Here is a 57671-nt window from a genome sequence, read left to right as displayed (position 1 = left end):
ATACAAAAGCAGTATGGCGAGCACGACTTGAAGGAAGTATACCTGACAACGGAGATCCCTTATGGCGATCTCCTGTTTGTCATTGATGGTCGATGCGACGGGCTGCTGCTGTCCGAGGCTGCATACACGATTGATGAGATTAAATCGACTGCGATGTCCATCGCACTCATAACCGAGGACATGTTCCCGGTCCACTGGGCGCAGGCCAAATGTTATGCCTACATGTATGCTCGTGCGCAGGGGCTGGAACGGATGCGCGTTCAGCTTACCTATGTACAGGTGGATACCGAGCAGCAGAAACGGTTCGTCAAGGAGGCAGCATTTGAGGAGCTAGAGCAGCATATGCAGGAGATGATCCGGCAGTATGCCCCCTATGCGCAAATGCTGCAACGGCACGTACGGCAAAGGGATAGCAGTATTCATGAGCTGCAATTCCCCTTTAAGGCTTACCGCGAAGGGCAGCGCAAGCTGGCAGGTGCTGTGTATCAATCGATAGAAACGGGAAGCAAGCTGTTTGCCAAAGCTCCCACAGGTACAGGGAAGACGATCTCGACGATCTTTCCTGCTGTCAAGGCGATGGGCATGGGGCTATTGCAGCGTGTTTTTTATGTGACCGCGAGAACGACGACAAGAACGGCAGCGGAGGAATCCTTTACACTCATGCAGACAGCAGGGCTGCATATTCATACGGTGACACTGACTGCCAAGGATAAAATATGCTTCAAGGATGAGGTCAGGTGTACGAAGGAGCATTGCGAGTTCGCGGATGGCTACTATGATCGGATTAATGGCGCGCTGCTCGATATGTTAACCCACGAAACACTGATCAATCGGCCCATCATCGAGCAGTATGCCCGTAAGCACCGGGTGTGTCCATTTGAAATGTCACTGGATGCTGCCTATGCCGCAGATGTCATCATCTGTGATTATAATTATGTGTTTGATCCACGTGTATCCTTAAAAAGGCTGCTCGCCGAGCAGAAGAAGCAGACGGCAATCCTTGTCGACGAAGCTCACAATTTGGTTGATCGGGCGCGGGAAATGTTTTCAGGTGCGCTGCATAAATCGGACTTTTTGAACGTTCAAAGGGAATTCAAGGAACTTAGTCAGAGCGTCAGCAAAGCAGCAAAAGCCGTTAATGAGCAGTTCATTTCACTCAGAAAACAAAGCACGGAACCCATTCGAATTACTCAGGAGCCTCCGCAGGCACTGCTCGATGAGTTGGAACATTTTATTGTCCACGCGGAAAGGGAGCTCGCCTCCCACGGAGGGACGTCGGACCATTCGCTGCTGCTGGATACGTATTTTGCCGCTCAGAGCTTTGTAAGGATTTCCAAGCTATATGATGAACGCTTTGTAACCTACGCCGAATGCACAAAAAGCGAGGTAGAGATCAAGCTGTTCTGCCTTGACCCTTCCTACCTGCTGCAGCAGATGGGCAAAGGCTACCGTTCTCATATCTTTTTCTCGGCAACACTGGCCCCCTTCGCTTATTTTATGAGAATGCTGGGAGCGGGGGAGGATGATTACACGGTATCGATCCCATCTCCTTTTTCCAAAGAACAGCTTGACGTATACATTCAACCGCTCTCGACCCGATATCAGGATCGTGAACGTACGAAATCGCCGCTCACACAGCTGCTAAGCCAATTGCTGGATACAACGCCAGGCAATTATTTGTTCTTTTTCCCTTCCTATGCCTATATGAACGAGGTGTACGAGGCTTTTACAGCCTTAGTGCCCCATAGAAAAACAATTTTGCAGCAGGCGGACATGACAGAGGAAGATCGCGATAGCTTTCTGGGGGCATTTGATGCAGACAATCGGGAAGCCTTTGCTGGATTTGCCGTGCTGGGCGGAATTTTCTCGGAAGGGATCGATTTGGTCGGAGATCGTCTAACAGGTGTTGTGGTCGTAGGTGTAGGATTGCCGCAGCTGGGTCTGGAGCGTAATATCATCAAGGATTATTTCAATGCAGCGGGTCTTCATGGCTATGATTATGCTTATGTGTTTCCGGGAATGAACAAGGTACTGCAAGCCGGGGGAAGATTGATTCGCTCGGAGCAGGACCGCGGACTACTTATGCTGGTGGATGACCGCTATCTCCAGCCTCAATATCAACGCCTGCTGCCCGAGGAGTGGAGGCATTATACGGTGCTGTGATTAAATGGCGATACAGCAGGTCCGTAATAAATACCCTTACGAGAAAGAACAATTATAGTTAATATTTCCATATAAAAGGATTGACAGCACTTTACGCGCCATGTTAACTTACAATATATCCAATCGATCTTATTGACCAATCAACCCAAGTATCCCTAATCGTTCAGGAAAAGGAGGAGTCTACGATGAATAACATGAATACAAGCACAGTCCATCTACATTTTGGCGATCACAGATTTGCCCTTAATTTCATAGTTGATGACGTGGCCTTCCTGACCTTTGGACGCAAGAGATGCAGTTAACCCAACATGGGTATTGCTGGTGAATCCAAGGCTCATGTCACGTTTTTCGTGGCATGGGCCTTTATTATATAAGGCGCATCGCATACGAGCGGTGTGCTTTTTTGTATTTAGAGATAGGAGAGTGACTTATGATTGATGTGCTGCACAAGCTGGGATGGTTTTTTAAGCTGGAGCGCAAGCGGTATACCGTGGCGATTATCCTGCTCACCCTGGCAGGTATTCTGGAAATTATCCCGCCGATGCTGGTCGGGCGTACGGTGGACCTGATTCAGCTCGGACAAGTGACATGGCAAAGCATTACGATGACGCTGCTTCAGCTGGCGAGTATTCTGGTAGGTGTCTATGTGCTGGCGTATTTTTGGCATTATCAATTATTTGGGGGTTCCTTTGTAGTTGAACGCATGATGAGGTCAAGGCTGATGAGTCATTTTCTGAAAATGACACCAACGTTCTATGAACGGAACCGGACAGGGGACTTGATGGCACGCACGACCAATGACTTGAAAGCTGTCGCACAAACGGCCGGCTTCGGGATATTGACGTTTATTGATTCCACCTTGTGGATGGCTACCCTGCTTGTCACGATGACCGTGTTTGTATCATGGAAGCTGACGCTGGCCTCGATTATACCGCTGCCGATTATGGCGATTCTGGTCAGCCTATACGGGAAGTGGATTCATCAGCGCTTTATGGACGCGCAAAATGCTTTTGGACATATGAACGATGAGGTGCTGGAAACCATCTCCGGTATCCGCGTAATCCGCGCCTACACCCAGGAGCGTGAGGCAGAGCGGGATTTTGCTAATATTACACAGGATGTACTGGATAAAAATTTGGCAGTTGCCCGAATCGATGCTTTATTTGAACCGACAATCAAAATATTGGTGGGAGCCAGCTACCTCATTGGTCTGGGCTATGGCGCCTATCTGGTTTATCATAATGAGCTGACGATTGGTGGTCTGGTCTCCTTTAATGTCTATCTCGGGATGCTGATCTGGCCGATGTTTGCCATCGGTGAGCTCATTAATGTGATGCAGCGGGGCAATGCCTCCCTTGATCGTGTACACGAAACATTGGGTTATAAGCCGGATGTTCTGGAGCCTATGGCGAGTGAGACAACAGGAGTTGAGCAGCCTGGGCAAATTGAATTCAACCATGTGACCTTTCGTTATCCCTCTTCCTTAACGGACAATCTGAGTGATATCTCGTTTAAGTTGAAGCAGGGCAATACGCTTGGCATTGCGGGTCGCACGGGCAGCGGCAAAACCACGCTCATCAAGCAGCTGCTGCGGGAGTATCCAGCCGGTCAGGGGTTAATCTCCATCTCGGGTATAACCATTGAACAATTGGATATGGATCAGTTGAAATCGTGGTACGGGTATGTGCCGCAGGAGCCCTTTTTATTTTCCAGAACGATTCGAAACAATATTTGCTTTGGTAACGATATCGCAGAAGAGGAATTGGATCGTGCTCTCCATGCAGCGGCACTCAGTAAGGATTTGGCTTATTTGCCGAATGGACTGGAGACGTTGGTTGGGGAAAAGGGTGTTGCTTTGTCTGGTGGACAAAAGCAGCGTGTATCCATTGCCCGAGCGCTTATTAAAAATCCGCCTATTCTGATGCTGGATGATGCATTGTCTGCCGTAGATGCGCGGACGGAGGCGGAGATTATTTCCAACGTCCGTTCACTGCGAGCTGATCAGACGACGATTATTGCGACCCATCGTTTGTCGGTCATTCGACATGCCGAATGGATTATCGTATTGGATGCAGGACGAATTATCGAGCAAGGCACACATGAACAACTGATGCAGCTGCAGGGCTGGTATCAGGAGCAGTATGAACGGCAGCAGTTCGAAGCCGAAGGAACCGAAGGCGGGTGATCAAAATGAGCTTGGACAAGGAACGTAATGCGAAGAAAATGAACAGCACTAATGATACAGAGGGAGAGCTAGCCCAAGAAACGCAGGCTGGCAGCTCCGAGCCATATGGCACACAGCCACCTATCAAGGACAAACCGCAGCCAGATGGAACTGATCTCTTGCTGGAGCTGGATAAGGAACCGCCTAAGGGCAGTAAGACGGCAACGATCCGAAGGCTTCTCGCCTATGCCTTTCTCTATAAAAAGCAGCTGCTGGTGGCGCTGATTATGCTCTCGGTCGCCGTAGGCACGGATCTGGCAGGACCGTTCATAGCGAAACGGATTATCGATGTGCATATTTCCGGGATCAGCAAGCCTTGGTATACAACAGGAGTGGAAGGACCGTACACGGTTGCTTATGAAGGTGTCTTCTATAAAAGAGCCGATCATTTTGCAGCGAATGAAGCTTATGGCGGCGAGGTGCGTGTGCTTCAGGTAGGCAAGGATTATTACTTTATCCCAGAGCCGGTCAAGGCGGATGGTTTGCGAAGCATGACAAGTGAAGGGAGGATTTCCATTGACAGCGGCACGAATGTCAGCACCTATCCCGCAAGAAGACTGAATACCGGGGAGCTTTTCCGCTTCTTCGAGCCGGAATTCGGCGGATTGATTCGCTTGTGCGGGTTTTATCTCGGTTTGCTTGTGGTATCGGCCCTGTTCTCTTATGGACAGCGTTATTTCCTGCAAGCTTCAGCTAACCGGATTATTCGCCGCATGCGGACGGATGTGTTCGGGCAAATTAATCGGCTGCCGATTCGTTATTTCGATAACCTGCCTGCGGGAAAGGTCGTATCGCGCGTCACGAATGATACCGAAGCGATCCGCGAGCTGTATGTGACAGTGCTGGCGAACTTTTTTACAGGAACGATTTATATGGCTGGAATTTTTCTGGCATTGTTCCTGCTGGATGTACGGCTGGCGGCGATTTGTCTGTTTATCCTTCCACTGCTCGTGCTGTGGATTTACGTGTACGGCAAATTTGCCAAGCGCTACAACCGGATTATCCGTGCGGCGGTCAGCGAGATTAACGGGATCGTGAATGAATCGATTCAGGGGATGCCGATTATTAAAGCTTTTCGCAAGGAAAAAAAGATGAGCAATGAGTTTGAAGCGTTCAACACCGAGCTGTATAAGTATCAAAACAAGCTGCTGAGCCTAAACTCATTAACCGGACATAATCTGGTCGGGGTACTCCGTAATTTGGCGTTCCTCTCACTCATTTGGTATTTTGGCGGGATGTCTTTAAGTGGACCGGAGCATGTGATCACACTTGGGGTGATGTATGCCTTCGTTGATTATTTGAATCGATTGTTCAACCCGATCGTCAATATCGTGAATCAGCTTCCTAATCTGGAGACAGCCCTCGTATCCGCTGAGCGGGTGTTCGAGCTGCTGGATGTAGAAGGAACCGACGTAGCAGACGGCAAGATGGACCGCTATCAAGGTCATGTGCGATTTGACGATGTATGGTTCGCCTACAAGGAGGGTGAATACGTACTGAAGGGCATATCCTTCGAGGCGATGAAGGGGCAGACGGTGGCGTTCGTCGGGCATACCGGCTCCGGGAAAAGCTCGATCATGAACCTGCTGTTCAGGTTCTATAACGCGGAGAAGGGCGCCATCACGATAGATGGGATGGACGTAAACCGCCTGCCGCAGCAGACGCTGCGTGAGCATATGGGAATTGTGCTACAGGATCCGTATTTGTTTACCGGTACGATAGCCTCCAATGTGTCCTTGGATGATCCTGCCATATCGAGGCAGCAGGTGGAAGCAGCCCTGGAAGCTGTTGGCGCCAATCGTCTGCTTGAGCATTTGCCTCAAGGCATTGACGAGCCTGTTATTGAAAAGGGCAGCACGCTTTCTTCAGGACAGCGGCAGTTAATCTCGTTTGCACGCGCACTTGCCTTCAATCCGGCGATTCTGATTCTGGATGAAGCGACCTCGAACATTGATACGGAGACGGAGACCGTCATTCAAGAAGCATTGGAAGTTGTGAAAAAAGGGCGCACGACCTTCGTGATTGCCCATCGATTGTCAACGATCAAAAGCGCCGATTTGATTCTGGTGCTGGACCGTGGACAAATCGTCGAGCGTGGGTCTCATGATAGCCTGATGAGTGAGCGCGGCAAATATTATCAAATGTACCGCATTCAGCAGGGCGAGCTGCTGCCCTCAATTTGATTTTAGGATGAATCCATCCGGGAATTGTTAATTTCGAAGTAGAGCAAGGGGCAGATTGCTGCCCCTTTGCCTATTGATTTGGACGTATTTGACAAGAACACTTCGCCAGAAATGCTAACTGAAGTACGACTGGAAGAGATGGAAATAATTTATATTTGTTAAATCGCCAACCACAACTTGCTATCCTTAATTATGTGTGGTAAGATGAACTTAATAAAGAATCCGTAACCAATATTCACATATTGCAAAGGGTTATCATGCAAGATGGAACCTTTCGCAATGTGTGAATTTTTTATTTGTGGTAAACAATAAAAACAGCATGTTAATAAAATTTTGGAGGTCATTACACATGGCACAAACAGGTACAGTTAAATGGTTTAACGCAGAAAAAGGATTTGGTTTTATCGAAGTTGAAGGTGGAAACGATGTATTCGTACATTTCTCCGCAATCACTGGCGAAGGCTTCAAGTCTTTGGACGAAGGTCAACAAGTAGAATTCAACGTTGTTCAAGGCAACCGTGGACCACAAGCTGAGAACGTTGTAAAATTGTAATTTAAAAAGCTTTACAAGCTGCCCTTAACCTACGTTGGGGGCAGATTTTTTTTGAGATCATCGAGGAGGCTCATCATGTATTTTCGAAAAAAATCGACTGAGGATATCCCTTTGGAAAATATCGCGATTTGGTCATGCGAGAATGAATCCTGCATGGGATGGATGCGAGATAATTTTGCGTTCGAATCGGCGCCTGTCTGCAGCTCGTGTCAAGCCCCTATGGTCAGTGGTATGAGAATGCTGCCTATGCTGTCCAATACGAACAGTAATTTCAAATCGCTCAAAAAAGGTGTTCAGATTTCGTAGTCTTCGATCAGATGGTGTCATTCTTGACGCTTGCTCATAATAAAGAAGGATCGCTCCAATAGGGCGATCCTTCTTTGCATTGCAAAAGCAAAAGTAAACAGGTATCGAAAATCGTGTTTTACACGGTAGTTTTGGAATCATAGCTGGAGGACCACTCATGGTATTCCTTCTCAGCTCGGGCTTTTTCATAGCCATAGCGCTCCTGAATTTTACCGATCAGCTTTTCGCGCTCACCGTCAATAACATCCATATCATCATTCGTCAGCTTCCCCCATTGCTTCTGGGTTTCGCCTTTGATTTGCTTCCATTTGCCTTTAAATACGTTGCTGTCCATCGTAATCACTCCTTTTATAGTTTGAATGGATCATCGTTCTGCTCAAGATACTATTACCCGAAAGCAGCTTTTATTAATCATGATGGGGTAGCTGGGCCAGATGTGGAATTGTCGTTTACATTGTGTTTATATAAATAGGGTATGTTCTTCTTAACGAATCCAGATGGATAGGGAAAGGTTGATATATGATGAAGCAAGCAAACGGGACCAGTGGCTGGAGAGAGTTCATCCAGCTGATCTGGCAGACGAAGCCGCCGCTCCTGCTCATGGGTATTGCGCTCGCAATGAGCATGGGCTCTACATTGGTTGGATTAAGTATTCCGCTATTTACCAAAAATTTGGTCGATAGCTTTTCACTGGCCTCACTAGATCGAATTCATATCATTGGTTTGGCTGCGGCTTTTATTATGCAGGCGGTTGCTGCGGGTATCTCGATCTATTTGTTGAACCGTGCGGGTCAGACGGTGGTTGCATCACTGCGGGATCGGCTGTGGAAAAAACATTTGCATTTGCCGATCGCCTACTATGATAAGAATCAAACCGGGGAGATGATCAGCCGGATCATTAATGATACTGGTATCGTCAAAGGGTTGATCACAGAGAATTTGACCAATCTCATAACAGGCTCGATCTCGATCATTGGCGCAATAGGGGTGCTGCTGTATCTCGATTGGAAAATGACGCTGCTAATTATAATGGTCATTCCGCTCTCCATGCTGTTCCTGATGCCTTTGGGACGCCGTATGTACAAGATATCCAAAGGCTTGCAGGAGGAAACGGGCAAGTTCAATGCCGTGCTGGGGCGGGTATTGACCGAGATCCGATTGGTGAAGGTATCGAACGCAGAACGGGTTGAATACGACAACGGCAAGCAGGGGATCGATCATTTATTCCGATATGGCTTGCGTGAGGGCAGGATTCAAGCGTTCATTGCACCGCTGATGTATTTTGTGCTGATGTTGTTGTTCGTGACCATCGTTGGCTATGGGGGGCTGCGGGTATCCTCAGGCGAGCTGACGTCTGGAGATTTGGTAGCCTTTCTGTTGTATTTGTTTCAGATCGTCATGCCGATTACGCAGGTATCGAACTTCTTTACGCAGTTTCAGAAAGCGATGGGTGCTACTGAACGGATTATTGCGACCTTAAAGGTAAATGAAGAAGTGCTGGACAGTGGCGTTACCTTGCAGGACAGTCAGCGGGCGATTCGGCTGGAGAAGGTATCGTATGCCTACGAGTCCGGGGAGCCTGTGCTCAAAGATATAAGTCTAACGGTCGAGCCGGGTAAGGTGACGGCCATTGTCGGACCGAGCGGCGGTGGTAAAACAACGCTATTCTCACTGCTGGAGCGTTTCTATGAGCCGCAGAGCGGGATGATTCGGATGGGCACGGAATCCGTCAATGATATGTCCCTGAAGTCATGGCGGAGCCAGATCGGTTACGTGTCGCAGGAAAGTCCGTTAATTGCCGGCACGATCCGCGATAATATTACGTACGGCACGGAGCGGGAAATCAGCGAGCAGGAATTGCAGCAGGCCGCGCGATTAGCCTACGCCGATGTATTCATAGATGAGCTGCCCAAGCAGTACGAAACTGAGGTTGGGGAGCGGGGGATCAAGCTTTCCGGCGGGCAGCGGCAGCGAATTGCGATTGCAAGGGCACTGCTGCGTGATCCACAGATTTTGATGCTGGATGAGGCTACCTCCAGTCTGGACAGCATGTCAGAAGTTGTTGTGCAGAAGGCCTTGAAAAATGTGATGCAGGGCCGTACAACCATTGTGATTGCCCACCGGTTATCGACCGTGGTGGATGCTGATCAGATCGTATTTATCGAGAAGGGCAAAGTGACGGGCAGTGGCACACATGAAGAGCTGTATCAGTCCCATTCGCTGTATCGCGACTTTGCCGATCAGCAGCTGCGTATGCAGCCATTGGTTTAAAGCGAGAGGAATCTGTGTCTGATGAGCCTGATGACAAGGGAGGAGTATCACGATGCCTGTGATATTAGTTGTTGACGATGATCCGCATATCCGTGAGCTGGTGCGCCTGTTTTTGCAGCGCGCAGGATTCGATGTGCTGGAGGCCGCTGATGGGCGAGAAGCCCTCCTCAAGCTGGAGGGAGCCAAGGCGGATATGGTGATTCTGGATATTATGATGCCGAATATGGATGGCTGGGAGCTGTGCAGAGAGCTGAGGGAGCACTACGACATGCCGCTTTTAATGCTGACCGCCAAAGGTGAAACGACTCATAAGGTGAAAGGCTTCGAGCTTGGAACCGACGATTATTTGGTTAAGCCATTCGAGCCTGCCGAGCTTGTAGCGAGGGTGAAGGCGCTCTTGAAGCGGTACCGGGTAGCGGCTTCCCAGGAGGTGCAGATTGGTACGCTTTACATGAATCGTCATACGTTCGAGGTAAGGCTTGGAGATCAAGCTTTGACGCTGCCCTTAAAGGAGTTTGAGCTGCTGTTCAAGCTGGCCAGCTATCCCGGTCGAACCTTGTCACGGGAGCAGCTGATCGAGGACATTTGGGGTTACGATTTTCAAGGAAACGAACGTACACTGGATGTGCATATTAACCGCATCAGAGAGCGATTTACAGATGGGGATCCACTATTCAAAATCAGCACGATCCGCGGGCTGGGGTACAGGCTGGAGGGTGAAAGGTGAAGAAGGAGAGGCTGCGGCATTTTGCAAAGGGCGTGCTGGGTACGCTTGTGGCACTGCTGACTGAGGTGTCCTGTTGTGCTCTGGCGTATGCGATTACCTCCTGGTTTTATGCGTATAGGGGTATAGAGGTACCGGACCTGATCAGTCAGCTCATTAACGTGGCGCTGGGATCGATGTTCGCGATATCTATTATTCTCATCATCGGCTTCACAACAAGGCCCAAGCAGATGCACTTTATTCATGTGGTGATGGAGGCTATGAGGCAAATAAGTCAAGGGAATTTTAATGTCAGTCTGGACAAGACGAGCCGCCATCAAGGTCACTTCGAAGTGTTCGTCGACAGCATCAACCATATGGCGCAGCAATTAAAGCATATGGAGGCCATGCGCCAGGAATTTATCTCCAATGTATCGCACGAAATCCAATCACCGCTTACGAGCATCAACGGCTTTGCGCAGGCGCTGCAGCAAGATCATCTTAGCGAGGACGCGAGAAGGCATTATTTGCACATTATCGAGACAGAGAGCAGACGCTTATCCAGGTTAAGCGACAACCTGCTGAAACTGACCTCGCTGGAATCTGAGCATTATCCTTACAACCCTGGGCGGTATCGGCTTGATAAACAGCTGCGCAATCTGGTATTAGCCTGCGAGCCGCAATGGCTCAGCAAAAAGATCGACATGGACGTATCGCTGGTTGATATGGAGATTGTCGCAGATGAGGAGCTGTTGAGTCAGGTATGGGTTAATTTATTGTATAACAGTATCAAGTTTACACCGGATGGCGGTACGATTACGGTTCGCTTGGAGAAGGAACAGGATCAAGTTCTAGTCAGCATTTCCGATACCGGTATCGGGATTGCCGAAGAGGATCAGACACGAATCTTCGAACGTTTTTTTAAAGCGGATGTATCAAGGAACCGATCGGTCAGCGGCAGCGGACTGGGCTTATCTATCGTACACAGGATTATAGAGATGCATCAAGGAGCGATTACTGTCGAGAGCAAGCTGGGGACAGGAACGACCATTACTGTTAAATTGCCGGAGACAGCAGAACAACCACAACCGCAATCCCCGGAATAAGGGAGGTCAAGAACAGGCCTTAAGTGAAGCTTCTGACTTGATTCCGCCCCTCCTGCTTAGCCTGATACAGAGCCTTGTCCGCCTTACTGATCAATGATTCCTTGTCCATCTGCGGATAAGGAATCATCGTGGCTACTCCAACACTAATCGTCACGACGCTCTTTACCGACGAGCCTTTATGCTGAATGGCTTCCGCTTCAACCGCTTCTCTAATTCTCTCTGCGATCAGAAAGGCATCCTGTCCATTCGTTTGAGGTAAAATAATTCCGAATTCTTCACCGCCATAACGTGCGACAAAATCAGGCTTTCGGTAAAGTGATTTTTGGGCTATGGAAGCTACCCGTTTCAAACAAAAGTCACCGCCCAGATGACCATAGGTATCGTTATACAGCTTGAAATAATCAATATCAAACATAATTAAGGATAACACCTCCGAGCTGCGCTCCGCTCTTTTCCACTCACGTTCCAAATTTTCCTCAAAGGATCGTCGGTTGGCAATTTCCGTTAACCCGTCAATCATGGAAAGCTGGTGCAAAATACGGTTGGCCTCCAGCAGTTTTTCCTCCGCCTGCTTCTTTTCCGTAATATCCGTACCTATGCCCAGATAACCGGTAATTTGATGATCCTGATCTTTAATGGAGCTGACAATCATATTGACATGCAGGTGGCTTCCGTCTTTGCGTACGTAGGTCCATTCTTTTTGTTGAGAGTCCGAATGTTGGGAGAAATCGACCAGGACCTCAAATCCTTCAATCGGACGCTTGTGCAGACGGCTTAATTGCTCGCTGTACTCCTGTATTTCGGATGGCAGGTGCAGTACATAAGGTGTATGCTTGCCAATCAACTCCTCCGCCTGATACCCGAAAAGTCGTTGTGCTCCTGTGTTGTAGAGATGAATAATACCTTTGGTATCCGTTGCGATAATGGCAACATCTTGTGCAGCATGGAGAAGCGTATCATATAACGTAAACAGGCTGCGGTAGCGTTGTTCGTTTTGTTCAACCGTAACGAGCAATTGATCGGACTTTTCAAGAAAGCGGATCAAATAAGCCGCCAGCAGGCCGCTAGCTAACACCATTGGCAAATAACAAGGTAATATTTCAGCGCTTTGTGCGGGTAATAGGATAGTGACAGATGATATCGCAAGCAACATATTTAAGGAAATCGAGCCTAACCATGCCTTCCAATAATGGGTTACTTTTCGAAAAATCAGTACAGATACGAAGGAAACCACTAGGGCGTTGAATGTCCCCATAAGGGAGGAAGGGTTGATGCCTCCAAACAGCAGTAAGCGTCCAATCGATATGATCAACGTCGTTATCAGGGAAGAATAAAGGCCGCCAAAATAGGCAGAAACGACGATCGTATTGTTCCTGAAATCAAAAAATGTCTGAGGTGAAACACTCACACTAAAATACATAAGTACAACGCCGAACAGTCCATGTAGGACACCCACCTTGACTTTATTGGACAACGACGAGGATCGGGCTGTTGGTTGGAGTTTGAATAATCGGCTGGAGAAAAAAAGAAAAGTTGTCAGGAGTGCCAAATTGGATAATAATGTCTGGATCATAGCTGCAGCCACCTATCGTTGATGTAAGTAAATTTCACAGATATTGGAACTTATTCGACATGTTTCGCTTATATCCTCCGTTATTTTCCTGTTTTCTCAAATAAATTAATAATGGCAGAAAGTTTGCAAAGGGGTTGATTACATAACATAAAAAAGAGACGATGCCGGATACGACATGTCTCGGATGAATGTGAAAGCCAGCTTTTTGTGACTTGTGTTTAAATGGTATTGACGGCAGAGCTGTTTGGATGGGCAGGACGTTCAGGTGAGAGCAGAGCAAGCATAGGGTGCTCTAGCCCTAAGATGCGGTTACGCAGCATCTCTGCAGCGATCATACTGTAGACCGTGCCATTGCCTCCGCAGGACAAGGCATGAAAAATTCCGGGCTGCTCGGAAGTTTCTCCGAGAAAGGGAAGATCATCCGCCGATTCACCGAAGGTTCCACACCAAGCGTACTCAGCCTCCCATTGTTTATCGGGAAATAGTCCCCTAAGCTCTTCAAGCAGCAGCCTGGTGCGATTAAGCAGAAAGTTTGCATCGGATACCGGATCGGCTTGATCCTCATCCATACCACCTGCAATAATTCTCCGATCGGGTGTGGTCCGGAAATAAAAGTAGGGACGTGCTGTTTCCCACATCATACAATCGTAAGGCCACGAAGCGGGTAGTGAATTTGCAGGGGTGACCAGAGCATAGGAGCGTTTGAGGATCGGCTTGATGCGTGAGGAGCTTTCAATTCCCGGGACATCGCTGACGGCGCGTACAACACGACTGGCGATAATTTCGCCAAAATCTGTCGTAATCACGAACTTGTCACCCATTCGTTGGACGCCCTCTACTACGGTGTTTTCATAGATATGTGCGCTTTTATGTGCAGCCTCGGCAATTAAACCGTGAACAAATCGGATCGGATTGATTTCTGCATCCCCATGTGTCACGAGTGCGGCGGGTTTGCGGATCGGCAGGTGGTGGCCTGTATTATGCGGTGAGCCCCATTCGACAGGAAAGCCGTGCTTTCGCAGCATCGAATATTCCTTGAACAATCGCGGAACATCGCTGGATGTACTGGCACAGTACAAGCTGCTGCGTACATGAAATCCTGTATCGTAGGGGATTTCATCCGCGAGCTTGTACAGACGGGTTAAAGCTTTGCGGCATTCTCCATAAAACTGGACAGCGTCCGTTTCACCAATTTTATCGGCAAGCTCACTTAACATTTTATCATTCGAAAACTGCAGCAGCCCTGTATTCGCGGCCGTACTTCCTGAAGCTACACGCTGACTCTCAACCAATACGGCCGGAATGCCGGCTCTTGCTAGGACGGCTGCACATAATGCACCTGTGATGCCGCCCCCAATAATAGCAACCTCGGTTGTGATATGTCCTTGTAAAGCCGGATAGCTGGGTACATGCGACAAAGTTGTCGGCCAGTAGAGGCTGCCGCTGTGTAATTTGTGGGAATTGTTGATTTGCATCGTAAGTCCCCCCTCTTCATTAATGGTAATCATCTATAATAGCTGCCAAGTGGTAGGAAATGTAATGGATACATACAACTTTTAACCATTTCTCTCACTTACTGAAACTATTTTCATGAAAAATACTTGACAAAATCTACTTTTATATGCTTGCACCTTCATGAGGGTTGTACAAGAAGTCATGGCAACCGAAATGGGAATATCGTAATATAGAGGAAGGGAAATCGGAAATAGCGGGTGAACAGCCCTTCCCGCAGGTGAGGAGAGATAACGTAGATGAAGCTTGAGAGAAAAGCCGTACACAAGCGTGCCGCCGGGAAGCCTTCGATCCGATATCGGATAGGTTTAGGGGTATTGAGTGTATTGGTATGTGCGGCTGTCATAGTATGGTTTCGGTCTCCGGTAATGGCACCAGATGCGAGCGGCTCCGTTACGGCGGTTAACCCCAAAGCCGAGGTTAAGAAACGGGAATTGCTCGATTTTCACATGGATAACTTGACTCAGGGCTGGGCCCGTTACACCGATGGAATGATGACTACCAAGGATGGCGGTGTCCATTGGCTGGCGTCTGCGTCCGATTCTTCTACTAATGCTGTGTTGTCTTCAGAGTCCGTTGGTGTAAGTGATGATACGGTAAGCTGGATGAGCGGCAAGGAGCAGAACCCGTCTGTCATACATGTACAGTCCACAGATTATAAGGTGCTCAAATCGCAGTTTCTGACCCGCAATGTAGGTTGGGTACAGCTGGAGAATGGGACGAATGCAGAGGCGCCGCTGTGGGTGACGATTGACGGGGGTGCGACCTGGCATCCTAAGGTGACAGCGGATATGGCCAAGGAAATGGATGCGGAGCGTGTGCGAATACAGGCAGCTGTGAAAGAGGCGGCTTTCTATAATGAGCAGGAAACCGCACAAAAGACCATGGAGGCCCAGTGGGCGGTGCTGCCGGAAACAGCCTCACCAGGGGATGTGGTACTCGTACGGCATGGACAGCCGGGAGAAATTACATGGGAAGGGAAGACCTACAAGCTGGAGCCCTTCGGTGCAGGCTATTTCACTTATTTGCCGATGTCGCTTGCGATCAAGACGGGTAGCTACCCGATTGGTGACAGCATGCTAACCATCAAGGCCAAAAAGTTCCAAACTCAATACCTGCAGGTCACCAAGCAAATGGAAACCATGAAGCAGGAAACCAAACGTATTGAGGATGATCAGAAGAAAATCGATAAAGTACGGAGTGAGTCTCAAGGCGAGTTTCTGTTCAGCACGAACTTTATTAAGCCGATAGAAGGGATTTTAACAACACCCTATGGCTATACCCGCTATGTAAATGGGAAATTCGATAGCAGTCATCGCGCGCTAGATCTCGCAGCCAAGGAGGGGACGCCGATCAAAGCGACAAATGATGGCATAGTTGCCTTGTCGGAACTGCTCTATTTAACAGGAAACTCGATTTACATCGATCATGGCATGGGCTTGTTTTCGCAATATGCGCATTTGTCCGAGCTCCGCGTGAAGGCTGGGGATCATGTGAAGCAAGGGGATATCATCGGACTTGTAGGTACTACGGGTTTCTCCACCGGTCCGCATCTTCACTTTACATTTTGGGCACATAATGTACCGGTCAATCCGGATTTGTTTTTCGATACAACTCCATTTCACTGGCTGCCAGCACCGGGTGCTAACCCTCCGCAGTGAAACGGATAGAGGGATGAATTGTAGTTGCTATTGCGTTAAGTTCTGCTTGGTTGTGACCGACTTTGGAACCAATCTGGCCGGACCGATCAGAATACTGGCGATGAGGCTGACAACGATCAGAATGGCACCAACAAGAAATACGAGGTTCAAGGCATCACTGAATATTTGTTGAAGTGTGTGCAGAATTTCAGCAGGTAATGCAGCTCGTGAATTGGAGTCTAGAAGCACCTGCGGATCAGTAAAGTGCTGAAGCTGTTCCGCAGTAGTGCCAGTCATGGACGGGCTTAATGTGCCCAATCCTGCAGCCATTTGCTGAGTAAGCAGCACTCCGAGCACACTGACACCGATGGTACCTCCAATGGATCTGAAAAATTGCGAGGATGATGTTGCAACTCCGCGCAGTGCGGGTACAACGAATATCTCTCACACCCGATAAGTAATTGCCTAAGTGCATGCTATAATCATTTCATAGTTACCCATGCGTAACTTGCAATATTATCCATACCAACTGATCATTATTTCAGCTCTTCCTTCCATCGGTTATATTAGGTATGATTCGAGGTAATAGATCATAGCTTTACCGAAAGGAGACCGCATGACTTCGGCAGCTGCCCCACGTTCTTACCGTATTCCCTTGTTTTGTGCCGTGACGTTATTATTCTGGTTTTCGATGTACACCTGTGTGCCGATATTGACAGCCTATGTGGAGGAGCTAGGTGCCTCGCATAAAATGGCCGGCCTGATTGTCGGTATGTACGGTTTCAGCCAAATGCTGCTGCGTATCCCAGTAGGGATCATGTCCGACCGATTTCATAAAAGAAAGCTGTTTATTACATTCGGGCTCTTATTCTCGGTGCTGGCCGGGGCAGGTATACTGGTGACTAACAGTGTGACCTGGATCTTGATCCTGCGTGCATTGGCGGGCGCAGCGGCTGCGACCTGGGTTGATTTTACAATCCTGTTTACCAGCTATTACAAGAAGGATGAAACGACCAAGGCAATTGGTACGATCAGCGTCTACAACACATTGGGGCAAATGCTCGGCATCTTGTGCGGTGGCTGGTTTGCTGACACATACGGCTGGGAATCGTCATTCCTGATAGGTGCGGTTGTCGGAATGATCGGTATGGCCGGATCTTTCTTTCTCATTGAGAAGTTTGATGATAACGCACAAAAGATTACCGCCCGCGGCGTCATGGAGGTCGCAAGTGACCGCACACTGCTGGTCGTTTCGTCGCTCGCCATTTTATTTCAAATTTTGACCTTTGCAACCGTTTTCGGTTTTACACCGGTGTACGCCCAGTCGCTTCATGCAACGAAGCTCGATATGGGGCTGCTGACGTTCTTTTCTACGTTTCCAACGGCTGTGGCTGCATGGGTAGGAGGACGCCATCTGGCGCAAAAGTTCGGGGATCGATCGATTATTATTTTCGGTTTCGTGCTTAACGGGGTATTCAGCATGATGATTCCGTTTACGTCGGATTTGGGGTGGCTGATCTTCACACAAGCGATTGCCGGATTTGGCAGAGGTTTGGCGACACCCATTTTGATGTCACTCAGCATCAAGCATATGCATCCGGATAAGCGCGCGACGGCAATGGGATTTTATCAGGCCATTTACGGATTTGGGATGTTCGTCGGGCCGTTTTTTATGGGGGTTGCAGGTGATTGGCTGACGTTAAAGGAAGGCTTTGTCATTATAGGGGCACTTGGCTGTGCATCTGCGGTGTTGACTCACTATTTATTAAGGCAAAAGCCAGTTCCACAAAGCGCCGACAGCAAATCAATATCTAACTAATCTGAAACGGGAGAGATGACTTCTATGGAAAAAAGAAGATTCGGCAAAACAGATATGTTTGTTAGCGTGTTGGGCTTTGGCGGTGCAGAAATCGGCTATCAGCAGGCTTCCCTATCCACGGTGGAGCGGCTGCTCGGCAGCGCATTGGACGCAGGATTGAATGTAATCGACACCGCAGAATGCTATAAATCCAGTGAGGAGCTTATCGGCCAAGCGGTCAAGCATCGCAGAAATGACTACTATTTGTTTACCAAATGCGGGCATGCCTCAGGCTTCGACGCCAAGGATTGGGACCCGAGGATGCTGGCCGACAGCATCGACCGCAGCTTACAGCGGCTGCAAACGGATTATGTGGATCTGATTCATTTGCACAGCTGCTCCGAGGCGATATTACGCGATGGTGAAGTCATTGCCGTCTTACAGCGTGCACAGGAAGCAGGGAAAACCCGTTATATCGGCTACAGTGGTGATGGACAGGCGGCATTGTATGCACTCCAGTGCGGAGCCTTCGACAGTCTGCAAACCTCAGTCAATATCGCGGATCAACAGGCTATTGAGCTAACGCTGCCAGAAGCCGTGGTCAGACAGGTAGGCGTTGTGGCCAAGCGGCCGATAGCGAATGCGGCATGGATGTCCGGCAGTGAAAAGCCTAAGGAGGCCTATCACCATACGTATTGGGAGCGGCTGCAGCAGCTAAATTACGATTTCTTGAAGCAGGACGCAGCAGAGGGGATCGAACAAGCACTGCGGTTCACATTAAGCCAGCCAGCGGTGGCCACTGCTATTGTCGGCACGACCAAGCCTGACCGTTGGCTGCAAAATGCCGCTCTCGCTGATAGAGGAGTTCTCACGAATGCACAATTGCTAGCGATACGTGCGCGTTGGAACGAGGTAGCAGCTGGTAAAGACTGGGTAGGCCAGGGTTAATAAAGCTTAAAGCAATGAAACAGTGTGCTGGACGTAGATACACCTAAAGACCATCCTTCTACATTGTAGAAAACATGGTCTTTTTTTTGCGCTCCCAGGATATTGAATGGAGTCCTTCATTCATCTCATTGTCTACAAAGTAATGAGAACCACAGTCCCGTGGTTCTCTTCGGATTGTAAGGTCAAGGTACCGCCATGCTTTTCCACAATATTTAAACAAACCACTAAACCAAGTCCCGTGCCTTTCTCCTTAGTCGTATAAAAGGGTTCAAATAACTGAGCCATCTTGGCTTCTGGTATGCCGCAGCCCGTATCCGAAATTTGTAAAGCAACCTTACCCTCATTCTCCTTAGTGACGATGGTGAGGGTTCCACTCGCATCCATCGCTTCCATTCCATTACGTATGATATTCAGAAGCAGCTGCTTAATCTCCTTATCGTCCAGAAGCAGGTCGCTTATCGATTCGTCCAGGTCGAGCACCATCGTATGTCCTTGCAGATTGGCCTCTGCCGATAGGATCGGATAGAGTGTATGGATAATATCGTTAAGATTGCACATCTTTTTCTCAATCGTACGGTTTTTGGACAGCGCCAGGAAGTCGCTGATGATCTCATTAGCCCTATCTAGCTCATCCAGAATGATAGGGTAATAGCCTTGTGGATCTGAGGTGTGTTTTTCACTGAGCAGCTGAATAAACCCGCGAATGGTCGTTAGCGGATTTCTGATTTCATGTGCAATACTTGCCGCGAACTGACCGATTGTAGATAGCTTGTCCGTTCTGTCCAACAGTTCATTCTGCTGCTCTCTCAGCTGTTCTAATTTCTTTTTATCTGTGATGTCTTCAATTTGTGAAATAAAATATAAAGGTTTTCCCGCTTCATTGTGAACCAGTGATACGCCGAGTAATGCCCATACGATCGATCCTTGCTTATGTATGTATCTTTTTTCCAAAAAATAATGGCAAGCGATTCGGTTTTTAAGTCGATCCATCGAATTTAAGTCTGTTTCTAAATCGTCCGGATGTGTAATATCCTTAAGACCTAATTCCAGTAATTCCTGCTTGGAATAACCGATGATGCTGCATAGGGTTCGATTCACCTTGAGACACTTTCCGTTTAAATCGACAATCGCCATCCCGATAGGTGCATGGTCAAAAGATCTCCGAAAGCGCTCCTCACTTTGGCGCAGCTCCTCTTCCGCCTCTTTTCGTTTAGTGATGTCCCTTCCGATGCTTATTATGTACTGAAGATCGCCTTCCTCATTTTTAATACTTTTAAAAGAGGATTCAAACCACACATAATTGCCGTGCTTATGACGAAACCGGAAGATGAGTACGTCACTCTCCTTGTTGACAGCATAGGCTTGCAGCGCTTTCCTATCATCGGGGTGAATACAATCAAATGTTCTTGTTCCGATAAGCTCTGATGTTTCATAACCAAGTAAAGTGTGAACAGCAGGAGAGATATATTTGCACAATCCATCCGGTGTATAGTAAGAGATTACATCGTAGGTATTCTCGGTAATTAATCTGAATAACTCCTCAATTTCATACAGCCTTTTCTCGATGTTTGTATGACTAAAGCTGTCCATAGGATTTGTTTCCATGTCTACTATTCCTCCACGTCTAGTTGAATGCCAATGCGATATTGATGGTGGTCGCGAATACGCTTACAGGACTGTGTGATATATACGAACAAAGCCATACTTGAAAGACTATCTCTCTTAATAACTGCTTAGCAGCCTCACCTAAGATTTATGACTTGTAACTCTCATTTAATAATTATTTCGTTTCCTTGATGCAGGACTATTTTACCATTTTAAAAACATCTTGTCATGGTTCAGAAGCAAATAGTTGATCTTGGCGATACATGGATGTACTTGTGAAAGGGTGTGTACAAATTGTGGATAATTTTGTGGATAACTGTGGAGAAGTCGAACAAACAGCGGTTTTTATGTGTGTATAACATTCATTTTACATAATTAGGAAGGTTTATAGCTAATGAATTGGGGTAACTGTAGTCTAGTAAGTCTGAACTTATATGATTTACTATTTTGTTTGCCCCAAGGAGGAACCATTCGTATGTATCAAAGAAATATAAAGTCACTGTATGTTCTCATATTATTTATCTTACTGGGATGGAAATTGGACTTTCATTCTCATGCCAGCGGCATATGGGAGCTGAACGCTGCTTCGTTAGCTGTACCTGGTTCCAAACCTGATCTACCTGTTCAAGGTCCCGTTTGGGAGCCAAGCCCAAAGTCTGAACTGAATGTGGGTATGCAGCCCATAGCACCGAAACGAATCATGTATCAGGTCAATGAGGGAGAAACCCTTGAGCATATTGCGCAGCAGTTTGGCAACTCGGTGGAAACGCTGGCAATGGAAAATCAGCTGGAACCCTCACAGCTTCTCATTGTGGGTCAGCAACTGCATATCCCATCCGCTGAAGCTGTAATCCCATTGCCGGATGATCAGCCCAAGGTGATCAGTCAGGTGATGAATTCAACCTTAACGGCTTATACGGCAGGTGTGGAGTCTACGGGCAAGTCCGAGGGCCATCCTGAATACGGCATTACCTTTAGCGGAAGTAAAGCCGAGGAAGGGCGAACCATCGCTGTAGACCCGGCTGTGATCCCGATTGGCACTGAGGTGTTCATTGATGGAGTCGGTATTCGAACGGCTGAAGACACGGGATCAGCGGTACGCGGCGCCCGAATTGATGTGTATATGAATGATTTAGGAGAAGCCGTCAATTTTGGTGTGAAACGGAATGTGAAGGTGTATGTGCTGTCCGCAAGTCGTTAAGCATAAGCTGAAGCGGAGGAGCAATGACGAAATCATCCTTATGCTTTAAACAGCAGCTTGATTTGTGCAGTGTCTATTGGCTTTCCTGACAATAGGGGTATAATGTAATTTAGTGTTCCAAAAACAATTATATTCTTAAACGAATCAGGTGGAGAGATGAGAATAGCTTTTTTTGATTCGGGATTAGGCGGTATCACGGTTCTGCATGAAGGCATGAGACGCTTTCCCCAAGAGGATTTTTACTATTACGCAGATACGCTTCATGTTCCATACGGAACGAAGCCGAAGCATGAGGTTAAACAGTATATTTTTGAAGCGGTCGACAGGATGATGCAGCTGGACATTAAAGCGCTGGTTATCGCCTGTAACACAGCGACAAGCATTGCGATATCAGAGCTTAGAAGTGTCTACACCTCGATACCCATTATTGGTATGGAGCCAGCCGTAAAGCCGGCTGTACAGCTGAGCCGTGTGAACGGAAGGCGTGTGCTGGTGCTGGCGACGCCGCTGACACTGCGGGAGTCCAAATATATCGAGTTAGTGAACCGCATAGACGACCTCAGCATTGTGGATTCATTGCCGCTGCCTGAACTGGTCCAATATTGCGAGTCGCTGCAGTTTGATGAGGCCGTGATGACTGACTATTTCTCTGCCAAGTTTGCACCCTATGATCTGAATAACTATGGAACGTTAGTGTTAGGCTGTACGCATTATCCCTTCTATAGACAGATTTTGCGGAAGCTGCTTCCCAAGCATATTCAAATTATCGACGGCAGCAGCGGAACGGTGAACCATCTGGCTGAGCTGTTAGTCAGCCATTCCTTGCTTGAGAACACGGGCTGTGCCGATGTACAATTTATTTGTTCCGATGATAGCCCGTCCTACTTGCAAAGAATGGAGCAGGCGCTCAACATTTATAGGACTCATCAAAGCTGATACAAGGCTGGTTTCACCCAAAGGTATCGTTGATGGTATAGTGTACAATTAACTCAAGAGTCCCGAGATAGCAATCCATTCGCTGACAAAGCCCGTTGGGCAGTTTACGAGTATCAGTTATTCTATCAGGCAGGCGGAGTCTTAACTCTTCACCTGCTTAAATTCCGAAGGGGATATGCCGGTATATTTCTTAAAGCAGACGCTAAAATATTGCGGGTTGCGGTAACCAACCTTTTCGGCGACCTCATACGACTTGAGATCGGACATCCGCAGCAGCTCCATCGCTTTATTCATCCGCAGTTGGTAAAGGAAATCGCTGAAATTAATGTTCTTTTCCTTTTTGAAAATGATGCTTAAATAGGTGGGGCTGATGTGTACAACACTGGACACATCCTGGAGAGACAGCCCCTCTTGATCATAATGAAGCTCCATGTAGGCAACGGCACGATGGATAACCTTCTTCATCTGGTGGTCACGCTGATCGTTGACGATGGTGACGAGCTCGATGACAAGCTGGCGTATAGAGGCAAAGATTTCATAGACCGTTTGCATCTGCTGCTGCTTGGTGTAAACGGCATAGAAATCATCCAATTGCTTGGCCTGTTCCTCTAATTCCTTATACAGCAGTACCGTAATCTCTACACCAATCAGCCGCATTCGGGATAAGGAAACCGTGTGGCTCTTGATAATCGCCTGCTCCATGCTGCTCAATAAGGCAAGCGCCTCTCCCTCCAAGCCAAGCTTGACCTTAACGGCCAATTCCTTTTCCAGAACGTTCAATTCAACAGATTTCTTATGTGGAGCATCGCCGGTATCGGCTACGGTCAGGACACGATTGGTTCCTACTATATGCCGAAATTCAAGTGCAGAACGTGCACCTTGATAAGAAAATGCAATTTCTGCAGCCTGCCCATAAGCGGACCCTATACCTGCGGTTACGGTGGTTTTCAAAAACTTCTCTACATTGCCGCGAATGGTCTCCGCAATCTCATAGGCATGCTGCTCGGCCTCTTCCTGTCCACCTTCGGCGCAAACAATCAGCACGACTTCATCCTCAAAGGAATTAAACACAAGCCCCCTGCCCAAGTTGGCCAGCGTTTCCTCGGACACGTTGAGTACACAATATTTAAGTACCTCTTTGCCGAACCGGTTCTGGTATTCAGGATAGCTGTAGTCATCAGCCTTCAGCAGAATCACTGCGTAGTGTGAGGCCGCAAGCTGAAGATCGAGAAAGTCGCTTCCGGAACCAATCTCCTTGGGCGTGAGCTTTCCGTCGATCAGCTTTTCGAGAAAGCGCTGCTTCAAAAGCGGCATGCCCTCGACGACTTTTTGCTTCATGGTGCACTCATATTCACGCTCCTTCATTGCCCGTTTGGCGGTTTCCAGCAATTTATCACTGTCAACGGGTTTCAGTAAATAGTCGAATACCTTCAGCTGCAGCGCGCGCTTGGCAAATTCAAAATCGTCATAGCTTGTCAGCATAATAATTTTGGTATCCGGGTAATTCCTCACAACCTGCTCGGTCAGCTCAAAGCCGTCGACGAAGGGCATGCGGATATCGGTAATAATGAGCTGAGGCCGCTGCTCGGCAATGAGCTTCAAGCCTTCCTCACCATCGGATGCGGAACCGACCAGCTCGAAGCCGTTCCCCTGCCAATCGATATTTTTGCTTAAACCGCGAATAATGATGACTTCGTCATCGATGATGGCTACTTTGTACATGTGGGGTTCGCGAGCCTCCTATCTGAAAGCTACTGTTTTCTAAATGTGACGATAGCTACGGTCCCTGTCTCGGGGCTGCTCTCATAGCTAAGGCCACAGGACGTGCCGTAATTCAGCTGCAGCCGCTTATGCACGTTGCACACGCCAAAGCCGACAGCTTCTTCGCCCTTCATCATGACCTCTTGCAGCGCACGCTTGATGTGCGCCAGCTGCTCGGCCGACATTCCCGGTCCGTTGTCCTCTACACGAATGACACCATTCTCGCCCAGGATCGTACCGACAATACGAATGTGGCCTTTCTTGCGAATCTGCTTCATACCGTGATAGATCGCGTTTTCGACAAGCGGCTGCAGGGTCAGCTTGACCATTTTAAAATCCAGCAGCTCGGGATCGATCTCAATGCTGTACGTAAAGCTGTCGCCATAGCGCATTTGCTGTATCGTAAAATAATGGTTGATATGCTCGATTTCCTGAGAAACGGGAATAATTTCACTGCCTTTACTGATTGAGATACGGAAAAAATCGGCGAGTGCAGACACCATTTGACTGGCTTCCTTTTTTTCGTCCATTTCGATCAGATGCTTGATGGAATAAAGCGTATTGTATAAAAAATGTGGCCGAATCTGAAATTGCAGCGCCGCTAGCTCGGCTGAGCGTTTCTTTTCCTGCTCTTCCTCAACCTGGACAAGCAGCTGCTGAATCCGCTTCAGCATATCGCGCATGCCGCGGTTGAGCACGCCAATTTCATTGTTCGGATATTCCTTGAATTCGATATCGAGGTGCCCTTCTTCGATTGTGTTGATTTTGCGGGTCAATTGAATAATCGGCTTCGTTATATAGTTGGCCATGACGTTGGAAAAGAGGACCACGATCACGAACAAAATTGACATGACTGCCAAGCTGAGGTATTTGATATAGCTGACCTTGTCCAGCAGCTCTTCCTTTGGAATAACGGCGGCTATTTTCCATCTGTTGATTCGGAGTGTATCATAGACGACCAGCATTTCTTTGCCGTATTCGTTGGTTATGGTCATTTGTCCAGACGGCTGCTTCGTTTGCAGGATTTGAGGCTGTAGATCGGCATCCTTGATATCGTATTTGTCGGCAATTTTCTTGTAGGAGATCAGACCGTCCTCGCTCACGAGACAGAGATAGCCATTATTACTGATAGTTGGCGTAGTCAGGATCGTTTTGAAAAAGGAGTCCTTGATATTAAAAAGAATAATGCCTTTGCTGTGATCTACGTCTTTACCGAGCAGCTTATACAGGCTGACGACCTTGCCGTTGTAATTTTTATTTAACGATGCCGCAACCGGATCGGTATGCAGCGTCAGCCAATGGATCACGGAGGTGGGATCGGTTGCCTGCCGAAGCTTGTAAGGCTCAAGAGAAATTCCGACCTGTACGGTCAGATCATCCTTTCTGTAAAATGCAGGGCGGTCATAATTGTAATAGAGCAGAGTCGAGTCGATCAAGGCACGGTCGGGAAAAGCACGGTTCAGTGCTTTGTTCAACAATAAATAATCATCAGAGTGCAGCTGGTATTCGGGGTTCTGAGTACGTATTGTAATATCGGATAAATCGGAATCGCTGTCAAGAATAGTCAGACTGGTAACCACATCCGTTAGTTTATCGTTCAAAAAGCTTTGGGTTTGCGATACGGTATCGGAAATACTCGTAAATGCATTTTGCTGCAGCTGGTCGGAAGCGAGCAGGTACGAGAACAAGCCGGTAATAAAAACGAACAATGTCATAATCGGGATAAATAATCGCAAAATGGATGATTTCAGTGAACGGTTGCGAATGAACGACAAAGCTAATCCCCCCATGTTTTCATGATAGCATAAGGCCTGATTAAATAGAGGGTTTAAAATGGGAAAAACAACCAAGCCATAGAACAGCGTCGACATCTACCCGGGAGAAGGGAGTTGCAGCGCTGTTCCCAAAAGGTTGGCTTGGCAGCATTCAGCTTATTTTTATACACGCATCCTATTAATTGCTGAGCATGGTTGGAAAAGAAACAGACTATTTTTTAATACTCTTATCGTATTCCGCCTTGGCCTTCTCCATCGCGCTTGCCCATCCATCGAGGAAGGCTTCCGCCGTCATGGATCCGGACATCACCTTCTGGAAGTTAGGCTCCAGTGTTTGAGCCAGAATGCTGCTGTAATCCGGTAAATAGATCGGTACGTCCAGCACGACTGTATCTTTATCGGCCATGACCTTGGCACCGTCCTGGATGTGCTGTGATTTCTTCACATAATCGCTTTGCAGCGCATCTGCGTTGATCGGCATTTGTCCGATTTTTTCATTCCAATACGCTTGCGATTCACTGGAAAGGATGAATTTGAAAAATTCCCACGTTTCTTCCGGATGCTTGCTGTTTTTGAAAATGCCGTAGCCATTAGCACTTGGGGCCACGATGGTTTTGCCGGTGCTGGATTTAGGCAGGATCGTCGCTGCGAATTTGCCTTCACCGATTGATTGCACATGGTTGTTGTAGGAACCAAAATTGTGCTGAACAATGGCAGCTGTTCCGGTATCGAACGTAGCGACCATTTCCTTGTAGGCGTTTGTAATATCGCTCGTTGGTGTATATTTCTTATACATGCCCACATATTTTTTGAGGAACTCAAGGTTCTTCGGATCGTTGACGGTTGCTTTACCCTTATCGTTAAAATAACGCTCCACACCGGAATAGGCGTACATCGCGGTTGTCAGCTGGTTAATACTGCCTACACCGCCGCGAATCGTATAGCCAAACCGGTTCTTGCTGGCATCGGTCAGCTTCTCGACATCCTTGAAATAGTCATCCCAGGTCGTTGGCGGATTCAGCCCGGCTTCTTTAATCCAGTCACTCCGGTACCAGAACACATCCATATACATCGTGCCGGGAATTTGATACAGCTTTTTGTCAGGTACCAGAGTACGGTTGTAGTCGATCAAGCTCTTGGTGATTTTATCTTTGTCGCTCCATTTATCGAAGTAAGGGTCGAGGGCAAGCAGTACCCCCTTGGCGGCAAAGTCAGAAATCCATATATTATTGACGCCAGCGATATCCGGTGTATCGTTGGAGGCGATAGCGACATCGTATTTCTGTTTAGCGGAGGTGCTGGGAATCCCGACATATTCGACGGTGATGTTGGGGTTTTTAGCTTGAAAGCGCTTAATAATCTCCTGCAAATAAGGCGTTCGGTCCGGTCCAGCGTTCTCATCCCAGAAGGTGATCTTCACATTTTCTGCGGGCTTGGCCGGAGCGGCTGGTTTGGCGGTGTCCGCAGGCTTGCTGCTGGCTGGAGTGCTGGCAGTACCACTATTCGCCGCCGTATCGCCACTCCCACAACCTGTCAAAACGGAGAAACCAATTGCCCCCAAAGTAAGCATCGAAGTCATTTTTTTTAACATGCGATCCACATCTCCCTTTCAATCTCCTACATGTATGCTAATCCCCGAGGGAAATTAGTTCAAGCTTAACCTTTGACGGCACCAGAGCCCATGCCCTGAACGAGATATTTTTGTACAAAAGCGAACAAAATGACGGCAGGCAGTAAAGAAATCAAGCTTCCGGCTGCAAGTGCGCCGTAGTGGATATCGAATTCGCCCTGCATATACCTTAAACCGACTGGCAGTGTGAACAAGGCAGGCTTGCTGATAAACATCAGAGCGAACAGAAACTCGTTCCAGGCACTGATGAAGGTGAACACGGTCGTGGCTACAATACCCGGCAGCAGGATGGGGAAGATCACGAGGAAGATCGCTTTTAACCGGCTGCAGCCATCTACCATTGCCGCTTCCTCCAACGCTTCTGGAATATTACTGATAAACCCGCTCATGAGCAGCGAATTGAACGGAAGCTGGAACGTGCTGTACGTAATAATGAGAGCGAACAGGCTGCTTGTCAGCCCGAGCTGCTTGAAAATCATGAATAATGGAATGAGCAGCATTGCGCCAGGCACAAATTGTGTACAGAGCAGCATGATCATAAAGGCACCCTTGCCCTTGAACGTAAACCGGCTGATCGCGTAGCCTACCAGTACTGAGCAGATCAGCACAATGATGACGGTCATGGCTGAGACGAACACGCTGTTTTTGAAAAAAACCGAGAAGCCGACATTGTTCCAGGCGACGAAATAATTTTCAAAGGTAACATGCTCCGGCCAATAACGGATCGGCAAACGGGTGATTTCGCCCTCCTGTTTCAGGGAGGTGACTACAGCCCAATAGAGAGGGAATAAGGTGAATGCCATCGCTGCGAGCAGTGGCAGTCTTAATACGAATAAACGGTCCAAGCTTTTCAGCATCTGTCTAGCCCTCCTTGCCAAAACGACTCAATTTCAGATAACCCATAGCAAACACAAGCAGAATAAGAAAGCTGATGACGGTCAGTGCAGAACCGTATCCGAAGTTTTGCGCAACTATCGCCTGATTGGCCACATACATGGTCAGTGTTGTTGTTGCATTAGCCGGACCGCCGCCTGTCATCGTGAAGATCAAATCGACATTGTTAAATTCCCAGACCGCACGCAGAAGCGTGGAGAGGATAATTGAATTTTTGAGAAAAGGAATCGTAATGTGGATGAACGACTTCCATCTCCCAGCACCATCGACAGTTGCCGACTCGTACAAATCCTGAGGAATTGTCTGCAATGCGGCCAGCATCGTGATCGTGAAGAAGGGGATTCCCCGCCACAGCTCGGTAATAATAATCGCCGGGAACACGGTATTGATATCGGCCAGCCAGGCAAAGTTCTTATCAATGAACCCAAGCTTCATAAACAGGCTGTTAATCAGTCCCATATGCTCGTTGAACAGCAGCGACCACATGGTGGAGGTAATGACCCCGGAGACTGCCCAAGGCATGATTGCGATGGAACGGAACAGTCCGCGCATGGCAAAGGTCTGCGTCAGCAGCAGGGCAATCAGCAATCCGAACAGGAGTTGAAATACGACCTCGATGGTCACCCATTTAAAAGATATGAGCAGGCTCGAAGCGAACAGCTCATCGGTAGTGAAGATGGCCTTGAAATTGTCCAAGCCGATAAAGCCATTATAGTAAGGCTTGGCTGGGTTAAAATTCTGAAAGCTGTAATAAAATACATTCGCCATCGGGTAAAACAGAAAGCCCATAATGAGCAGTACAGCAGGGGCAATCAGTAAATAGGGCATCCAATAGGTGCGAGGCCGTTTCTTTCGATGTTGCAAGCGCTGGTTTGCCGCGTTGGTCGGCAGCTTGTCAGTGTAGGTGGAATCGGTACTCATCAGGTTCCTCTCTTTCAGTAAGCTTTGATGTGTGATGAACAGTTTGGGTATGTAGTTACTATAGAGGTAATTCCCTTTATCTGGAATCCAAAATCTTTTTCGCTTTGTTAAATATCTTTTCATCTTTATAATAAATAGTAATCAAAAGCACTTATTTCAGCTGAGGTTGAATACGAGAGGAGACCCCCTTATGAATACGACGATTTATTGGGTGCGGCACGCCAAGTCACCCTTTTCCCTCGAAAATGAGCGGCTGCGTGAATTGTCACCCGATGGCATGGCGGCTGCGGAGTGTGTAACTGAAATTTTGGTGCAGGAGCAGTTGGAGGCTGTAGTGTCCAGTCCGTACACACGCGCCGTTCAAACAGTGGAGGGTGCTGCGGCGAAGCTTGGCTTGACGATTGAGCTGGAAGAAAATTTGCGTGAGCGACCGCTGGCGAGTCTGGATCACGTTATCGAGGATCAGGATTTTATGGCTGCTATAGAGCGTGCCTTCACCGATCCTGATTATGCGCTTCCTGGCGGGGAATCGAATCATGAGGCACAGCGGCGGGGAATGGAATCCTTGCAGCGCGTGCTTGATCGTCATCAGGGGAAGCGAATTGCCATCGGTACCCACGGGAACATTATGACGATCCTGATGAGTCATTGGGACAAAGAAGCTTATGGATTGGCATTTTGGAAGCAGACCTCGATGCCTGATATTTATAAAATGACCTTGGATGAACAGCAGCAGTTGGTGGCCGTAAGTCGCTTATGGCCTGCCAATCAACAGATTTCCCCAATAAATTCATAGATTCATAGATTCAAGCATTATATTTCTCAGCGTTTTTGTGTATGATAGGGTATAAAACTAAACTACTGCATGAGAAAGGTTGATTGTATTGGAGAATCCGTCTGTTTCATCCCATTTTATTAAAAACATTGTCATTGACGACTTACAATCCGGTAAAGTCAACCATGTCGTGACACGTTTTCCGCCGGAGCCGAACGGTTATTTACACATTGGACATGCCAAATCGATCTGCCTTAATTTTGAGCTGGCTGACGATTTCAAGGGTCGCACGAACCTTCGTTTTGACGATACGAATCCTCTTAAAGAGGATACTGAATATGTGGAAGCGATCAAGGAGGATGTCCGCTGGCTCGGCTTTGAGTGGGACGGGTTGTTTTTTGCTTCCGATTATTTTGAAGAAATGTATGAGCGGGCCGTGCTGCTGATCCGTAAAGGAAAGGCATATATCGACGACCAATCGGCGGAGGAAATCCGTTTAACCCGCGGAAGCTTGACACAGCCGGGCCAAAACAGTCCGCATCGTGATCGCAGTGTGGATGAGAACCTCGATCTGTTTGCACGTATGCGGAGCGGTGAGTTCAAGGACGGCGATAAAATTTTGCGTGCCAAAATCGACATGAGCTCGCCTAACATCAATTTGCGAGACCCTGCGCTATACCGGATTTCCCACACAACCCATCACAATACGGGGGATACCTGGTGCATTTACCCGATGTATGCTTTTGCACATCCACTCGAGGATGCGATTGAGGGTGTGACTCATTCGATCTGTACGCTGGAATTTGAGGATCAACGTCCGTTCTATGATTGGGTCATTGCGGAATGCGAAATGGAGCATCAACCGAAGCAGTATGAATTCGCGCGGCTTAATATCACAAATACCGTTATGAGCAAAAGATTTCTGAAGCAGCTGGTCGATGAAAAGATTGTGGACGGCTGGGACGATCCGCGGATGCCTACCATTAGCGGTCTGCGCCGCAAGGGCTATACACCTGAGGCGATTCGCAGCTTTGTGCGCGAGGCGGGCGTAGCCAAAAGCAACAGTACGGTAGATGAGCGGATGCTGGAGCATTTTATACGTGAGGATTTGAAGCTCAAATCACCAAGAACGATGGCTGTGCTGCGTCCTCTGAAGGTGATCATCACGAACTACCCGGAAGGTCAGGTCGAGATGCTGGAGGCGGAAAACAATTCGGAGAATCCGGAGATGGGCAATCGCGAGATTCCGTTCTCAAGGGAAATCTATATCGAGCAGGACGACTTTATGGAGACGCCGCCCAACAAATATTTCCGGCTGTTTCCCGGCAATGAAGTGCGCCTGAAAAATGCTTATTTTATCAAATGCCACGATTTTGTTAAGGATGAGCAGGGCAATGTGACAGAAATTCACTGCACCTACGATATCGAGACCAAGAGCGGCAGCGGGTTTACCGGACGTAAGGTCAAGGGGACGATTCATTGGGTCGAAGCCAGTCAGGCGCTGCCTGCTGAATTTCGTCTGTATGAGCCGCTTATTTTGGATGAGGAAAAAGGCGACAGTGACTCGTTCATGGAGCATATTAATCCGAATTCTCTGGAAGTGCTCCAAGGCTTTGTAGAGTCCAATATGAGCTCAGCGCAGCCTCAGGACAAATTCCAATTTTTCCGCCATGGCTACTTCAACGTCGATACCAAACGTTCTGAACCGGGCAAGCCTGTGTTTAACCGGATTGTATCGCTCAAAAGCTCATTTGTCGTTTAGGTTGAGTGAAGCCAGATTCAGCTGGCGTATAGGTATGAATATGAACCGACGGTCCCTTAACGGGTGATCGTCGGTTTTTTTTATGATAAATATTTTATTCCTCTGTTTTCTTTGCATCATAAATCCATATCGCCATTTGGAGCGCCGTGGCGTCCTGAAAGTTCTGTGGGTCGTATCCGGTCAGCTCTTTGATCCGTTTGAGCCGATAGATCAATGTGTTTCGGTGCACGAATAAGGCTTGTGCGGCTTCCTGGATATTCAAATTGCAATCAAAAAAAACCTGGAGCGTTCGTACCGATTGCTCGGATATATCGGGGAAAATCCGGTTCACGAACCTTTGTTTCACGTCAGCATCAGAAGTGTGAACAATGGTTTGTGGCTCCATTCCCGCGTAGTTATTCCACGGAGCCGCAGGACTGCCATGCCTCAGCGCCGCCTCTGCTTCCTGATAAGCGATGTGAACAGCAGCAAGCTCGGATACTTGCAAAGAACAGCCGATTTGAATCTGCTGTCTGGACGGCTTCAATTCGGTAGAGAGCCTTTCCAGCATGGCATTCATGCGGGTTTCATTCATCGCAGAGAGTAGAATAAACAGCCGATGCGTGTCCAATACGCCAACCAGTGTTTGTGTGCCACCAAGCCGATCCTCGATGGCTGCGGCAAGTGGGTCATTATAGGACAAGGTAAGCTCCGTTCGCACGATAATCACAGTAAATGGTGGTTGCAGCTGTAGGCGCAGCAGTTGCAAGCGCTCGTCCACTTTATGGGCATCAAAATCAGCCTGGATTAACGTCTCAATTACAATTTCCTTCGTGCGGTTGCGCCATTCCTTCTCGGACAGCAGGAAGGCTTGATTCAGCATCAACTCTGTCGTCATTTTGACCAATGCTCCAAGCTCGGAAACCTCATCCGCTTGTCCTGTAATGCCGATAACCCCAACGATATGCTGGTGAAACCAAACAGGTATATTAATCCCGCACTGGCTGCCCTTCCATAGCTCTTTATTCGCTTCATTAATCAATAACGGTTTGCCGGAGCGAATGGCCTCAATAGCTCCCATATGCCGCTCTCCCAGCCTTGACAGGTCGCCAGAAGCGATAATTCGCCCATCCGTATCCATAATATTGATGTTACGATGCAGCCGTTCCATTGTCTCCCGGACAATATGCTCAGCCATTTCACGAGTTAGCAACGTCCAACCTCCTATGCACAAAAAAAAGCCTGGATATGAAACTTTTTTTATCGTTTGTAACTGAATATTTCTAGTTTCCCATCCTTTATAATGAGAATGAAAGCAGTAAGCTGAAATCAGAATTGTTGTACTCCATATATGTATTATAGACGAATAAACCTGTAGGAAGGTGGATCATCCCATGAAAATTATTATTGCCCCCGATTCGTTCAAAGGCAGCATTAGTGCGAGTAACGCGGCCCAAGCGATAGAACGTGGCATCAAACGATATATGCCGCATGCACAAACCATCCTCGTACCTGTAGCTGATGGTGGGGAAGGCACACTGGATTGCCTTATTGCCGCTGCCGGAGGTGTCAAATTGTCAGCCACGGTAACAGGACCGCTCGGAGCTCCCGTGACTGCCGCGTATGGATTATTGGAGCCGGATCAAACGGCTGTCATCGAAATGGCGACAGCCTCCGGGCTTTATCTGATCCCATCAGAGGAGCGCAACCCGCTTCTGGCGACAACTTATGGTACAGGTGAGTTGATTCGTCATGCCCTAAATGCCGGATGCCGCAGCTTTCTGTTGGCGCTTGGAGGCAGCGCTACGAATGATGGTGGTGCCGGAATGCTGCAGGCTCTTGGCATGCGGCTGTTGGACTCAGAAGGCAATTCTGTAGGCTATGGTGGCGGTACTCTGGACCGGATTGCCTCGATCGATGATAGCAATTGGGACCCAAGAATAGCTGAATCTCGTTTTCTGATCGCATCTGATGTGCAAAATCCGTTTATCGGGCCGGACGGTGCCTCGCGTGTATTCGGACCACAAAAAGGCGCCAGCCCTGAAATGGTGGAGCAGCTGGAGCTGAATCTGACGGCATGGGCGGATATCATTGCAATCAAAACGGGCAAGCGTGTGCATCAGCTGCCTGGAGCCGGAGCGGCTGGCGGCATTAGCGGCGCATTCCTTGCGTTTTTTCCTGCCTCGATTAAACGGGGTATCGATATTGTCATCGAATACTCGCATCTGCGAGACCATTTACAAGCCGCTGATTTGGTTATTACCGGCGAGGGGCAAATTGATTTTCAGACAGCTTCAGGGAAAACACCCATGGGTATCGCGCAGGAAGCGCACAAATTAGGTGTTCCGACCATTTGTCTGGCGGGCTCGGTAGGCCGGGGGATCGAGGCTTTGTATGAGGTCGGTATTACGAGCGTTCACAGTATCGTGACCGGACCCATGACCCTGCAGGAAGCCATGAGCCGCGCGTCTGAATTGCTGGAGCTAACTGCAGAGCAGGTGGTTCGTACCTTCCATGCATCTGCACAAAAGGATTAGCAGCCCTACGTTTCATGCCTCATCTATACAACGAGGTTAGGGTTTCCATAATAAGTAAAAATAACCTCCAAAACCACTATGATAGTGGGATTTGGAGGTTATTTTATATCTCAATATTGCATTGTGTATAGTGGGGACTTAATTACTGATTATTTGCCTGTTAAATCCAGCAGACGCTTGATAACAACTGCGGCTTCAGCACGACTGGCTGTGTCTGAAGGTTTAAACGTACCATCTGGAAATCCACTCAAAAGACCCACGCCACTAGCAAGTTGAACACTGCTTCGCGCCCAACTGCCAGTTTGGTTGTCGTCGGTGAACTTGACCTCCTGTGTAGTAGTGATTTCACTCACTGGTTTACCTGCTCCCCTGCTGTAGGCTCTTATGATCATCACCGCCATCTGCTCACGGGAAATGAGCTGGTTAGGTGCAAAGGTCGTAGGATCCAGACCTTCAATGATTCCGGCGCCATAAGCCTGATAGACCACATCGTTGAACCAGTCACTGGATTTCACATCCTGGAACGTCCCCGCGTCCTTTGACGTTTGAATGCCAAGCGTTCTGACGAGCAGCGCTGCGAATTCGGCACGGGTCAGCTTTTGTTCAGGACCGAATGTATGGTCGGTAATACCCGTTACAATTGTTTTTGACGCTAGCAGCTCGACCTCGCTTTTTGCCCAATGTGTGGTCATGTCCGTGAACGTTTTATTGTTTTCCAATATCACATATTGTGAAAAGTGATTCGTAGAGAAAGTAAAGATGCCATCAGCTGCCGCCTTGCCACCTACATAATCCCAGCTTTGCTTGGCTTCATTAAAGGTAAATACTCCAAGCTTGGGCAGCTGTACGTCCTGAGGAAGGTCAACCTTCCATTGGATGGAGACTGGCTTGGCAAATACATGGATCGGCAGAGCACCGAGGGTCAGGCTGAAATCATAGACCGAAGAAATGTCTCTCGCCTGATTCGGTTTCTTGCTTAAAGCAGTCGTCCCCGTGGTTGGGAGTACACTGAATGTAACGACAGCACTGCCGTCAGTCGCAGGAACAGCTCCGGCCGGGAGTTCGAACAACTGACGTCCAGTATCGATAACGACCGATTTATTTTTTTCGGCGGCGAGCATCAGGATAGAGGCATCAAATTCAATCTTCAGCCCAGTACCCGTATTAGATGTTTTGGCATCAATCGTGACTTGGGTAGACGCTGAAGACTCCAGCTCCTTTTTCAATTGCTCATTGGGAGCCTTCACTACAACGACAGCAGATGCACTCGTGTCGGTAGTAGTAGTTGTTCCACCCGTTGTAGGGATTATGCCAAATCCACCGCCACCGCCGCCACCACCACCGGCTACACCTGTGTTTGTCGCTACAGGTCGAATCAAGGAGAACGTATAGGTTTTGGTATCGCCAGTCACCGCGTTTACGGTAGCTGTGAATGACGTATCGCCGGAATTCAATTGGACAACCCCCGAATTGCCTGCAGCCATTACCGTATCGTTCAATTTCACCGTAGCTGTGGAGACCATCGGCTCCAGGTTGACGGTAATTTGGGTTGCAATTGAACTAACCACAGCCTGGTAGCTGGTCTGCTCTGGATTAAACGAAGGACTGATCGGAATCCCGCTGTCCAGCACGACGCTTTTCAGCGTACTGCCTAAAGATCCACTCAATCGGATAATATTAAATGTATAGACACGTATCGTACCGTCAGGAGCTATCACTTTAACTTGACGTGAGTTGCTTCCGACCTGGAACGGTACGGTATTCCTGACTATAAGGCCACTGGCAACGGGTGTGCTGTCGATGACCATGGTAGAAGCTTTATTTTCCAATAGCGCTCCAAATCCGATGCTCCTAACCGAGTTATCGACATAAAGCGTGTAATTAAGGGTATCTCTGCTGAACTGCGGAGTTATAGACCCAGAATCATAATAGATGGAGCTGATATAGTTATTTGAAGGCAAGTATTTTCGGTAAATGGACACGGTGTAGTTTTGGGTCGTGAGATTTTCCGCTGTCACCGTAATCGTAATCGAGTTGTAGCCCTCCTTAAGGGTTACGGTGCTTGAGCCTTCTGCTGCACCTAATGCTTGACCGTTGATGCTGATTTTGGCGGCAGTTGAGTTTGCGGCTGCACTGACCTGAATGGACGTTACCGAATTCTCCTGATCCGGTATTTCATAATAGCCACGTTCTGCCTGAAATGCAGGGGATAAAGCGATTTGCCCCTGATTCAAGCTGAGCGCTTTAAGGCTGCTATCACCAGAAGGCAGCATGGCTTTGGAATAAAGCGGACTCGACGGTACATACAGCTGCTTGCTTGCTGCTGCTTGCTGCACGGCGTTCACGCTGTACAATTGATTATTCAGTGGCAGTTCCAGCCCGACGAAGGCGGTGCCTCCAGATAGCGAAACCTCGCGGTCAAGCGAAGGTATAGCTGGAGTCCATTGCCCGGTACTTGAATCATATTGGTTTACTTTCAACAATACGCTGCCTGCCGAGGCAGATTGAATCGTAGCATTCACACTACCATTGTAATCGGTAGCATTAATGGTAACAGGCATATACGTATACGTACTCGTAGCCACAGTAGGCTGTGATGGCTGCAGGTACTTCAGTTCAAGTCGTGGTGTAGTGAACGCACGCACACCATCAATCAGGCCATTTCCATAAATATCATCCCTGCCGGGCACACCCAAGTCGGTTGCGGTGTTTATAATAATGGTTTGAATTTGATCTGCATTCAGCTTGGGATTGGCTGCCTTCAGCATAGCTGCTAAGCCGGTGACATAGGGAGTTGCCATGGAGGTACCGCTTTTCATATCGTTGGCTCCACCGGGCACTGTGCTGTATATGTTTACACCTGATGCGACAACCTTAAGCTCGGGACCTGTATTGGTGAAGTATGCATACCTATAGGCTCCTGTGTTGTTATTCGTAATATCGTCAGTTTCAGGTTCATCAATCGCACCGACACTGATTACACCAGGATAAGCAGCCGGATAAGCGACTGGAGCATGAACACCAGTTGCATGATTACTTTCATTACCGGAGGCAGCAACGACAACCGCACCTTTTTTCTGTGCATACTGAATGGCATCCTGCAAATAAGGATCGATGCTATCGCCGCCCAGGCTTAAATTAATAACACTGGCTCCGCGATCGGCAGCTTCGATAATGCCCAGTCCAATCGAACGGGAGTTGCCTGTACCCTTGGCATTGGTTACTTTAATCGGAAGGATGCGGACACCGCCGGCAACTCCTGCAATTCCAATGCCGTTGTTCGTAATGGCAGCAGCAATTCCTGCTACATGAGTGCCATGACCGTTATCGTCATTCGCGTTCGCTGTCGGGAGGGATGGGTTAACGAAGTTAGCTCCCCGTTCAAGGCTGTCTTTAAGATCGGGGTGGTTCAAATCTACCCCGGAGTCGACAATGGCAATTATAATGTTTTTGCGCTTCTCTTCCGAAACCATTTCCCAAAGCGGGTCAAGATGGGATGCCTTGATGCCCCACTGCTGGGACAGCAGATCATTCGCATATACAGCGGAAGAGACGCTGGGTGCTGATAGCCTATACACGTACACGGGCTGCGCATATTCCACATCAGGGTTGCTATGCAGCTCTTTGATCGTCTGCCATACATTAGAGCCTGTAGGCAGTTCTAGTCTGACCGCACCGATACTGGCATCGGTTTCCATGGATTGAGTCGAAATCTGCGGTGATGCCTGGGAAGGAGAATGGGCAGATGGGCTTCCTTTTTTATACTTCACGAGTACTTGGTCGGGCAGCATTGCTGCTTTATCGGTGACGGCAGTATACATGGAGTTGGCATTCAAATCGCTTGATGATCTTAGGTATGATTGTGCTGTCGTGCTGTCTGCAGCCCATGCCAAGCTGGGAGTCGTCTCTGTATCATACGATTGAGCATGAACAGGTGGGATGCTCCAAATGCCCAACAACAGTAGTGCCGATAACGCGACATTTATGATCTTCTTCAAAATAACGCCTCCTAGGCTAAACTGTAAGTTTTACCTTACAAATAAAGGTATATATAGGTAATTTCTATAGATGACAATGGAATCCTGCATCAGTGCCCAAATAAGCTGAAAATAGTCGAATCGTGGCTACTTATTGCAGTTCGAAGGAGGTTGCTATGCATGCTCAAAGTTTTTGTGCGTCGCACCAGATCGTCAGCTTTCGTTTTCCCACATCAGGTATGGTATCTTTAGAAGTATAGAGTTGGATAAGACCAATGATGGGGGTGCGGTGGTTGCCATTTATAGACGATTGGGTCGTTCCTGTATGGAAATTTATTAATAACTGGATTCCTGTCATTAACCTGTTATTTGCTGCGGTCATTATTTTTCTGGAAAGACGCAACGTGGGCGTTACCTGGGCGTGGCTCATGCTGCTGCTGCTGCTGCCGTTGATTGGCTGTATTATTTATATTTTTATTGGACAAAACCTTGCGCGCCAAAAGGTGTACAGGCTGAAACCGAGGATGGAGCGCTGGGTTCGGGAGGAATTGGAGGACCAGAGGGTAGCCATTGAAAATGAAACGTATGTGTACCATGATCCTGTGGTGTCGAACTTCCGTCATTTAATTTATATGAATCTGTTGAGCAGTGTTTCGCCATTGACCCAGAACAATGAGGTCACGCTGCTGACCGATGGCAAACGTAAATTTGAGATGCTGCTGGACAAAATTGATCAGGCACAGCAGCATATCCATCTGCTCTATTATAAAGTGGGCAATGACGATACCGGACGACGGTTGATTGAAGCATTAACACGCAAAGCGAAGGAAGGCGTGGAGGTACGGCTGCTATATGACGATATCGGATCGCTTGACATCAGTCGCAAGCTGCTGTTACCACTGAGGGAAGCAGGCGGGAGTGTATATTCTTTTTTTCCTTCCAAAATTCCGTACCTGAACTTTCGATTCAACTACCGGAACCATCGTAAAATTGCGATTATGGATGGAAAGATCGGTTTTATCGGCGGTTTTAATATCGGAGATGAATATTTGGGCTTGAACAAAAAAATAGGTTACTGGCGGGACACCCATTTGATGATATACGGGGATGCGGTGCATCGTCTGCAAATTCAATTCATGCGCGACTGGGATGTTGCTTCCAATCAGACGCTCTCCTTCGAGCCGGTGCTGTTCCCGGAGATGAGGGACGTGGCACGTACTGCGGTTCAGGTTGTCTCCAGCGGTCCCAATTCAGATAAGCAGCAGATCAAGAACGGCTATATCAAGATGATCTTTCAGGCGAAAAAACGAATTTATGTGCAAACACCTTATTTTGTTCCGGATGAGGGTATGCTGAATGCACTGCGAATTGCAGCACTGTCGGGTATTGATGTGCGGATTATGATTCCCAAAAAAGGAGACCATCGACTGGTCCAGTGGGCATCCTATGCGCATATTGGTGACTTGCTGAGAGCGGGCGCCAAATGCTATATGTATGAAAAAGGCTTTCTGCATGCCAAAACGATAGTTGTGGATGGAGAAGCGGCCGCAGTGGGAACAGCCAATATGGATAACCGCAGCTTTGAGCTCAATTTTGAAATAACGGCTTTCCTGTACGGAACGGATGTGGCCTCAAGGCTCGAGGTAACGTTCGAACGGGATATGCAGGACTGTACCTTGATGACTTGTGAAAGCTATGATTGTCGAAATAAGCTGCTTCGTGCTGCAGAATCGGTTGCCAGATTGCTGTCGCCGATTTTGTGAAATTTTGATATGCTAATGAAAAGGAATAATAAGGGAATGGATAAAACATTATTGGTCAGGATCACTAAGAGGGAGGAATCGCCGCCCATGTTGGAGGAATTGATTGAGCAGGTAGAGCGGGGACTAGTACCGCACATACGTATTGAAAGTGTGGACCCATTAAATCCTATCGTAGTCCGTCAGGTTCCGCCTCCCTGGGTGCTGCTGGGTGCGGGCAATTATGCAGCGGTTGTGAGACATCCTGATTTTGAAGAATGGGTTGTTAAGGTATATGCACCCGGTCGTCCGGGGATTGAGGAAGAGGCAGAGGTATATCGCAGGCTGGGCTCGCATCCTGCATACTCAGAGTGCCTTCACGTGGGGGATCGTTATTTGGTATTGAAGCGTCTAAGAGGCTTCACCTTTTATAACTGTCTGCTGCGCGGTATCCATATTCCGAAGCAGGCCATCAGGGATATCGATTCAGCGCTGGATTATGCCCGCGAACGTGGCTTACATCCACATGATGTTCATGGTAAAAATGTGATGCTGGACCACGGTCGAGGTAAAGTCGTCGATGTATCGGATTTTTTGAAGGAGGATCCCTGTACGATGTGGGATGATGTCAAGACCGCCTATAATCGGTTTTATTTCCCTGTGTTTCATAAGCTTCCTATACCGGAGCATCTTCTCAATATGATCAGAAAAAGCTATCGTTGGCTGGGCAAGAGCAGCCGCTTTCGAACGGGCTCGGGAAAAGACACATAGCGACGAGAAAATAGGAGATACTAGCATAAGCGTTTCAGATGAGATTTTAAAGGTTATATAAGAAGAGAGAGTCAGTTCAGAAATGTACATAAACTATTTGAGGAGAGTGGCAATTATGGCTAATGCAGTAAAAGCTCCAGCTAGTCAATTGGAAAAAGTATTGAATCATCAGGTGGCGAACTTTGGTGTGCTGTATATCAAATTGCACAATTTCCATTGGTACGTTAAAGGACCTAACTTTTTCACTCTGCATATTAAACTGGAAGAGCTATATAATGAAACGACGCTGCATTTTGATGCGATCGCAGAGCGTTTGCTAACCTTACACGGTCAGCCGCTGGCCACAATGGCGGGATTCTTGAAGGAATCCGATATCAAAGAGGCACAGGGCACCGAGAAGGCTGAAGATATGGTCCGCGCAGTTGTAGCTGACTTCAATTTGATCAACGATCAGTTGAAGGAAGGGATGGAAATCGCAGAGAAGGCCGGTGACGAAACGACCGGAGATTTACTGCTCTCGATTCATGCCAGTCTGGAGAAACATACGTGGATGCTGGAGGCTTTTCTGGGCAACTCCTAATAACGACACGATTAACGGTAAAATAATAGAAGGAGCACTGCTGCGGCAGTGCTCTTTTTGCTTGTTCATGCGCTAACGATAAGTAAGTGAAGTGTTTGCGATTGATCGGAGCAGCGTTTACAATGGAACTAAATCATAGATAAAACAGGGAGTGGAAGCAAGATGACAGCAACGGAGCACCAGCAACCGGATTGGGTAAAGGAAGCCTGGAACCAGACAGTTAATAAGGTGAAGCGAACGAGCAGCCGGATTGGAGACGGATTTCCGCATGCAAGTGTGGATGGTGTGTATAAGCTGGAGCCCGCTTCCTGGTGGACGGCTGGATTCTGGCCGGGGCTGCTGTGGCTTGTTTACCGCGATACGAAGGATGAGGCTTTAAAACAGCTGGCCGAGTCCTGCGAGCGGCAGTTGGATCAAGTAGTGACTGATTATTACAAGCTTGATCATGATATAGGCTTCATGTGGACACTTACAAGTCTGGCCCGCTACAAGCTGCTTGGTGCAGAGGATTCCAAACGCCGTGCCCTGCTTGCAGCCAATCTGCTCGCAGCCCGTTTTAACGTTCAAGGTAATTATATACGTGCCTGGAATCCATGGCGTGAAGGTGAGCAGAATGCCGGATGGGCGATCATCGACTGCATGATGAACCTGCCTCTGCTGCATTGGGCAGCAGCGGTCACAGGTGACCCCCGCTATAAGCATGTGGCGGTACGTCACGCCAATATGGCGCTCGAGCATTTCATTCGCCCGGATGGATCGGTGAATCATATCGTCATATTTGATCCGGAAACCGGAGAGAAGCTGGGAGTAAAAGGTGGACAAGGTTATGCACCAGATTCAGGGTGGTCGCGCGGCACGGCTTGGGCGATTTACGGCATGAGCTTGAGCTATCAGTATACGGCTGACGAGAATTACTTGAATGCGGCCAAACGTGCGGCGCATTTCTTCCTGGCCAACTTGCCGGAAGACCATGTACCTCATTGGGATTTCCGCTTGCCGGAGGGTGTGCCTGCTTACCGCGATACTTCTGCTGGCGCTTGCGCGGCCTGCGGTTTGCTGCTGCTTAGCGATCAGGTGAGCGGTCAGGAATCGGCACTTTACCGTAAGGCTGGGGAGCGCATCCTTCACTCCTTGTATGTGAATTATGGAGCATGGGATTCGGAAACGGAAGAAGGACTTATTGTTCAAGGTACCTCACATTTCCCGGAAGGGAAAAATGTCAACGTGCCACTTATCTACGGCGACTATTATTTTGCTGAGGGCGTAGCACGGCTGGCTGGGCACCGTGACCTGTTCTGGTAAATGGGAGACGGAGGTCGGTATGGACTTTGCTGCCTCCAACGTTTTTATTCCTGGCATATAGGAGGGATGATGAAACATGAGCGGAATCAATAGCTTGAACGAATGGATGATCACTGCAGCGATTTCTATGGTGCTTACATTGATAACGGGCTGCAGTGGAGCCTCCATCGATACGCAATCCCAACCGCCTGCCGTGACGGCCCCATCAGTGTCGGTGCCTGCAGCAGGAACGGGTTCCACTACATCGCAACCCAAACAAGGGCAAACTGGAGCTGTGAATACGGGAATTCCCTATACACAAGAGGTATTTGCTTCGAAGCTGAATGTGCCTTGGGATATGGATATCGCACCGGATGGCCGAATTTTCTTTACGGAACGCGGAGGCATTATCCGAGTCATCGATAAGGGAAAGCTCATGGAACAGCCTGTTTATCGGTTCGAGAAGCCTTTTCTTCAGGAAGGCGAGTCGGGATTGCTCGGACTGGTGCTGGACAAGGACTTCGCGACTAATCATGCTATGTACGTCTACCATACCTACGAAGAAGGAGGAGGAACCCGCAATCAGGTGCTGCGCATGATCGAAAGCAACAATCGACTGCAGCTCGATAAAGTTATTATCGACAAGCTGCCTGGTGCCAGAACGCACGATGGTGGGCGAGTCAAAATAGGCCCGGACGGTATGCTGTACATCACCAGCGGGGACGCCGGTCAATCCTCGATTGCTCAGGATCTAAGCCAATTGGGCGGAAAAATATTGCGCATCCATCCAGATGGCACTATCCCCCGGGATAATCCGTTTCCCGATTCTCCCGTGTATTCATTGGGACATCGGAACCCGCAAGGCTTGGCCTGGCATCCGGTGACAGGCAAGCTGTTCAGCACAGAGCACGGGCAGTCGGCCCATGACGAATTTAATTTGATTGATCCCGGAGCGAATTACGGGTGGCCACTTATTGAGGGCGATGAATCTGAGGTAGCGGATAAGGACAAGAGCAAGCTGGGTCCGGGAACACTCAAGCTGCCTCTTGTGCACAGCGGGAATGAAACCTGGGCGCCATCCGGTATTACTTTTGTTACCAAGGGACCCTGGAAAGGGAATCTGCTCGCAGCCAACCTGCGTGGAGCTCAGCTGCTGCGGGTCGTACTGGGCAGTGACCAGCAATCGATTCAACAGCTGGAGCCCCTGCTCAAGAATGAGCTGGGCCGCATACGCAATGTGATGGAGGGCCCAGATGGCTCGATCTATATCATGACGAACAACCGCGACGGGCGCGGTACCCCAGGTGCTGCTGATGACCAAATCATCCGGTTGAAGCCCAACTTCTAGTCGGATTCAACAGCGGTTAAGTTTGAATAGACGGTCGGATATACAGCGAGTGAATTTTAAAGGACCGAAAGTATGGAAGAACAGAATGAACGGAGAAATGATATATATGTTATCCATGGAAACACTTGTTGACGAGGTCATAACCAAGCAATCGCTGATTCAAGGTACCTTTAGTCAGCCTCGTCCGAATAATCTCTCCGATTGCAGCAAGGTGATGGTGAAGCCGCTCATTTTAAAAGGAGAGCTGCAGTATCAGTTCAGCTCCTATTGTGGTAATAAAGTGCTGCATGACAACATGCGGCCCGATGCTGCAGCCGCTCAGATTCAACGATTGCTGTCAGAAGCATTTCGGCAGGGGCTGCTTCAGACTAAGGATGCCGATTATCAGGTGCTGATCAGCAAGAAGGGCAAGCTGGGTATCTTGACCAAGCCGCCCACGAAGAAGCAAGCTGCCGAGCTTACCCACAATCGCAAAAAAAATTATTTACTGGAGGAAGGCACGCCTGTGCCATTTCTAATCGAGCTTGGGATCATGAATGCCTCAGGTAAGGTGCTTGCACCCAAGTACGATAAATTTCGGCAAATTAACCGATTTGTCGAGCTGATCGCTGATATTGTTCCACATCTGCCAACAGACCGAACATTGAACATCATTGATTTCGGCTGCGGAAAATCCTATTTGACCTTTGCGCTGTACCACTACCTGAAGGAGATACAGGGCTTCGATCTTCGCGTTATCGGACTGGATCTCAAAGAGGATGTCATCCGTCATTGCAGCGATTTAGCTGAACGCTTTGGCTATGAGGGCCTCCAGTTTCTCGTTGGAGATATCGCTCAGTATGACGGGTTGGAGCAAGTGGATATGGTCGTCACCTTGCATGCCTGCGATACGGCTACCGATGCTGCGCTGGAGAAAGCCATCCGCTGGCAGGCTGGTGTTATTTTATCGGTGCCTTGCTGTCAGCATGAATTGTTTCGACAGGTGGAGGCTCAAGTACTAGCTCCGCTTCTGCAGCATGGTATCCTGAAGGAACGATTCTCAGCGCTTGCAACCGACGCGATTCGTGCCAGCCTGCTGGACCTGCTGGGTTATAAAACACAGCTGCTTGAGTTTATCGATATGGAGCATACGCCTAAAAATATATTGATCCGCGCAGTCAAAGCAGCCGCACCGAAGGCCGATGAACTGGCTGCAGCAGCTCGAAGCTATATGGAATTCCGCAGCCTGTTAAGCGCAGAGCCTTATCTGGAAAAAGCGATGAGCAAGGAACTGCAGCCATTGTTAGCTGTCGCAGGTAACATGGCGGAGTAACTTTTAACCATTTATTAGGAACGAGCATGTGAAAATTTACGACAAAGAGGCTCTGGTTATGTAAGGAGTCTCTTTTTGCAATGTTTGAAGTTAGACTATGTTCACAAAAAAATATATTTTGTCGAATGTTCATCTAAAAAACACATAGTTATTCCTTGTATTAGGTCTTTTAGCTTATATCATTGTATAATATTAATATTATAGCTCATTGCGGAGGTGTTACTGTGCTCAAGTGGACTCATTCATTAACTGCACGATTTATGTTATTTACAGGTGTGATTCTGCTAATATTGATCGGGGCTATTTATGCTTACGAGTGGAACAAGATTCGTGTCGATGCAGAAGCACAGCTTTTTGAAAAAGGGAGCGCCATGGTCATTTCTCTCTCCAAAACATTGCAAAGTATTGCTGAGGATGATATCAGGGACGGGACGATTTTGAAAAGCGGAAAGAAGCTCACTGGCGAGGAATTGAAGAAGAATTTGTTCAATGACAAGCTGCAGGTCGTACCGGAAAGCCAAAAGGAAGCCGAGAAGCGCTCCAAAGATCCCGCCTACGGAGACGTGAAGCAAAAGCTTTTTGATGGACGGATGATTCCGCTCGCTCAATATGAGCTTAAGTATACAAGTGCATACGATGAATATACGGATGATCACTGGAAGCGGGTTATCGATGGCTTTTTGGTCGATGAAAATGTGGTTTTTGTGGTGCCGATTGCGTATTCAGCGAATCCCGACTTTAATGGTTATGTGGCGACACATAATACCAAGCTGAGTCTTACAGGTGAGGATTCTAAGGATGCATGGGGAGCTACAGGACTCGCAAGTCAAAAATATCGGGGCAATCGCGTATTCAACGATATTGTCGGTTACTCGGCGGCTTCCTATCAAGATACAACCAAACCGCTGCTGCAAAAATATTCGCAGGTCGTCGAGCAGAAGGTTTTTGAACGATGGGATCTGGCTTATCCGTTAACCATTGATGGCAAGCACTGGGGAGCGGTTCGCGTTGATTTATCCAAAGAAGGCTCTGACGCGTTTATTAACAAGCAGCGTTTAAAATCAGGGCTCGAGCTGGCAGCATTATACATAGGTGTATTGATCATATTATTCATATTATCGGGAGCCATCGTATCTCGGAAGTTAAAGTTTATGCTGCAGGCTGCGATTAATCTGAACTCTCAGGAAGCAGATTTGACCTACCGCATTCCGGTTCGTGGTAAAGATGAAATGGACAGGCTGGCTGAGGAAATTAACCGCTTTATTTTTCATTTACAGATGATGATGAGAACGATAGGAAGGATGTCTAACCAAGTCGGCACGATCTCCAGTGATTTGACGAGCAGTGCCGAACGTTCGAACACGAACGCACAGCTAATGTCTCAGACGGTCCAGGAGCTCACAATGGGTGCCGGGCATCAAGCGACCAGTGCAGAAGACAGCGCTCGAGCGATGGAAGAGATGGCTACCGGAATCCAGCGTATTGCCGAGGCTTCGGCCGATGTGACGGAAGCGACGCAGGAATTGGTACGAGAAGCGGAGCAGGGCAGTCGCGCAGCCGGGCAGGCCGTTAACCAGATGATGACTTTGAGCCAATCCGCGCAGGAGGTTGGTTTTTCAATTGAAAAGCTTGAGCAGGACATGCAGGCGGTGGGCGGCATGGCGCAGGTCATCTCAGGGATCGCTTCACAGACCGGCTTGCTGGCGCTGAATGCGGCTATCGAAGCGGCGAGAGCAGGCGAGCAAGGCAAGGGATTTGCGGTTGTAGCCAGTGAGGTTAGAAAGCTGGCGGATCAATCGGAAGCCTCGGCGCAGCAAATTAACGAACGTATCACGGATATTCAGGCCTCGATGACTGCAGCCGTACAAGCTATGCAGCGGGGTGGAACGGATGTGGAGGACGGTGTTAACGAAGTTAGGCAGCTGCAGCAGGTGTTATCGCGTATGCTGAATTCGGTGAACCTGGTATCCACACAGATGGAGGAAGTATCAGCGGCGGCCGAGCAGATGTCGGCGGGGACAGAGGAAGTTACGGCTGGGATCGAAGAAATAGCGCGTATTGCAGGATCAGCAGCAGATCAGGCGCAGCATCTTGCGGATGCGTCCTTGCATCAGCTGAAGGACTCTGAAGAAACAAGCGATCGGTCCGTAACACTTATGGAGGCTGCTGGTCAGCTGAAAGGAACGGCGGATCGATTCAAGGTGTAGGTTGGGGTATTATAGCAGTAAGCATTGGGTAGAAGCGTATAATGAAGTGATAGTTTGTTCCAACAAAGAGGACGTAATGATGTCAAACATCGTTATATCCTCTTTTTTTCATGGCTAATCAAGTTGGAAAAAGCCGCTTGTTTAAGCGAATTCCGAAATGGTTAAGGAGAAGGTAATAGCATAGATACAAGCTAATGGGAAGACGGGGAGATGGTTAGATGCTACTCGAAGGCTTTTACCACATTGCCCAAAATAACTGGGCCTACGCATATGACAAGGATACAATCCATGTTCGGGTTCGAACGAAACGGGATGATGTGGAGGAAGTGACCGCGGAGACGGGTGACAAGTATAACTGGGACCGGTTTTATCGGGAATATCCCCTTAAGAAAACGGGGGCAGACAAAATGTTTGATTATTGGGAGGCCAGTATCAAGCCTTATAACAAGCGCGTTTCCTATTGTTTTCGCATCCGGGCGGGGTCTGAGACGGTGTGGCTGACGGAAAATGGTGTATTGAGCTATAGGCCCATGCCCACCGGAGGTTATTATGATATCCCCTATATCCATGAAATCGACCTACATACCGTTCCGGAATGGGCGAAGAGAGCTGTATTCTATCAGATCTTTCCGGAGCGATTTGCGAACGGAGACCCATCGATTAATCCGGCCCATACCGAACGATGGGGTGGTAAACCGACTTATGATATCTCATTTGGCGGTGATCTTCAAGGAATCATTGACCATCTCGATTATTTGCAGGATCTGGGCATTACAGCACTGTATTTGACGCCTGTATTTGAAGCGCCCTCTAATCATAAATACGATATTGTAGATTACAAAAAGGTAGACCCCCATTTTGGAACCAATGCGCTGCTCCATGAGCTGGTTCAAGCCTGTCACCTTAAAGGCATCAAGGTCATGCTGGACGCCGTGTTCAATCACTGCAGTGAACAGTTTCCTCCTTTTCAGGACGTATTGAAAAAAGGAAGGAAATCGCAATATGCAGGCTGGTTTCACATAAACAGCTATCCGCTTGCTACAAACGACGGCATTCCGAGCTATGATACGTTCGGCTTTTATGGACATATGCCTAAGCTGAATACGTCCAATCCTGCTGTAAAAAAGTATTTGCTGGAGGTCGCTGAATATTGGGTCAAGGAGGTCGGTATCGACGGATGGCGTCTGGATGTAGCGAATGAAATCGACCATTACTTTTGGCGGGAGTTTCGTGATGTCGTGAAAGCCGCTAATCCGAACGCCTACATTGTTGGCGAAGTGTGGAACGATTCTCTGAAATGGCTGCTCGGAGACCAATTTGATTCAGTGATGAATTATCCATTCTCCAATAAGCTGCTGGAATTTTTCTCTGATTCCCGAATGGATGGTTTTGACTTCGCAACCAGCATCAGCGGACTGTTGATTCGTTATCCGCAGCAGACAAACGAAGTGATTTTCAATTTATTGTGCAGCCACGATACCCCTCGGGTGATGAACCGTGTAGGTAACAATAAGCGGAGATTAAAGCTGTGCGTCGTATTTTTACTTACGTTTATGGGAACGCCGTGCATTTTCTATGGAGATGAGATTGGACTAACTGGTGGAGAGGATCCGGATTGCCGCAAATGTATGGAATGGGATGAGGACAAGCAGGATCGCGAGTTGTTCGATTTTTATAAGCTGCTGATTGCGCTGCGCCGTAAGCATGAGGTGCTCGTATCGGGAAGCTTTCGGTTTCTGAGAGCGGAGCATGGTGATCGTCGCATTATTTATGAACGGTTAAACCATCGGGTGCATTTTACGGTATGGATGAACAATACAGGAGACAAGACGATATTGAGTCACCCGATGGAAACGAACGATTGGGTTGATGCGCTGACGGGCGAGCCTGTGCGGACGAAGGATGGGCGGATGTTTATTCAGCTTGAGGAATTCGGCTACCGGATTTTATATCGCTCCCTGCAGTAACGTTGACAGTAGGATCGATTACTTTTTTTAACAACTGCACGGGAGTGGTTATCATGCTGCAAAATAAATTTTTTCGGTTGTGTATCGGTATTATTCTGGTTTTAATCATCTTTAATTTGATGGATCGGGTCGGTTATTTGTTTAGTCCGCTGCTGATGATGTTCCAAACTTTGTTTGTGCCGATTTTGATCTCGGGATTTTTATATTATATGATCCGACCGCTCGTTAACTTTTTGGAGAAAAAAGGTATTAAACGCGCTGTAGGCACCTTGTTGATTTATTTTGTCATTACGAGCCTGACTGTGCTGTTTGTCGTAGCGTTCGGCCCGATGCTGCAAGCCCAAATCCAAAATTTTATTACGAATGTACCTGAATTGGTCGAGAGCACCAAGGTGCAGATTGAAAAGCTGCAGCAAAATCGGCTGCTTGCCGCTTATTTCACGAAAGATCATGGGGATCTCTCTACCAAAATTGCTGAATATGTCAACAATGCGATTACGTATGCAACTAACTATTTAAGCAATATGATCAGCTTTATGACCAGCATTTTACTGCTGATTACGACGATCCCAATCATTTTGTATTATTTGTTGATTGGTGGACACAAAGCGATGGAGAACGTGGTAGGGATGCTGCCCAAGGGGTATACACATGTAGCTCGAGAAACGCTGGAGGAAATCGACGGTGTGCTGAGCGGTTATATTATTGGTCGTATCATTATCAGCGTCTGTCTTGGTGCTTTGATTTACGTTGGCTTTCTGGTCATAGGACTGCCGTATCCGCTGCTCCTCGCAATCATCGTTGCCGTCACCAACCTGATTCCGTTCATTGGCCCCATTATTGGTGCGGTACCGGCATTGATCGTGGCCTTTACGCAATCGTACCCGATGATGATGTGGGTAGCTCTGCTCATTATTGTCGCCCAACAGCTGGACGATACACTGCTGGCTCCACATGTATTTGGGAAACGGATGGATGTGCATCCGCTGACGATTGTATTATTACTGCTGGTTGGTGAAAATTTGGCAGGTATTCTGGGTATGCTACTAGCAATTCCCGTTTACATGGTGGTGAAAATTGTCTTGCTGAGGATCAATCGTCTATTCGTTTTTCGCTATGAATAACAAGTCGGTTTAAGGCTGTCGGCGGTTTCAATTAGGCGCTGGAGCGTTTAATAGAAGATACAACCTATGACAGGGAGGGATTATTGATGTCTAAAAAAGATTGCATTGCCATGCTTCTTGCAGGAGGTGAAGGGCGCAGACTTTCTCCTTTGACGAATAATTTGGCTAAGCCTGCCGTTCCCTTCGGGGGTGAATATCGCATTATCGATTTCCCTTTAAGCAACTGTGCGAATTCCGGCATTCATACTGTAGGGGTTCTAACGCAATATGCGTCCGAATCGCTGCATACGCATATAGGTGGTGGCGAACCTTGGGGCTTGTACGGCTCCGATGCGGATGGTGTTTCTTTGCTGGCGGCTTCTCCCGAGGACCCGTGCGGTTATCTGGGAACAGCCGATGCTATTTACAAAAACCTGAGCTTTATCGACGATCACAACCCGGATGATGTGTTGATCTTATCCGGTGACCATATTTATTCGATGGATTATCGCAAGCTAAGAGACGTTCATACCGCTAGCGGGGCCGATGCTACGGTGTCGGTCATGGAGGTACCGCTCGCTGAGGCGCATCGTTTTGGTATCGTCGGGGTTGATGAGAGCATGCGTATCGTGAACTTTGTTGAGAAGCCGACCAAGCCTCAGAGCACTCTCGCTTCGATGGGGATTTATATATTCAAATGGTCGTATTTGCGAAAGATGCTTATTGAGGATTCGGAAAATCCGAAGTCGAGCCATGATTTTGGCAAGGATATTATTCCGCGTATGCTGCGTCTCGATGGCAAATTGTATGCATATCCATTTGAAGGCTACTGGCGTGACGTGGGTACGGTAGATAGTTTGTGGGAAGCCCACATGGATTTATTGGAGCAGGATATGGAGCCACATCTCGAGCCTGATCCTCATGCATGGCAGACCTACAGCCGCGACCAATATATGGGAAGCGGACGTTCTCCCATCTCACGGACAGACGAGCACGATTCCTCGCTTTCCCATTGGAACAATGCGGTGCTTGGCGACGTACAGCGCACAGTCGTATTCTATGGCGTTCAGGTAGCTGAAGGCAGTGTGGTAGCGAATAGCGTGCTTATGCCTAATGTGAAAATAGGCCGTGATGTCCATGTAGCTTATGCTATTATTGGAGAAGGAGCCATTATCAAGGATGGGACTCGAATCGAAGGCAGTATAGGTAAAATCGAAGTCATTGCACCGCATGCCGTTATCGAAGGGAGTGCGTTCGCCCCTTCAACGGCCCTTAACATTCAACAAACCTAATAGTGGAGGGATTTGTGCATGATGAATGCGAACGACGCACTAGAGCAAAGCATACAGCAGAGGCTGCAGGGCAAGGTAGCTGTAATAACGGGAGGCGGATCCGGGATCGGTAAGGGCAGTGCCTTATTGATGGCGCGTCATGGTGCCAAAATATGCCTGTTCGATCGCACGCTGGACAACGCCAATAAAGTCCGTGATGAGATCATAGCGGCAGGCGGTGAAGCTGCCGTTATACATACGGATGTGTCCCAGGCCAACAATGTTGAGGAGTCCTATAAAGAGGCTTTGCATACGTACGGTCGTTTGGATATTGTGTTTGCTAATGCCGGGATTAACGGTGCGATGACTTCGATTGAGCATATGGAGGTCGAGGATTGGCAGCAAACAATCGATATCAACCTCAGAGGTACATTTCTGACTGTCAAATATGCGATTCCTTATTTGAAAGAAAGCGGCGGTAGTATTCTGATCAACAGTTCGATTAATGGCAATCGCGTTTTTTCGAATATTGGATTCAGTGCTTATGCCTCCAGTAAGGCGGGGCAGGTAGCTTTTATGAAAATGGCTGCCTTGGAGCTGGCACGTTATAAAATCCGTGTCAACGCCATTTGCCCAGGTGCAATTGAGACTTCGATTGACGATAATACATTTAAAAAGCCGGAATTAAAGGAAGTCCAAATTCCTGTGCAATATCCCGAAGGCGACCAGCCGCTAGCCCATAAATCGGGGTCAGCCGAGCAAGTAGCGCAGCTGGCGTTGTTCCTGGCTTCCCACGACTCCTCACATATTACTGGTACCGAGATTTATATTGATGGAGCAGAATCACTGATCCATGGATAAGCGGCGGCGAGTCGAATAAACAGAAATCCCCCTGATGATCAGGCAAACGGCACACCAAGTGCGCTGCCAGGTCATCAGGGGGATTGTTTTTTGTTTCTATATCCTTGTCTTCGATGGTCGTAGTTTATTCCATACGGTTTAGAAGCTCGTCTGTGACATCTACCATCGAGTCCTCTGTTTGCGACAATGGCTGGCTTTTTCCAAAGAAGGAACGGACCCTCAGCCCTTTAAAGGTTGCGCTCATTTCAAATAGCTTGGTGATGGCATCGTCCTTGCTCAAAGGCCCAGCCAAAATTTTTTTGCGATATACAATGTAATATTTATTCATCTAAACCCCCCGTTGGTCGCGCTGCTCATGTTGGCTTTGATTGGTATTCGTATAAAGTCGGGATTTGGATCACTCTATTTTTGAATTTTTTGAAATTTTTTTGAAAACCAAAGATGACAAGCCCGTTTATCCTCGCATACAGCTATGCTACAATATATAGGCCTCATGGGATGGGGCTTGTAGTTAAATATTAAAGGATCGGATGTCATCATGGGGTATTTTCTGCTTATATTGGCTACACTGTCATGGAGTTTTGTAGGGATTTTGGTAAAAACAGCAGCTGCGATGGTAGACAGCACAACGATTACGTTTGCCCGCTTCGGGATCGGGATTGTCTTTTTGGGGATATGGCTGCTGCTGAGACATCGCAGGCTTAGCTTGGATATCGGAATGAAATGGATTTGGATTGGTGTGATCGGCAAATGCTGCAATTATTTTTTTGAAAATATGGCGTTATCGATCGGTTCCTCTTACGGTAATATATTGGTTGGTCCACTGCAAACAGTGCTGTTGCTGATCATATCGGCCTTTGTGTTCAAGGAATATGTGTCAGGGCGCGGTTGGATGGCTGCGGGCTTGTGTGTAGCCGGGGTAGTGACGATTAGCTGGAATGGCTTGCCGATTGGCGAGGTGCTGACAAGTAATGGGCTGGTTACGGTATTGTATATGCTATCAGCCGTCGGAAGCGCGCTGCATGTGCTCAGTCAAAAGATGCTGATCCAGTCCATGGATGCAGGAAAAATGAATTTTTCCGTCTTTTTCTGGTGTTCTGTGCTCATGGCGTTACCGCTGCCTTTTCAAGCACATATGACGGGACCGGTTAACGGTTGGGGGATCATGGCATTGATCGGTTTAGGCTTAATCACAGGCTTAAGCTTTAACTGGTTTGCACAGGCGATGAAACGGGTGAGCTTCACCGTCGCCATCCTTGTCAGCAACAGCAGTATACTATTTACGATTGCATGGTCCTATTTATTTTTCCACGATCGGATCACGTTGTATATTTTGAGCGGAGCCGGGATGTTTATTGGAGGAATTCTGCTGCTTAATTGGCCGATTGAAGCGGGCTCGGATCAAAGAATTGGAAGCTTAAGTGAGCCAGGTGCAATAGGCGCCTGTCGGAGCTGCACAGCTCATAGCGATCAAAGTAAGGAGGTCATAACATGGAAACTGCAGGTCATTCGGAGTATCGACTGCAGGGATTGCCGCCAATCATCGATGCATCGAGTCGCACACTGATTTTGGGCTCAATGCCAGGTGAAGTCTCCTTGAACAAGCAGGAGTATTATGGGCATCCTCGCAATCATTTTTGGCCGCTGCTCTATGCCATTTGGGGTGAAGGAAGACCGCCAGAAACTGCATACAGGGATCGGTTGGATTTTGCGCTGGAGCAGGGTGTAGGCCTGTGGGATGTTCTGGCGGGCTGTGAGCGGGAAGGCAGTCTTGATGCGGATATACGGAAGCCGGAGGCTAATGATTTTATCCTGCTGCTGAACGAATACCCAACCATAGAGCGGGTGTTCTTTAATGGCAAGGCGGCTGAGCAGCTGTATCGCAAGCAGGTGCTTCCAAAGCTGTTGAAGCGAGAGAACGACACGAATATAGGGCGCGGCACCAATATAACGTACGATACATTACCCTCATCAAGTCCGGCCAGAGCCATGTCTTTACAGGATAAGCTGGTGGATTGGCGTAAATTGGGGGATGCTTAAGGTATAAGCTTCATTACACGGGGTTATTTTCTTGGACGAATGCTTATGAATCAATCGTTCCTTGAAGGGAACACGCTGAGGAGGAGTCATGATGGTCAAACAGCCAAGTATCGTGCCATTTGGGTATGAGCCAGAGAAGGAGCGGCAAGGTCCACGAGGGACCATGTGGGTATACGATAGCTTTGCGGATTGTGGTGCTCAACAGCTTGTGCGAATTGTAAGCTTGGCGTCACGAATAGAAATGAAAAAGCTGGTGTTCTATCCGCTGCATGAAGAAACCTTGCGACGTATGGGCGAGCCGGGAGCTGCACCCTTTTACCGTAGAACGGATGAGTTGGAGGAACTGCTGGATAACATGGAGCTGCCCGTTGATACGGCGATTGATCGCTGGGAGGGGCGTCGCAAAAAATACACCCCGATGGACACGGCCTTCCGATTTTTGGAGGAGAAGTATGCAGGTCCTTACTTTGTGTATATGACGGTGGATACGGCGAATACGGCAGCGAGCTTTGATAGCTTCGAATTCTGGATTAAAAAGCTGCGGCTCTGCATCGATTTCAAGCTCGCTTCAACGGAGTCCCTGCACCCCAAGCTGCAAGCTTTTGCTCACCGCTGGGAAGCTGTAGATTAGGGATCAGCTGTTGAACAACCGAGCGTTTTGTCTAAGTTTTGGCCCTTAATTTCTCATCGCGATGCGAATCTTATAGTACCCCTTAACAGGGGATACAAGATGAAGCTTACGTCGTAAAATGATGCGACACTCCTAAGGAGGATAACGATGAGAAAACTAGCATGGGTCATAGCTGCCTGCTTAGGCATAACACTGATCATTTATGGATTCACGGCTTGGGGCGGACAAGAGGTATCGGCAGAGGTTTCACAAGAAACGAAGGGCAGCTTTGTTCGGCTGGAGCCTGGGGGCAAAAAGCTGGTAGTCACCGCAGGGGGAAATGAAACGGTATATCCGTTGTCATCCACGGTCTGGGTATATCGGAATATGGAAAAGTCAGCAGCAGAGCAGCTTCAAGCTGGAGATGGGCTAGAAATCATATTGAATGCAAAGGAGCAGGTGGCATATATCAAAGCAACCTCACCTCAATTTGCAGCCTCGCAGTCATCTGCAGGAACAGTTGGTGCTGGGACGGGGGCAGATGGGAATGCGGGTGTAGCGCCTTCGCCTGGTACTGAATCCACTGTGCTCCCGAACGCAGCTGTCAAGCCGGATTCGAGTAGTGGGGCAACATCTCCAGCGGCAGGTGCAGCAAGCGGGAGTCCGACACCGTCGGGTGTGGCAGCGACGCCAGGGGCAGCTAATGCCGCCGCGGTAACGTCGAAGGACAATGAAGCTTATCTGGACAAACTATCGATCGAATGGAAAAGTCGCGATTTGATTCTCCGAGTTAAACGTCAGGGTGGAGATCCCTCGGCAAAAGCAAACGATGTTATTATTCAGGGCAAGGATCTTTCAGGCATACATTTGACGGGTACTTCGGCGGAGTCGTTTATACAACAGCTAGTCAAAGGACTGCCACAGCAGCAACCAGCTTTTGAAGCGCTTTTGAAGAAAAGAATTGCCGAGCAGTTTCAGGTGAAGGATGACAAGGTGGATTGGAAGCTGGATGTGAAATGGAAGCAAAGCTCTTCTGCTGCTGACAAGTCGAAACCAATCCTTTCGAACCAGGATAAAGAGGACGACAAGGACAACGAAAAGAATAAAGATAAAGCGAAAGGTAAGGATTTTAATAAAGGAAAAGATAATGGTAAGCACTTTGAACGAGATTAGATAACAATAAGCGATCATACAAGGCCTTCAATCCTGCGCAGTTTCTGCGATGTGCGATTGGAGGCTTTTCATATGAGACAAAGCGAATGTATTCATTTTATGCAATTTCAGGATACTCACAGTTTTCACTCAGGGTGAATTCAGGTAGGCGCGGTAAGATGATCTTGTAAACAACAAATACAAACTTATGGAGGAATATACGATGAAACTTAACAAAAAATTGGTTGCAACAACACTTGGGGCTATGCTGGCATTGAGCGCAATGGGATCGGCATTTGCCGCTGACCTTACTACAACGAATACGAATCCGAATCTGGGAGTAGCCAAGCCCTATACAGTGAACAAAGATGATGTCAGTAAAGGCGGGTTCCGAGGTGGTGCAAGCTTGGAAAAGCAGGCTGCAGAGAAAGGGATCACGGTTGATGCTTTGAAGGTGCAATTGGAGCAGGAGCGTCAGGCGAAGCTGGAAAAGCAAGCGGCTGAAAAAGGCATCACTGTCGATGAACTGAAAGCACTGCTGGAGCAGGAACGTGGAACCAGAGGTGGTAATAAGGACGGAGGCAAAGGCGGATTCCCTGGTGGCTTTGGTGGCGGTCAGGATCTGGAAAAGCTAGCCGCTGAAAAAGGGATTACGGTAGAAGCCTTGAAGGCACAATTCGAGCAGGAGCGCCAGGC

The 57671-nt window shown here is 48.2% G+C and carries 44 protein-coding genes and 1 pseudogene (1 of these 45 running past the window's edge); 32 read left to right on the top strand and 13 right to left on the bottom strand.

Annotated features, from left to right (window positions below; all coding sequences use genetic code 11):
• The 5 genes from BK127_RS30150 to BK127_RS30130 form a co-directional block, all read left to right on the top strand.
• On the top strand, positions 1–2163 hold the 3' portion of the coding sequence (locus tag BK127_RS30150) for an ATP-dependent DNA helicase (protein ID WP_256711515.1). Its footprint begins 78 nt before the window's first position; the window shows 2163 of its 2241 coding nt (coding positions 79–2241); its start codon lies beyond the left edge, outside the window; it ends in the stop codon at positions 2161–2163.
• Between the two features lie 430 nt (positions 2164–2593).
• The gene (locus tag BK127_RS30145; RefSeq protein WP_076235818.1) at positions 2594–4348 is read left to right on the top strand and encodes an ABC transporter ATP-binding protein; all 1755 of its coding nucleotides are present in this window, start codon (positions 2594–2596) and stop codon (positions 4346–4348) included.
• Between the two features lie 5 nt (positions 4349–4353).
• Complete coding sequence (locus BK127_RS30140) at positions 4354–6570, top strand: ABC transporter ATP-binding protein (RefSeq protein WP_256711514.1); 2217 nt, start codon at positions 4354–4356, stop codon at positions 6568–6570.
• 349 nt (positions 6571–6919) lie between these two features.
• On the top strand, positions 6920–7123 hold the full coding sequence (locus BK127_RS30135) for a cold-shock protein (protein ID WP_076235817.1): 204 nt from the start codon (positions 6920–6922) through the stop codon (positions 7121–7123).
• Positions 7124–7198: 75 nt separating this feature from the next.
• Positions 7199–7429 (top strand): cold-shock protein, encoded by a 231-nt coding sequence (locus BK127_RS30130; protein ID WP_076235816.1) that lies wholly within the window; start codon positions 7199–7201, stop codon positions 7427–7429.
• A 118-nt stretch (positions 7430–7547) separates the two neighbouring features.
• Here the strand turns inward: BK127_RS30130 and BK127_RS30125 are convergent, their stop codons facing one another.
• Entirely contained in the window at positions 7548–7763 is a 216-nt protein-coding gene (locus BK127_RS30125; RefSeq protein WP_076235815.1) for a CsbD family protein, read from the bottom strand.
• A gap of 188 nt (positions 7764–7951) precedes the next feature.
• Here BK127_RS30125 and BK127_RS30120 point away from each other — a divergent pair, with 188 nt between their 5' ends.
• Genes BK127_RS30120 through BK127_RS30110 form a run of 3 tightly spaced genes read left to right on the top strand, consistent with a single transcriptional unit; the run spans position 7952 to position 11509 of the window.
• Positions 7952–9700 (top strand): ABC transporter ATP-binding protein, encoded by a 1749-nt coding sequence (locus BK127_RS30120; protein WP_076235858.1) that lies wholly within the window; start codon positions 7952–7954, stop codon positions 9698–9700.
• 52 nt (positions 9701–9752) lie between these two features.
• The gene (locus BK127_RS30115) at positions 9753–10427 is read left to right on the top strand and encodes a response regulator transcription factor (RefSeq protein WP_076235814.1); all 675 of its coding nucleotides are present in this window, start codon (positions 9753–9755) and stop codon (positions 10425–10427) included.
• Positions 10424–11509, top strand: coding sequence for a sensor histidine kinase (locus tag BK127_RS30110; RefSeq protein ID WP_076235813.1), 1086 nt, complete (start codon positions 10424–10426; stop codon positions 11507–11509). Before BK127_RS30115 ends, BK127_RS30110 begins: the two co-directional genes overlap by 4 nt.
• 19 nt (positions 11510–11528) lie before the next feature.
• Here the strand turns inward: BK127_RS30110 and BK127_RS30105 are convergent, their stop codons facing one another.
• The gene (locus BK127_RS30105) at positions 11529–13082 is read right to left on the bottom strand and encodes a diguanylate cyclase (protein ID WP_076235812.1); all 1554 of its coding nucleotides are present in this window, start codon (positions 13080–13082) and stop codon (positions 11529–11531) included.
• A 218-nt stretch (positions 13083–13300) separates the two neighbouring features.
• Positions 13301–14557, bottom strand: coding sequence for an NAD(P)/FAD-dependent oxidoreductase (locus BK127_RS30100; protein ID WP_076235811.1), 1257 nt, complete (start codon positions 14555–14557; stop codon positions 13301–13303).
• Between the two features lie 276 nt (positions 14558–14833).
• Here BK127_RS30100 and BK127_RS45580 point away from each other — a divergent pair, with 276 nt between their 5' ends.
• Positions 14834–16255 (top strand): M23 family metallopeptidase, encoded by a 1422-nt coding sequence (locus BK127_RS45580; protein ID WP_076235810.1) that lies wholly within the window; start codon positions 14834–14836, stop codon positions 16253–16255.
• Between the two features lie 27 nt (positions 16256–16282).
• Here the strand turns inward: BK127_RS45580 and BK127_RS30090 are convergent, their stop codons facing one another.
• Positions 16283–16582, bottom strand: coding sequence for a hypothetical protein (locus tag BK127_RS30090; protein ID WP_144026602.1), 300 nt, complete (start codon positions 16580–16582; stop codon positions 16283–16285).
• Positions 16583–16850: 268 nt separating this feature from the next.
• Between BK127_RS30090 and BK127_RS30085 the strand changes: the two genes are divergently transcribed.
• A complete protein-coding gene (locus BK127_RS30085) occupies positions 16851–18053 on the top strand; it encodes an MFS transporter (protein ID WP_076235808.1) in 1203 nt (400 codons plus the stop codon).
• Between the two features lie 24 nt (positions 18054–18077).
• Complete coding sequence (locus tag BK127_RS30080) at positions 18078–18980, top strand: aldo/keto reductase (protein WP_076235807.1); 903 nt, start codon at positions 18078–18080, stop codon at positions 18978–18980.
• A 132-nt stretch (positions 18981–19112) separates the two neighbouring features.
• On the opposite strand, the gene BK127_RS30075 is transcribed toward BK127_RS30080, so the two are convergent.
• Positions 19113–20585: a PAS domain-containing sensor histidine kinase gene (locus BK127_RS30075; RefSeq protein ID WP_076235806.1), complete on the bottom strand. Its 1473-nt coding sequence runs from the start codon at positions 20583–20585 to the stop codon at positions 19113–19115.
• A gap of 475 nt (positions 20586–21060) precedes the next feature.
• Here BK127_RS30075 and BK127_RS30070 point away from each other — a divergent pair, with 475 nt between their 5' ends.
• Positions 21061–21786, top strand: coding sequence for a 3D domain-containing protein (locus BK127_RS30070; RefSeq protein WP_076235805.1), 726 nt, complete (start codon positions 21061–21063; stop codon positions 21784–21786).
• Between the two features lie 156 nt (positions 21787–21942).
• Positions 21943–22722, top strand: a complete 780-nt coding sequence (murI, locus tag BK127_RS30065) for a glutamate racemase (protein WP_076235804.1) — start codon at positions 21943–21945, stop codon at positions 22720–22722.
• Between the two features lie 141 nt (positions 22723–22863).
• Here murI and BK127_RS30060 read toward each other — a convergent pair whose 3' ends face one another.
• The 5 genes from BK127_RS30060 to BK127_RS30040 form a co-directional block, all read right to left on the bottom strand.
• Positions 22864–24444: a response regulator gene (locus BK127_RS30060; protein ID WP_076235803.1), complete on the bottom strand. Its 1581-nt coding sequence runs from the start codon at positions 24442–24444 to the stop codon at positions 22864–22866.
• Between the two features lie 29 nt (positions 24445–24473).
• A complete protein-coding gene (locus BK127_RS30055) occupies positions 24474–26258 on the bottom strand; it encodes a cache domain-containing sensor histidine kinase (RefSeq protein ID WP_179097653.1) in 1785 nt (594 codons plus the stop codon).
• Between the two features lie 211 nt (positions 26259–26469).
• Entirely contained in the window at positions 26470–27849 is a 1380-nt protein-coding gene (locus tag BK127_RS30050; RefSeq protein WP_076235802.1) for an ABC transporter substrate-binding protein, read from the bottom strand.
• A gap of 65 nt (positions 27850–27914) precedes the next feature.
• The gene (locus BK127_RS30045) at positions 27915–28745 is read right to left on the bottom strand and encodes a carbohydrate ABC transporter permease (RefSeq protein ID WP_076235801.1); all 831 of its coding nucleotides are present in this window, start codon (positions 28743–28745) and stop codon (positions 27915–27917) included.
• Between the two features lie 4 nt (positions 28746–28749).
• The gene (locus BK127_RS30040; RefSeq protein WP_076235800.1) at positions 28750–29703 is read right to left on the bottom strand and encodes a carbohydrate ABC transporter permease; all 954 of its coding nucleotides are present in this window, start codon (positions 29701–29703) and stop codon (positions 28750–28752) included.
• Positions 29704–29893: 190 nt separating this feature from the next.
• Between BK127_RS30040 and BK127_RS30035 the strand changes: the two genes are divergently transcribed.
• The gene (locus BK127_RS30035; protein ID WP_076235799.1) at positions 29894–30499 is read left to right on the top strand and encodes a histidine phosphatase family protein; all 606 of its coding nucleotides are present in this window, start codon (positions 29894–29896) and stop codon (positions 30497–30499) included.
• 88 nt (positions 30500–30587) lie between these two features.
• Positions 30588–32240, top strand: coding sequence for a glutamine--tRNA ligase/YqeY domain fusion protein (locus BK127_RS30030; protein WP_076235856.1), 1653 nt, complete (start codon positions 30588–30590; stop codon positions 32238–32240).
• Between the two features lie 94 nt (positions 32241–32334).
• On the opposite strand, the gene BK127_RS30025 is transcribed toward BK127_RS30030, so the two are convergent.
• Positions 32335–33432, bottom strand: coding sequence for a CdaR family transcriptional regulator (locus BK127_RS30025; protein WP_076235798.1), 1098 nt, complete (start codon positions 33430–33432; stop codon positions 32335–32337).
• Between the two features lie 181 nt (positions 33433–33613).
• On the opposite strand from BK127_RS30025, the gene BK127_RS30020 reads away from it, so the two are divergent.
• On the top strand, positions 33614–34756 hold the full coding sequence (locus BK127_RS30020; RefSeq protein ID WP_076235797.1) for a glycerate kinase family protein: 1143 nt from the start codon (positions 33614–33616) through the stop codon (positions 34754–34756).
• 149 nt (positions 34757–34905) lie between these two features.
• Here BK127_RS30020 and BK127_RS30015 read toward each other — a convergent pair whose 3' ends face one another.
• Positions 34906–38754, bottom strand: a complete 3849-nt coding sequence (locus BK127_RS30015) for a S8 family serine peptidase (protein WP_076235796.1) — start codon at positions 38752–38754, stop codon at positions 34906–34908.
• A gap of 254 nt (positions 38755–39008) precedes the next feature.
• Here BK127_RS30015 and cls point away from each other — a divergent pair, with 254 nt between their 5' ends.
• The 11 genes from cls to BK127_RS29960 all read left to right on the top strand — a co-directional run bounded on the left by cls (position 39009) and on the right by BK127_RS29960 (position 53173).
• Positions 39009–40496, top strand: a complete 1488-nt coding sequence (gene cls / locus BK127_RS30010; protein WP_076235795.1) for a cardiolipin synthase — start codon at positions 39009–39011, stop codon at positions 40494–40496.
• A gap of 87 nt (positions 40497–40583) precedes the next feature.
• Complete coding sequence (locus BK127_RS30005) at positions 40584–41243, top strand: serine/threonine protein kinase (RefSeq protein ID WP_076235794.1); 660 nt, start codon at positions 40584–40586, stop codon at positions 41241–41243.
• A gap of 115 nt (positions 41244–41358) precedes the next feature.
• On the top strand, positions 41359–41823 hold the full coding sequence (locus BK127_RS30000; RefSeq protein ID WP_076235793.1) for a Dps family protein: 465 nt from the start codon (positions 41359–41361) through the stop codon (positions 41821–41823).
• A gap of 162 nt (positions 41824–41985) precedes the next feature.
• Positions 41986–43125 carry a glycoside hydrolase family 88 protein gene (locus BK127_RS29995; protein ID WP_076235792.1) on the top strand — a complete coding sequence of 380 codons (1140 nt, stop codon included), beginning with the start codon at positions 41986–41988 and terminating at the stop codon, positions 43123–43125.
• 76 nt (positions 43126–43201) lie between these two features.
• The gene (locus BK127_RS29990; protein ID WP_076235791.1) at positions 43202–44452 is read left to right on the top strand and encodes a PQQ-dependent sugar dehydrogenase; all 1251 of its coding nucleotides are present in this window, start codon (positions 43202–43204) and stop codon (positions 44450–44452) included.
• A 106-nt stretch (positions 44453–44558) separates the two neighbouring features.
• A complete protein-coding gene (locus tag BK127_RS29985; RefSeq protein WP_076235855.1) occupies positions 44559–45764 on the top strand; it encodes a class I SAM-dependent methyltransferase in 1206 nt (401 codons plus the stop codon).
• Between the two features lie 224 nt (positions 45765–45988).
• Positions 45989–47971, top strand: coding sequence for a methyl-accepting chemotaxis protein (locus BK127_RS29980; protein WP_083689707.1), 1983 nt, complete (start codon positions 45989–45991; stop codon positions 47969–47971).
• A 218-nt stretch (positions 47972–48189) separates the two neighbouring features.
• On the top strand, positions 48190–49938 hold the full coding sequence (locus BK127_RS29975) for an alpha-glycosidase (RefSeq protein WP_076235790.1): 1749 nt from the start codon (positions 48190–48192) through the stop codon (positions 49936–49938).
• Between the two features lie 53 nt (positions 49939–49991).
• Positions 49992–51062 carry an AI-2E family transporter gene (locus BK127_RS29970; protein ID WP_076235789.1) on the top strand — a complete coding sequence of 357 codons (1071 nt, stop codon included), beginning with the start codon at positions 49992–49994 and terminating at the stop codon, positions 51060–51062.
• Positions 51063–51148: 86 nt separating this feature from the next.
• On the top strand, positions 51149–52333 hold the full coding sequence (locus BK127_RS29965) for a glucose-1-phosphate adenylyltransferase (protein ID WP_076235788.1): 1185 nt from the start codon (positions 51149–51151) through the stop codon (positions 52331–52333).
• A gap of 21 nt (positions 52334–52354) precedes the next feature.
• A complete protein-coding gene (locus tag BK127_RS29960) occupies positions 52355–53173 on the top strand; it encodes an SDR family oxidoreductase (RefSeq protein ID WP_076235853.1) in 819 nt (272 codons plus the stop codon).
• Positions 53174–53297: 124 nt separating this feature from the next.
• Here BK127_RS29960 and BK127_RS29955 read toward each other — a convergent pair whose 3' ends face one another.
• Positions 53298–53501 (bottom strand): hypothetical protein, encoded by a 204-nt coding sequence (locus tag BK127_RS29955; protein ID WP_076235787.1) that lies wholly within the window; start codon positions 53499–53501, stop codon positions 53298–53300.
• 210 nt (positions 53502–53711) lie between these two features.
• Between BK127_RS29955 and BK127_RS29950 the strand changes: the two genes are divergently transcribed.
• The 5 genes and pseudogenes from BK127_RS29950 to BK127_RS29930 all read left to right on the top strand — a co-directional run.
• Positions 53712–54740, top strand: a complete 1029-nt coding sequence (locus BK127_RS29950) for a DMT family transporter (RefSeq protein WP_076235786.1) — start codon at positions 53712–53714, stop codon at positions 54738–54740.
• On the top strand, positions 54665–55213 hold the full coding sequence (locus BK127_RS29945) for a DNA-deoxyinosine glycosylase (RefSeq protein WP_076235785.1): 549 nt from the start codon (positions 54665–54667) through the stop codon (positions 55211–55213). The genes BK127_RS29950 and BK127_RS29945 overlap by 76 nt, the downstream gene beginning before the upstream one ends.
• Positions 55214–55304: 91 nt before the next feature.
• Positions 55305–55844, top strand: coding sequence for a hypothetical protein (locus BK127_RS29940; protein ID WP_076235784.1), 540 nt, complete (start codon positions 55305–55307; stop codon positions 55842–55844).
• A 147-nt stretch (positions 55845–55991) separates the two neighbouring features.
• Complete coding sequence (locus BK127_RS29935; RefSeq protein ID WP_076235783.1) at positions 55992–56996, top strand: hypothetical protein; 1005 nt, start codon at positions 55992–55994, stop codon at positions 56994–56996.
• Positions 56997–57198: 202 nt separating this feature from the next.
• Positions 57199–57671, top strand: a pseudogene (locus BK127_RS29930) (hypothetical protein); the annotation flags it as partial.

Source organism: Paenibacillus sp. FSL H7-0331, assembly GCF_001956045.1.
This window is presented reverse-complemented; position numbering and strand designations above follow the sequence as displayed.

Coding starts and splice junctions, on each gene's coding strand:
- BK127_RS45580 (WP_076235810.1), top strand. CDS start 14,834: ATGAAGCTTGAGAGAAAAGCCGTACACAAGCGTGCCGCCGGGAAGCCT.
- BK127_RS29960 (WP_076235853.1), top strand. CDS start 52,355: ATGAATGCGAACGACGCACTAGAGCAAAGCATACAGCAGAGGCTGCAG.
- BK127_RS29985 (WP_076235855.1), top strand. CDS start 44,559: ATGTTATCCATGGAAACACTTGTTGACGAGGTCATAACCAAGCAATCG.
- cls (WP_076235795.1), top strand. CDS start 39,009: ATGATGGGGGTGCGGTGGTTGCCATTTATAGACGATTGGGTCGTTCCT.
- BK127_RS30120 (WP_076235858.1), top strand. CDS start 7,952: ATGAAGCAAGCAAACGGGACCAGTGGCTGGAGAGAGTTCATCCAGCTG.
- BK127_RS30105 (WP_076235812.1), bottom strand. CDS start 13,082: ATGATCCAGACATTATTATCCAATTTGGCACTCCTGACAACTTTTCTT.
- BK127_RS29945 (WP_076235785.1), top strand. CDS start 54,665: ATGGAAACTGCAGGTCATTCGGAGTATCGACTGCAGGGATTGCCGCCA.
- BK127_RS29935 (WP_076235783.1), top strand. CDS start 55,992: ATGAGAAAACTAGCATGGGTCATAGCTGCCTGCTTAGGCATAACACTG.
- BK127_RS29990 (WP_076235791.1), top strand. CDS start 43,202: ATGAGCGGAATCAATAGCTTGAACGAATGGATGATCACTGCAGCGATT.
- BK127_RS30070 (WP_076235805.1), top strand. CDS start 21,061: ATGTATCAAAGAAATATAAAGTCACTGTATGTTCTCATATTATTTATC.
- BK127_RS30020 (WP_076235797.1), top strand. CDS start 33,614: ATGAAAATTATTATTGCCCCCGATTCGTTCAAAGGCAGCATTAGTGCG.
- BK127_RS30060 (WP_076235803.1), bottom strand. CDS start 24,444: ATGTACAAAGTAGCCATCATCGATGACGAAGTCATCATTATTCGCGGT.
- BK127_RS29970 (WP_076235789.1), top strand. CDS start 49,992: ATGCTGCAAAATAAATTTTTTCGGTTGTGTATCGGTATTATTCTGGTT.
- BK127_RS30140 (WP_256711514.1), top strand. CDS start 4,354: ATGAGCTTGGACAAGGAACGTAATGCGAAGAAAATGAACAGCACTAAT.
- BK127_RS30075 (WP_076235806.1), bottom strand. CDS start 20,585: ATGGAAACAAATCCTATGGACAGCTTTAGTCATACAAACATCGAGAAA.
- BK127_RS30100 (WP_076235811.1), bottom strand. CDS start 14,557: ATGCAAATCAACAATTCCCACAAATTACACAGCGGCAGCCTCTACTGG.
- BK127_RS30005 (WP_076235794.1), top strand. CDS start 40,584: ATGTTGGAGGAATTGATTGAGCAGGTAGAGCGGGGACTAGTACCGCAC.
- BK127_RS30135 (WP_076235817.1), top strand. CDS start 6,920: ATGGCACAAACAGGTACAGTTAAATGGTTTAACGCAGAAAAAGGATTT.
- BK127_RS30045 (WP_076235801.1), bottom strand. CDS start 28,745: ATGCTGAAAAGCTTGGACCGTTTATTCGTATTAAGACTGCCACTGCTC.
- BK127_RS30130 (WP_076235816.1), top strand. CDS start 7,199: ATGTATTTTCGAAAAAAATCGACTGAGGATATCCCTTTGGAAAATATC.
- BK127_RS30115 (WP_076235814.1), top strand. CDS start 9,753: ATGCCTGTGATATTAGTTGTTGACGATGATCCGCATATCCGTGAGCTG.
- BK127_RS29955 (WP_076235787.1), bottom strand. CDS start 53,501: ATGAATAAATATTACATTGTATATCGCAAAAAAATTTTGGCTGGGCCT.
- BK127_RS29965 (WP_076235788.1), top strand. CDS start 51,149: ATGTCTAAAAAAGATTGCATTGCCATGCTTCTTGCAGGAGGTGAAGGG.
- BK127_RS30035 (WP_076235799.1), top strand. CDS start 29,894: ATGAATACGACGATTTATTGGGTGCGGCACGCCAAGTCACCCTTTTCC.
- BK127_RS30050 (WP_076235802.1), bottom strand. CDS start 27,849: ATGTTAAAAAAAATGACTTCGATGCTTACTTTGGGGGCAATTGGTTTC.
- BK127_RS29940 (WP_076235784.1), top strand. CDS start 55,305: ATGGTCAAACAGCCAAGTATCGTGCCATTTGGGTATGAGCCAGAGAAG.
- BK127_RS30125 (WP_076235815.1), bottom strand. CDS start 7,763: ATGGACAGCAACGTATTTAAAGGCAAATGGAAGCAAATCAAAGGCGAA.
- BK127_RS30080 (WP_076235807.1), top strand. CDS start 18,078: ATGGAAAAAAGAAGATTCGGCAAAACAGATATGTTTGTTAGCGTGTTG.
- BK127_RS30085 (WP_076235808.1), top strand. CDS start 16,851: ATGACTTCGGCAGCTGCCCCACGTTCTTACCGTATTCCCTTGTTTTGT.
- BK127_RS30000 (WP_076235793.1), top strand. CDS start 41,359: ATGGCTAATGCAGTAAAAGCTCCAGCTAGTCAATTGGAAAAAGTATTG.
- BK127_RS30145 (WP_076235818.1), top strand. CDS start 2,594: ATGATTGATGTGCTGCACAAGCTGGGATGGTTTTTTAAGCTGGAGCGC.
- BK127_RS29950 (WP_076235786.1), top strand. CDS start 53,712: ATGGGGTATTTTCTGCTTATATTGGCTACACTGTCATGGAGTTTTGTA.
- BK127_RS29975 (WP_076235790.1), top strand. CDS start 48,190: ATGCTACTCGAAGGCTTTTACCACATTGCCCAAAATAACTGGGCCTAC.
- BK127_RS29995 (WP_076235792.1), top strand. CDS start 41,986: ATGACAGCAACGGAGCACCAGCAACCGGATTGGGTAAAGGAAGCCTGG.
- murI (WP_076235804.1), top strand. CDS start 21,943: ATGAGAATAGCTTTTTTTGATTCGGGATTAGGCGGTATCACGGTTCTG.
- BK127_RS30040 (WP_076235800.1), bottom strand. CDS start 29,703: ATGAGTACCGATTCCACCTACACTGACAAGCTGCCGACCAACGCGGCA.